The organism is Pseudomonas sp. 1L-C-7-B-C1 (genome assembly GCF_057291635.1).
On sequence record NZ_JBXAWH010000005.1, the window covers coordinates 285795 to 343465 of the forward strand.

Annotated in this window: 47 protein-coding genes (2 of these 47 cut by a window edge); 28 read left to right on the plus strand and 19 right to left on the minus strand. The window is 60.6% G+C overall.

Annotated features, from left to right (window positions below; genetic code table 11):
- Together pap and AC0Z8Z_RS10550 are read right to left on the minus strand one after the other, a co-directional pair.
- Positions 1-661, minus strand: the beginning of a protein-coding gene (pap, locus tag AC0Z8Z_RS10545; RefSeq protein WP_485619049.1) for a polyphosphate:AMP phosphotransferase. The gene continues 842 nt to the left of window position 1, outside the view; only the first 661 of its 1503 coding nucleotides appear in the window; its start codon is at positions 659-661; its stop codon lies beyond the left edge, outside the window.
- 157 nt (positions 662-818) lie between these two features.
- On the minus strand, positions 819-5117 hold the full coding sequence (locus AC0Z8Z_RS10550) for a dermonecrotic toxin domain-containing protein (RefSeq protein ID WP_485619050.1): 4299 nt from the start codon (positions 5115-5117) through the stop codon (positions 819-821).
- Between the two features lie 136 nt (positions 5118-5253).
- Between AC0Z8Z_RS10550 and mnmC the strand changes: the two genes are divergently transcribed.
- The 9 genes from mnmC to AC0Z8Z_RS10595 all read left to right on the plus strand — a co-directional run bounded on the left by mnmC (position 5254) and on the right by AC0Z8Z_RS10595 (position 17584).
- A complete protein-coding gene (gene mnmC, locus AC0Z8Z_RS10555) occupies positions 5254-7272 on the plus strand; it encodes a bifunctional tRNA (5-methylaminomethyl-2-thiouridine)(34)-methyltransferase MnmC2/FAD-dependent 5-carboxymethylaminomethyl-2-thiouridine(34) oxidoreductase MnmC1 (RefSeq protein WP_485619051.1) in 2019 nt (672 codons plus the stop codon).
- Positions 7273-7421: 149 nt separating this feature from the next.
- A complete protein-coding gene (locus AC0Z8Z_RS10560; RefSeq protein WP_485619052.1) occupies positions 7422-8090 on the plus strand; it encodes an ABC transporter ATP-binding protein in 669 nt (222 codons plus the stop codon).
- 1 nt (position 8091) lies between these two features.
- Positions 8092-10572: an ABC transporter permease gene (locus AC0Z8Z_RS10565; protein ID WP_485619053.1), complete on the plus strand. Its 2481-nt coding sequence runs from the start codon at positions 8092-8094 to the stop codon at positions 10570-10572.
- Positions 10562-11659: a lipocalin-like domain-containing protein gene (locus AC0Z8Z_RS10570; protein ID WP_485619054.1), complete on the plus strand. Its 1098-nt coding sequence runs from the start codon at positions 10562-10564 to the stop codon at positions 11657-11659. Before AC0Z8Z_RS10565 ends, AC0Z8Z_RS10570 begins: the two co-directional genes overlap by 11 nt.
- A 135-nt stretch (positions 11660-11794) precedes the next feature.
- Complete coding sequence (locus AC0Z8Z_RS10575) at positions 11795-12022, plus strand: hypothetical protein (protein ID WP_172611188.1); 228 nt, start codon at positions 11795-11797, stop codon at positions 12020-12022.
- A 433-nt stretch (positions 12023-12455) separates the two neighbouring features.
- On the plus strand, positions 12456-14228 hold the full coding sequence (locus tag AC0Z8Z_RS10580; protein ID WP_485619055.1) for an N-acetylglutaminylglutamine amidotransferase: 1773 nt from the start codon (positions 12456-12458) through the stop codon (positions 14226-14228).
- A gap of 3 nt (positions 14229-14231) precedes the next feature.
- Complete coding sequence (gene ngg, locus AC0Z8Z_RS10585) at positions 14232-15980, plus strand: N-acetylglutaminylglutamine synthetase (protein ID WP_485619056.1); 1749 nt, start codon at positions 14232-14234, stop codon at positions 15978-15980.
- A gap of 124 nt (positions 15981-16104) precedes the next feature.
- The gene (locus tag AC0Z8Z_RS10590) at positions 16105-17289 is read left to right on the plus strand and encodes an osmoprotectant NAGGN system M42 family peptidase (RefSeq protein WP_485619057.1); all 1185 of its coding nucleotides are present in this window, start codon (positions 16105-16107) and stop codon (positions 17287-17289) included.
- A 64-nt stretch (positions 17290-17353) separates the two neighbouring features.
- On the plus strand, positions 17354-17584 hold the full coding sequence (locus AC0Z8Z_RS10595) for a YheU family protein (protein ID WP_122537509.1): 231 nt from the start codon (positions 17354-17356) through the stop codon (positions 17582-17584).
- 6 nt (positions 17585-17590) lie between these two features.
- Here AC0Z8Z_RS10595 and csrA read toward each other — a convergent pair whose 3' ends face one another.
- From csrA to AC0Z8Z_RS10610, 3 genes are all read right to left on the minus strand, one after another.
- Positions 17591-17788: a carbon storage regulator CsrA gene (gene csrA / locus AC0Z8Z_RS10600; RefSeq protein WP_122537508.1), complete on the minus strand. Its 198-nt coding sequence runs from the start codon at positions 17786-17788 to the stop codon at positions 17591-17593.
- A 202-nt stretch (positions 17789-17990) separates the two neighbouring features.
- Complete coding sequence (locus AC0Z8Z_RS10605) at positions 17991-18323, minus strand: YnfA family protein (RefSeq protein ID WP_172611179.1); 333 nt, start codon at positions 18321-18323, stop codon at positions 17991-17993.
- A gap of 77 nt (positions 18324-18400) precedes the next feature.
- Positions 18401-19207: an SDR family oxidoreductase gene (locus AC0Z8Z_RS10610; RefSeq protein WP_172611177.1), complete on the minus strand. Its 807-nt coding sequence runs from the start codon at positions 19205-19207 to the stop codon at positions 18401-18403.
- Between the two features lie 447 nt (positions 19208-19654).
- Between AC0Z8Z_RS10610 and AC0Z8Z_RS10615 the strand changes: the two genes are divergently transcribed.
- Positions 19655-19813, plus strand: a complete 159-nt coding sequence (locus tag AC0Z8Z_RS10615; protein WP_092410703.1) for a DUF3309 family protein — start codon at positions 19655-19657, stop codon at positions 19811-19813.
- Positions 19814-20423: 610 nt separating this feature from the next.
- On the opposite strand, the gene AC0Z8Z_RS10620 is transcribed toward AC0Z8Z_RS10615, so the two are convergent.
- From AC0Z8Z_RS10620 to AC0Z8Z_RS10635, 4 genes are all read right to left on the minus strand, one after another.
- On the minus strand, positions 20424-20693 hold the full coding sequence (locus AC0Z8Z_RS10620) for a hypothetical protein (protein ID WP_485619058.1): 270 nt from the start codon (positions 20691-20693) through the stop codon (positions 20424-20426).
- A 608-nt stretch (positions 20694-21301) separates the two neighbouring features.
- Positions 21302-22960, minus strand: coding sequence for a cation acetate symporter (locus AC0Z8Z_RS10625; protein ID WP_172611171.1), 1659 nt, complete (start codon positions 22958-22960; stop codon positions 21302-21304).
- Positions 22957-23268 carry a DUF485 domain-containing protein gene (locus tag AC0Z8Z_RS10630; protein WP_074890233.1) on the minus strand — a complete coding sequence of 104 codons (312 nt, stop codon included), beginning with the start codon at positions 23266-23268 and terminating at the stop codon, positions 22957-22959. Before AC0Z8Z_RS10630 ends, AC0Z8Z_RS10625 begins: the two co-directional genes overlap by 4 nt.
- A 219-nt stretch (positions 23269-23487) precedes the next feature.
- Positions 23488-24345 carry a glycine betaine ABC transporter substrate-binding protein gene (locus AC0Z8Z_RS10635; RefSeq protein WP_485619060.1) on the minus strand — a complete coding sequence of 286 codons (858 nt, stop codon included), beginning with the start codon at positions 24343-24345 and terminating at the stop codon, positions 23488-23490.
- A gap of 361 nt (positions 24346-24706) precedes the next feature.
- On the opposite strand from AC0Z8Z_RS10635, the gene AC0Z8Z_RS10640 reads away from it, so the two are divergent.
- Complete coding sequence (locus AC0Z8Z_RS10640; protein ID WP_485619062.1) at positions 24707-26305, plus strand: glycoside hydrolase family 17 protein; 1599 nt, start codon at positions 24707-24709, stop codon at positions 26303-26305.
- Between the two features lie 609 nt (positions 26306-26914).
- On the opposite strand, the gene AC0Z8Z_RS10645 is transcribed toward AC0Z8Z_RS10640, so the two are convergent.
- On the minus strand, positions 26915-27280 hold the full coding sequence (locus AC0Z8Z_RS10645; protein ID WP_485619063.1) for a hypothetical protein: 366 nt from the start codon (positions 27278-27280) through the stop codon (positions 26915-26917).
- Positions 27281-27501: 221 nt separating this feature from the next.
- Here AC0Z8Z_RS10645 and AC0Z8Z_RS10650 point away from each other — a divergent pair, with 221 nt between their 5' ends.
- The 3 genes from AC0Z8Z_RS10650 (at position 27502) to AC0Z8Z_RS10660 (ending at position 30847) form a co-directional block, all read left to right on the plus strand.
- On the plus strand, positions 27502-28800 hold the full coding sequence (locus tag AC0Z8Z_RS10650) for a serine/threonine protein kinase (RefSeq protein ID WP_065986875.1): 1299 nt from the start codon (positions 27502-27504) through the stop codon (positions 28798-28800).
- The gene (locus tag AC0Z8Z_RS10655) at positions 28793-29596 is read left to right on the plus strand and encodes an MlaA family lipoprotein (protein ID WP_122537499.1); all 804 of its coding nucleotides are present in this window, start codon (positions 28793-28795) and stop codon (positions 29594-29596) included. The genes AC0Z8Z_RS10650 and AC0Z8Z_RS10655 overlap by 8 nt, the downstream gene beginning before the upstream one ends.
- A gap of 396 nt (positions 29597-29992) precedes the next feature.
- On the plus strand, positions 29993-30847 hold the full coding sequence (locus AC0Z8Z_RS10660; RefSeq protein ID WP_485619065.1) for a pirin family protein: 855 nt from the start codon (positions 29993-29995) through the stop codon (positions 30845-30847).
- Positions 30848-30877: 30 nt separating this feature from the next.
- On the opposite strand, the gene AC0Z8Z_RS10665 is transcribed toward AC0Z8Z_RS10660, so the two are convergent.
- A complete protein-coding gene (locus tag AC0Z8Z_RS10665) occupies positions 30878-32110 on the minus strand; it encodes a patatin-like phospholipase family protein (RefSeq protein WP_485619066.1) in 1233 nt (410 codons plus the stop codon).
- A 19-nt stretch (positions 32111-32129) separates the two neighbouring features.
- Positions 32130-33062, minus strand: a complete 933-nt coding sequence (locus AC0Z8Z_RS10670; protein WP_485619068.1) for a lipid A biosynthesis lauroyl acyltransferase — start codon at positions 33060-33062, stop codon at positions 32130-32132.
- A gap of 142 nt (positions 33063-33204) precedes the next feature.
- Between AC0Z8Z_RS10670 and minC the strand changes: the two genes are divergently transcribed.
- The 6 genes from minC to AC0Z8Z_RS10700 all read left to right on the plus strand — a co-directional run bounded on the left by minC (position 33205) and on the right by AC0Z8Z_RS10700 (position 40743).
- Entirely contained in the window at positions 33205-33951 is a 747-nt protein-coding gene (minC, locus tag AC0Z8Z_RS10675) for a septum site-determining protein MinC (protein WP_122537815.1), read from the plus strand.
- Between the two features lie 200 nt (positions 33952-34151).
- Complete coding sequence (minD, locus tag AC0Z8Z_RS10680) at positions 34152-34964, plus strand: septum site-determining protein MinD (RefSeq protein WP_037013830.1); 813 nt, start codon at positions 34152-34154, stop codon at positions 34962-34964.
- Positions 34964-35218, plus strand: coding sequence for a cell division topological specificity factor MinE (minE, locus tag AC0Z8Z_RS10685; protein WP_037013831.1), 255 nt, complete (start codon positions 34964-34966; stop codon positions 35216-35218). Before minD ends, minE begins: the two co-directional genes overlap by 1 nt.
- A gap of 151 nt (positions 35219-35369) precedes the next feature.
- Positions 35370-36005, plus strand: coding sequence for an RluA family pseudouridine synthase (locus AC0Z8Z_RS10690; protein WP_172611160.1), 636 nt, complete (start codon positions 35370-35372; stop codon positions 36003-36005).
- 1056 nt (positions 36006-37061) lie between these two features.
- Positions 37062-38351, plus strand: coding sequence for a M18 family aminopeptidase (locus AC0Z8Z_RS10695; protein WP_108122029.1), 1290 nt, complete (start codon positions 37062-37064; stop codon positions 38349-38351).
- 202 nt (positions 38352-38553) lie between these two features.
- Positions 38554-40743, plus strand: coding sequence for a mechanosensitive ion channel domain-containing protein (locus AC0Z8Z_RS10700; protein WP_485619069.1), 2190 nt, complete (start codon positions 38554-38556; stop codon positions 40741-40743).
- 6 nt (positions 40744-40749) lie between these two features.
- Here the strand turns inward: AC0Z8Z_RS10700 and AC0Z8Z_RS10705 are convergent, their stop codons facing one another.
- The gene (locus AC0Z8Z_RS10705) at positions 40750-41469 is read right to left on the minus strand and encodes a UTRA domain-containing protein (RefSeq protein ID WP_485619071.1); all 720 of its coding nucleotides are present in this window, start codon (positions 41467-41469) and stop codon (positions 40750-40752) included.
- A gap of 360 nt (positions 41470-41829) precedes the next feature.
- Here AC0Z8Z_RS10705 and AC0Z8Z_RS10710 point away from each other — a divergent pair, with 360 nt between their 5' ends.
- The 6 genes from AC0Z8Z_RS10710 (at position 41830) to AC0Z8Z_RS10735 (ending at position 47252) form a co-directional block, all read left to right on the plus strand.
- Positions 41830-42897 carry an ABC transporter substrate-binding protein gene (locus AC0Z8Z_RS10710; RefSeq protein ID WP_485619072.1) on the plus strand — a complete coding sequence of 356 codons (1068 nt, stop codon included), beginning with the start codon at positions 41830-41832 and terminating at the stop codon, positions 42895-42897.
- Between the two features lie 147 nt (positions 42898-43044).
- Complete coding sequence (locus AC0Z8Z_RS10715) at positions 43045-43851, plus strand: alkaline phosphatase family protein (protein WP_485619073.1); 807 nt, start codon at positions 43045-43047, stop codon at positions 43849-43851.
- On the plus strand, positions 43848-44690 hold the full coding sequence (locus tag AC0Z8Z_RS10720; RefSeq protein ID WP_485619074.1) for an ABC transporter permease: 843 nt from the start codon (positions 43848-43850) through the stop codon (positions 44688-44690). Before AC0Z8Z_RS10715 ends, AC0Z8Z_RS10720 begins: the two co-directional genes overlap by 4 nt.
- A complete protein-coding gene (locus AC0Z8Z_RS10725) occupies positions 44677-45474 on the plus strand; it encodes an ABC transporter permease (protein WP_485619075.1) in 798 nt (265 codons plus the stop codon). The genes AC0Z8Z_RS10720 and AC0Z8Z_RS10725 overlap by 14 nt, the downstream gene beginning before the upstream one ends.
- Before the next feature lies 1 nt (position 45475).
- Positions 45476-46462 (plus strand): ABC transporter ATP-binding protein, encoded by a 987-nt coding sequence (locus tag AC0Z8Z_RS10730; RefSeq protein WP_485619076.1) that lies wholly within the window; start codon positions 45476-45478, stop codon positions 46460-46462.
- A 136-nt stretch (positions 46463-46598) separates the two neighbouring features.
- Positions 46599-47252 (plus strand): HAD family hydrolase, encoded by a 654-nt coding sequence (locus AC0Z8Z_RS10735; protein WP_485619077.1) that lies wholly within the window; start codon positions 46599-46601, stop codon positions 47250-47252.
- Between the two features lie 67 nt (positions 47253-47319).
- Here AC0Z8Z_RS10735 and AC0Z8Z_RS10740 read toward each other — a convergent pair whose 3' ends face one another.
- Positions 47320-48282 (minus strand): NAD(P)H-quinone oxidoreductase, encoded by a 963-nt coding sequence (locus AC0Z8Z_RS10740; protein ID WP_485619078.1) that lies wholly within the window; start codon positions 48280-48282, stop codon positions 47320-47322.
- A 145-nt stretch (positions 48283-48427) separates the two neighbouring features.
- Here AC0Z8Z_RS10740 and AC0Z8Z_RS10745 point away from each other — a divergent pair, with 145 nt between their 5' ends.
- Together AC0Z8Z_RS10745 and AC0Z8Z_RS10750 are read left to right on the plus strand one after the other, a co-directional pair.
- On the plus strand, positions 48428-50509 hold the full coding sequence (locus AC0Z8Z_RS10745; RefSeq protein WP_485619080.1) for a carboxy terminal-processing peptidase: 2082 nt from the start codon (positions 48428-48430) through the stop codon (positions 50507-50509).
- Positions 50510-50628: 119 nt separating this feature from the next.
- Entirely contained in the window at positions 50629-52419 is a 1791-nt protein-coding gene (locus AC0Z8Z_RS10750; protein ID WP_485619081.1) for a bifunctional diguanylate cyclase/phosphodiesterase, read from the plus strand.
- A 406-nt stretch (positions 52420-52825) separates the two neighbouring features.
- Here AC0Z8Z_RS10750 and AC0Z8Z_RS10755 read toward each other — a convergent pair whose 3' ends face one another.
- From AC0Z8Z_RS10755 to AC0Z8Z_RS10775, 5 genes are all read right to left on the minus strand, one after another.
- A complete protein-coding gene (locus tag AC0Z8Z_RS10755; RefSeq protein WP_172611137.1) occupies positions 52826-53200 on the minus strand; it encodes a hypothetical protein in 375 nt (124 codons plus the stop codon).
- Positions 53197-53553 carry a helix-turn-helix domain-containing protein gene (locus AC0Z8Z_RS10760; protein ID WP_485619082.1) on the minus strand — a complete coding sequence of 119 codons (357 nt, stop codon included), beginning with the start codon at positions 53551-53553 and terminating at the stop codon, positions 53197-53199. The genes AC0Z8Z_RS10755 and AC0Z8Z_RS10760 overlap by 4 nt, the downstream gene beginning before the upstream one ends.
- A 144-nt stretch (positions 53554-53697) precedes the next feature.
- Positions 53698-54147, minus strand: a complete 450-nt coding sequence (locus AC0Z8Z_RS10765; RefSeq protein WP_122537479.1) for a YkvA family protein — start codon at positions 54145-54147, stop codon at positions 53698-53700.
- Positions 54148-54562: 415 nt separating this feature from the next.
- Positions 54563-55348 (minus strand): BamJ family beta-barrel-assembly machinery protein, encoded by a 786-nt coding sequence (bamJ, locus tag AC0Z8Z_RS10770; RefSeq protein ID WP_485619083.1) that lies wholly within the window; start codon positions 55346-55348, stop codon positions 54563-54565.
- A gap of 192 nt (positions 55349-55540) precedes the next feature.
- On the minus strand, positions 55541-57671 hold the 3' portion of the coding sequence (locus AC0Z8Z_RS10775) for a bifunctional nitrate reductase/sulfite reductase flavoprotein subunit alpha (RefSeq protein WP_485619084.1). The gene runs 1676 nt beyond the window's last position; 2131 of the gene's 3807 nt are visible here — the last part of the coding sequence; its start codon lies beyond the right edge, outside the window — the gene reads right to left on this strand; its stop codon occupies positions 55541-55543.

Sequence of the window (57671 nt, forward strand, 5' to 3'; positions counted from 1 at the left end):
GACTACGGTAATTCGGGTCGACGCCTTCGATGACGTGCCAGGGCGCGTAGTCGCGACTGGTGCGACGCAGCACGCGCTCGCCAAAACGCACAAAGCGGTCGTAGGTCTTCGATTGCTGCCAGTCCAGCGGGCTGATCCGCCAGCTGTGCAACGGGTCATCCTTGAGGGTTTTGAGGCGCAGCTTCATCTGCCGCTTGGACAGGTGAAACCAGAACTTGAAGATCACCGCGCCTTCGTCAACCAGCATCTTCTCCAGGCGCTCGGCGCCGTTGATGGCCTGATCCAGGACCGGGTCCTTGAACCGCTTGTGCACCCGCCCCTGAATCATCTGGCTGTACCAGTTCCCGAAAAAAACGCCAATGCGGCCCTTCGGCGGCAACTGGCGCCAGTAACGCCAGACCGGCGGATGGGCCAGCTCCTCATCGGTTTGCTGATCGAAGGTGCGCACTTCGATGTAACGCGGGTCCATCCATTCATTGAGCAATTTGACGGTTTCGCCCTTGCCGGCGCCTTCGATGCCGTTGATCAACACGATGATCTGGCGCTTGCCTTGCTCATGCAGCTCGTACTGAGCCTCCAGTAGCGCTTCGCGCAGGGCCGGGACTTCAGCGTCGTAGGTTTCGTCGTCGATGGTGTGGCCGATTTCAGCGGATTCGAACATGCAGGGCTCCCTTCAGGATCGCTCAAGACTAGCAGGCGACAGGCGGCGTCGATGCAGGTTATGACCGCCAATCGCTGTGATGGATCACTGCATCGAGAAACATTCGGTTGCAGTAGCACCGAGGCGGCGGCATCACGCGGCCACCTCGGTGAGTGCGTTACCAGCCCGCTCGGTACAGATCCGTCAATTGGGTGAGCAGCAGCGTTTCGGCCGCTTCGCGCTCGGCGATCAGCGCCAGGCCCTGCCGGTGGTACTCGTCGGGATCAACCGGCGGATGATCCTCCAGCGCCGCCATGCGGGTGCGCACTGACGCAGTGGCCGCAGCCAGTGCAGGCGCATGCTCGGAGCGCAAACGCGCGTTCCACTGCCGGTCACCGACGGCAAACTGCAGGAAAGCCGGGCCGCGCTCCGCCTCCAGCACCTGGCGACTGGCATCCAGCAGTGCCCCACGATCGACTGCCGCCAGTCGCGCCCAGACCATGCGGTAAGGCTGGCCGGGCAGCCCGAGCTCATCCGCGAGCCCGACGCGGTAGGCCAGTCGCACCTCGGCATGATCCAGCGCCATGCCCAGGCCTTCGCGCCGTGCGATTTCCACATCCGCAACTGCCTGCACTTCGTTGAGGCGAAAAAGTTGACGCAGAACACCCAGTAAGGCGTCCGTGCGTTGGCTTTCTGCAACGCCCTGCAGCGCACCATGGCTGTAAACCGCGACCTGAATATCACTGAAAATCAGACGCGCACCGTCCTGACAGGTCTGGTTGGCTCCAAATAAGCGGTCGTTGGCCATGACGTCGATCTGCCCCCGCAACACGGCATCCTGCCCGGCCGTTTCCAGAACCGTGAGCACCTCACTGGCAAGCTCGGCGTGGAACTGGCGGAAGTCCGGGGTTTCCCTCAAGCGTTGCAACAACATCAAAAGATGAGGCGCATCGGCGGCTTGTTCAACCTGCGCCCAGGCCGCGAGCAACCGCTGATTCAGCACGTCTTCGCCCGGGCGCAACCACGCCTGCACGGAGGGTCTGCCAGCCCTCGCGCTCGGACCCGCGCGGTGGCCATGGGACTCGGATTCGTCGTCGGATGCCTCAGACTCGGCGTTCATCGGCGCGCCCTCCACGTGGATCTCGCGGATGTCTTCGGGAAAGTCGTAATCAAGCTGATAGCGATGACCGTAGCCGGTGTCGTTGCGCCAGTAATCCTCAAGCGCCTGGTGAGTGAACGGATTGTTGTAGGCGTAGATCACCGTGTGCCGGCTGTCATCCATGGGGTTTTCGATGACTTCGGGCGGGATGTCGGTGATCTGGTTGTCACTGATGTCCAGCTCGCCAAGCCCCAGCGAGTGGGTCCACTCCGGCCACTGCGTGAGGCCCGTGTTATTGATCCAGAGAGTCGATAAGTTAAAGCGGCTGGTGTCGGTGAATTCACCCAACTGGCTGCCGGCCAGACTCAGGGAGTTCAGCGCAGGCATATCCATCAAGGTATTCATGGCGGGCTGGTCCAGCGTCCACGACATATTTTCCAGCGTCAGATGATGCAAAGACTGAAACTGCGGCAAGACGTCCGGAAGCGCGGTGAAGCTGCCGCGAACGTTCAAATGGGTCATGTTCGGGAAATTGGCCAGAAAAGCATTTGCAGCGCCCGTATCAAACTGCACGTTATTGAGCTCGATCTGTGTGATGTCGGCGTAGAAGCTATGCAACGGCGGTAAGTCCGGCATTGTCAGGTATTCGAGCGTCAGCCAATGGGTACCCCGGGGTGCGTCATCATGGCTGTAGCGCCAGGCCCGACCCAGCGCATTGGCCACCCGGCGCCGCGCCAGACGTTCACCGTCATTGAGCAACACGCTGATATCGTCGGCCTCAGCCCAGGCGATCAGGCTCATGTGCAATTGGCCGTAGGCGACAGCGCGTGCACGCGTCGCGCTGAGCAGTTGTTCCAGTGATCGCCCCCGTCGCGCCATGGCCTGCAGCTGGGCCGCCAGCTCGACACTTTCCGGGTAGAGGTGCGTCATTGCCTGGATCAATTGCTGTTGAATCGCACTTTCAGCCATAGGCAACCCGCGCCCGCTGAGTGGATAACCGATGCGCCCGTCAAGCAAGCGCTGTGGGGGCCTGAACTCGGTCGGTAAGGTCCATTGCCCCAATTGCTCGGCCGCCCATTTCGGTTGCGACCGGACCCAATTGAAAATGCGGCGCTTGAACACCTTTGCCGCCGTTTCCAGATCGTTGAACCCCATCGCCTGGCGACTGCTTTCGGGCAGCGCACGCAAGAGCGCGGCAAACAAGCTGACTTTTTTTTCGGGCGCCTCGGTACCCTCTACCTGAAAGCCTTTGTCGCCCTTGATCAATACGCGGCGTCGGGCGGCGTCTTTCGCACCAATGCTGTCCAGCAAGGACCCGGTGGCGCTGCCGTCCCTCAGTTCGATGCGAAGGTCAGCCGGCCATCCCGGGAATGTTTCAAGGCTGCGCAACGTCAGGCGCTGAAGATCATCATTGGCCGTACTGGGCGTCAGGAAAAAGCCTTCCAGCGCGCGGCTCATGCGGGTCTGACGCAAATGCCCACGAACCTTTCCTGCCATTTCCAGCGGGATGCGCCGAGTGTCCAGCATGGCAACCCTTTGTTCGCCCGAGGTCTCCGCGATCAGCTCTCGGCCTGCTGCCAGCGTAAGGGAGGGAAAATCCCGTCTGAGCAGGGTAATCAGCGGGTCGCTTGACTGCTCGGTGGCGAGGTAGGCCGCGTTGAAAGCATCGGCGGAGTCTGCCGCCTGCTGACTCAGGCGAAAACGCTTGGCGGTATCGAGCAGGGCAGCTGGCGCAGGTTGATTGCCGATGTGCAATGCCGCGAGTTCTTCTTCGTCTACCCCGCTGACTGCCATTATCCGGCCAACGGCTTTGTCGTCGATGTCCGCGAGTTCCGGATGGAGGCGACGCAAGGCCACGCTCACGTCGGTCAGGCGCAGATGACCTGCTGCATTCCGGGCCGGAACGCTGCGTCGGATGAACGAAGGTGGCTGCGACGCCACGGCTTCTGCCGCCATTGCGCCTGTTACGGCACCCGCGACACCCAGCGCTCCCATGAATGCGAGGTTTTGCGCGACATTGCCCAAGTGATCCAGTGCTTCATCCATCTCGCCATGGCGCCACGCGTCAATGCCTTCGAAGGTCTCGTCCAGCAATTGCGCGCCCGCAACGGCCATCATGACTTCGCCAAGACCGGGAACGAACAGCGCGGCGATATTCAGTGCATCCATGCCGTAGTCCAGCCAGTCAGCGAGGCGCTGGTCGCGGGTTTTCTGGTCCTCGTCGTCAGTGGGGACCGCCAGCACGCGAGCGTCGTCTTTCATTCGCAGCAGTTGATGAAGATAGAAAACATCACCCAGCGCACCTCCGACCTCGATGGTTTCCAGATCGAGAAAAGCATTCTGATCCACCTCGGAAACGCTGATCAGCTGTCGGTGAAAACCTTTGCCACGGGCAACGCTGTGCAGGACATGGGGCGCAAGGCGCTCGTGCAGACGTTTGAAGAAAGCCCCTTTGCTGCGCTCGGGAACGAAGCGGTCGAAGTAGCGTTGATACGCCTCGGAGCGCAGTTTGGCGCGCAACGCCTGTATGAAATGTTCCAGCGAGGCATAGGACTGGATAGCGCTATCGGCTCCACCAGGCAGGTACACCACGCAACGCGTCTGCTCGGCGGCTTTAAATACCAGCGGCCCGCGCAGCCTGCAGCCCAACAGTTGCAGGGTGGACACATGATCCGCGGGGCCGGATGCGTCAACCCGCAGCAGCATCTGGTACTCCGCCTCGTTAATGCCGCCCTTAAGGCGTGCGATGTGGGAGTCCACCCGCAAGGCCAGACGGGCGTGCTCGATAATGCGCGCCTTGATGTCATCGCTGCCCAGGCTACCGGGAACGTCCGGCCTCGCGACGGGATGCAGTACATGATGCAGGTGCCGCTGATATTGGCCGCCGAGGTCAAGCCGGCGGCACAGTTCGATGAAGCGACCGGGGCTTACGTTCAATGAATGAACGCTTTCTGGCCCCGCAGAACTATCCGGCGTGCCGCCAAGGATGGCCGAGTTGCTTTCGCGATCGGCGTCCGTCGCTTCGACCGCTTCAAAGTTTTGCAGGGCGGCGGCCATCAGCGAACGTGTGCTGGAACCCTGAGGCGAAGCACGACCTGTCAGCCAGTCGCGCTGGAATCTGGCGTGGAAGAAGCGGTCGCGGTCGACATCGAGACCCGGACCGAATTCGGCGTCAAGGGCCTGGGTCAGCAACGGCCGCGCGAATGACGGCAGGTCCTGAATGCGCTGGAACACCTGCTTGAGGTTTTCCCGAGCGGCCTGCGCGAGGGTCATGTCCTGACGCAGGGCATCGCGCATCGCCGGGGTCGCCTGGATGAACCATTGCGGTAGAGTGTTCTGAATAAATGAAGTCGTGAGAGCCTGACTGGCGGTGTTCATCTTACGTCCTTGTTTCTGCGTGTGATCAAAGGCGCATAGATAAACAGGAACGCACCCGCAAAGTGGCATACATATGTAGTGCACGGCCCCCCGGACGCTGGAGTAACATCGCCACCTCGCCCGTCCCGAGCCGAACATGACTACCATTGACCCCACCCAGATCGCCGGGATTGTCCACGGCCCCGCGCAGATCGACTGGGACGAACACGGCAATCCGCATTCGCGGGTGTTCTCCGACGTCTATTTCTCGACCGAATCAGGTCTGGATGAAACCCGCCATGTGTTCCTGACCCAGAACGAGCTGCCCGAACGCTTTGCCGCTTTGCCGACGGGCGAGCGGCTGGTCATCGGCGAAACCGGGTTTGGTACCGGGCTGAATTTCCTGTGTGCCTGGCAACTGTTCAACGCCAGCGCAGTGGCAGATGCCCGCCTGCATTTCGTCAGCGTCGAAAAATACCCGCTGAGCCGGGCTGATCTGCAGCGCGCGCTGAGTTTGTGGCCCGAGCTAAAGGAGCAGGCGGACCAGCTGCTGGGCCAATACGTGGCAGTCCATCAGGGCTTCCAGCGGCTGGTCTTCGATGGCGGCCGCGTCACGCTGACCTTGCTGATCGGCGACGCGCTGGACATGCTGCCGCAACTCGACGGGCAGATCGACGCGTGGTTTCTCGACGGTTTCGCGCCCGCGAAAAACCCGGAAATGTGGACGCCCGAGCTGTTTGCCGAGCTGGCGCGGCTGGCGGCACCGGGTTCGACCATCGGCACGTTCACCAGCACCGGCTGGGTGCGCCGGTCCCTCAACGCAGCCGGGTTCAAAATGAAGCGCGTGCCGGGTATCGGCCATAAGTGGGAGGTGCTTAAAGGCCGCTTTATCGGCTGGCCTGAAGAGGTGCCAACGCCTCCACGTGACAAGCCCTGGTTTGCCCGACCTCTTTCAATGCCCCGTTCACCGGACACCCCTCGCACCGCATTGGTCATCGGCGCAGGCCTGGCAGGCTGCGCCACCGCGTCGAGTCTGGCCGCGCGCGGTTGGCGCGTCAGTCTGTTGGAACGTCACGGGGATCTGGCGCAAGAAGCATCGGGCAATCCACAAGGCGTGCTCTACCTGAAGCTGTCGGCCCACGGCACCGCGCTGTCGCAGCTGATCTTGAGCGGATTTGGTCACACCCGACGTTTGCTGGAGCGGCTGCAACGGGGCATCGACTGGGACGATTGCGGCGTGCTGCAGTTGGCCTTCGATGAGAAAGAGCGTGAGCGTCAGGCGCAACTCGCCGCGGCCTTTCCCGACGACCTGCTGCATGTCCTGGACCGGGCCGACGCTGAGGCGCGGGCCGGTGTGGTGTTAAAAAGCGGCGGCTTGTTTTACCCGCAAGGTGGCTGGGTCCATCCGCCGGCGTTGTGTCGCGATCAGGCCAGCGCAAGCAACATTGAGCTGCTAAGCCACAGCGAGGTGGTCGAGCTGCGGCGCGACGGCGTGCTGTGGCAAGCGTGGGATGGCGAGCGACTGTTGGCTTGCGCTCCCGTCGTCGTGCTGGCGGGGGCAGCCGAGATCAAACGCTTCCCGCCCAGCGCGGACCTGCCACTCAAGCGGATTCGCGGGCAGATCACCCGACTGGCTGCAACCTCCGAAAGCCAGGCGCTGACGACTGTCGTGTGCGCCGAGGGCTACGTGGCGCCCGCGCGCGATGGCGAACATACGCTGGGCGCAAGCTTCGCCTTCAACAGCGATGACCTGACGCCGAGCACGGCTGAGCATCTCGGCAATCTCGAATTGCTGCGGGAAATCTCCGAGGACCTGACCGAGCGGCTGAATGCCGACGCGCTGCCCACCGAGGAGCTGCAAGGTCGCGCCGCGTTTCGCTGCACCAGCCCGGATTACCTGCCCATCATCGGGCCGCTCGCGGACCGCGCAGCATTCCTTGAAACGTACGCCGTGCTGCGCAAGGACGCGCGCCGGACGCCGGATACCGAATGCCCATGGCTCGACGGTTTGTATGTAAACAGCGGTCACGGCTCTCGCGGCCTGATCACTGCTCCGCTGTCAGGCGAACTGATCGCCGCCTGGCTGAATGACGAACCGCTGCCACTGCCGCGAAGCGTGGCCGAAGCCTGTCACCCCAACCGATTCGCGCTGCGCGGGCTGATTCGAGGGAAATAGATAAACCTGCGATAGCGGGCGCCCAGCGCTCGTCGCCGCGATCCAACGCAACTTCTTCGTCCTGCGGAAGATCCACTGTCTCGCCAGCTACATCGGCTCCGATCAATATCGTTATCCTGCAACCCGTCCCTCCAATCAGGTGAGTGTCAATGCTGCAAGTCCAGGGTGTGTTCAAGAGCTATGCCACGGCCCAGGGCCCATTGGCCGTTTTGCGTGGGGCGGATTTGCAGCTTGATAAGGGCGGCAGTCTGGCGCTTATGGGTGAGTCCGGCAGTGGCAAAAGCACCTTGCTGCATCTGGTGGCCGGTCTGGACCACGTGGACAAGGGCAGCATCGAGATCGCCGGGCAGCGTCTCGACCAGATGAACGAAGCGCAGCTGGCCAACTGGCGACGCACGGAAATCGGTCTGGTTTTCCAGCAGTTCAACCTCATCGGCAGTCTGAAGGTCGAAGACAACCTGGCATTTCAGGCGCGTCTGGCGGGGCGTTATCAGCCTGAATGGCAGGCTGAACTCACTGAGCGGCTGGGCCTGGGCGCGCTGCTCAAGCGCTACCCCGAACAGCTGTCCGGCGGTCAGCAGCAGCGCGTTGCGATTGGCCGGGCACTCGCCTCGCGCCCAGCCATGCTGCTCGCTGATGAACCCACCGGCAACCTTGACGAAGCCACCAGCGATGAAGTGCTGCAGTTGCTGCTTGACCTCCTGGCCGACAGCACCACCAGCCTGCTGATGGTGACTCACAGCCCGAGAGTGGCGGCGCGATTGCAGCGTCAGGCCGTGCTGCACCTGGGTAGGCTGGTCAGCGAAGGCGAACGCTGAGATGTCGGTCTTCTACTGGACGTTAAAAGCGTTGCTGAGCCACTGGCGGCGCCATCCCGTGCAGTTTTTCAGCGTGCTCACGGGCCTGTGGCTGGCAACCAGCCTGCTCACCGGCGTGCAGGCGCTGAACAGCCAGGCCCGTGAAAGTTACGCCAAGGCCAGCCAGATGATCGGCGGCGAGCCGCAAAAAATTCTGGTCTCGCCCAACGGCGCCAACTTTTCCCAGGACCTGTTCGTGACTCTGCGCCGCGCCGGCTGGCCGGTCTCCCCAGCATTGCGCGGTCGGGTCACCCTGAAGCAAGCGCCGGAGCAGCGTTTGACGGTGCTCGGCATAGAGCCGGTCTCGCTGCCGGTGAACACAGCGCTGGCCGGGCAGTCGCTGGACACCGAGCAGATCGTCGACTTCTTCACCCCTCCCGGCACCACGTGGATTTCACCGCAGACCCTCGCGGCCCTCGGCCTGCATGAAGGCCAGCAGCCGGTCATCGACTCCGGCAAGGTGCTGCCGCCGATGCGTGCGAAAACCGACATGGCGCCGGGCGTGCTGCTCATGGACATCGGTTTCGCCCAGCAACTGCTCAATCAGCCGAATCAGATCTCGCGGCTGGTGCTGCCCAAGGATTTTGCCGATAACGCCCCTGCTTTGCCGGCCGAGCTGAATGGCGAGCTGGTGCTGCGCAAAAGTGGCGAAGACAACGATCTGGGCAGGCTGACCGAAAGCTTCCACCTGAACCTCGACGCGTTGGGTTTCCTGTCGTTCGTGGTCGGTCTGTTCATCGTGCATGCGGCGATTGGTCTGGCACTTGAACAGCGTCGCGGGCTGCTGCGCAACCTGCGCGCGTGCGGGGTTAGCGCGCGTGGGTTGATGGCGAGTCTGGTGGTCGAGCTCGGCGTGCTGGCCCTGCTCGGTGGCATCGCCGGCGTCATCAGTGGTTACTGGCTGGCGAGCGCGCTGTTGCCCGATGTCGCGGCGAGTCTGCGCGGGCTGTACGGGGCTGAAGTCGCGGGGCATCTGAACCTGAGCATCTGGTGGTGGTTGAGTGGTCTGGGCGTCAGTCTGCTCGGCGCGTTTCTCGCAGGCGCCAGCAGCCTGCTGCGTGCCGCGCGCCTGCCCTTGCTGGCGCTGGCCAATGCCCAGGCGTGGCATGAAACCCACGCCAAATGGCTGCGACGGCAAGGCTGGGTCGCCGGGATTTCAGCACTGATTGCGGTATTGGCCGGGCTGTTTGGCGATAGCCTGGCGCTGGGCTTCGTGTTGATGGCGAGTCTCCTGCTGAGCGCGGCGCTGGGCCTGCCAGTGCTGCTCAATCTGCTGCTCAACGCACTGTTGGGCAGGAGCCGCTCGGTGCTGGGGCAGTGGTTTCTCGCTGACTGCCGCCAGCAACTGCCGGCCCTGAGTCTGGCGCTGATGGCCCTGTTACTGGCCATGGCCGCCAACATCGGCGCGGGCAGCATGACGTCGGGGTTCCGCCAGACATTCACTCACTGGCTGGAACAACGCCTCAGCGCAGAGCTGTATATCAATCCGCAGAATCCGGCCCAGGCCGCACCTTTGCAGCAGTGGCTGAGTCAGCAACCGCTGACGTCAGCGGTGCTGCCCAACTGGCAGGTTTCAGTGCAACTGCATGGCTGGCCAGCCGAGCTGTATGGCGTGATCGACCATCCGCACTATCGCCAGCACTGGCCGCTGCTGGAATCGGCGAGAGGGGATGCGTGGAAGCAACTGGCGCAGGAAGACACGCTGATGCTTAGCGAACAGCTGGCGCGCCGTCTGGACGTCAGCGTCGGCGATGAAGTCAGACTGCCCGCGCCGGACGGGCCGTGGCCGCTGCGCGTTGTCGGTATTTACGCCGACTACGGCAACCCCAAGGGCCACATGCTGGTGAACGCTGAACACCTGCTTAAACACTGGCCGCAACTGACGCCCAACCGCTTCAATCTGCGCATCGATCCCAAAGCCATCCCGCAGCTGCTGCGGGTGCTGCACAACAAATTCACCATCGACGACAACCGCATCGTCGATCAGATCCAGCTCAAGGCCTGGTCGCAGCAGGTTTTCGAACGCACCTTCGCCGCCACCGCCGCGTTGAACAGCCTGACGTTGATGGTCGCTGGTGTCGCCCTTTTCATCAGCTTGCTGACCCAGAGCCAGAGCCGCCTCGCGCAACTGGCGCCGTTATGGGCGCTGGGTGTGACGCGGCGGCAATTGATGCTGCTCAATCTGGCGCAAACATGGTTGCTGGCGGTGCTGACGCTGGTGCTGGCGATCCCGCTGGGGCTGTTGCTGGCGTGGTGCCTGGATGCTGTGATCAACGTGCAAGCCTTCGGCTGGCGCCTGCCGCTGCAAGTGTTCCCCATGCAGCTACTGCGCCTGACGCTGTTGGCGATGCTCGCCACACTGCTGGCCTCGGCGTGGCCGCTCTACCGTTTGTACCGCACCCGCCCCGCCGATTTGCTGAGGACTTTCGCCAATGAAGGTTAAGGCCCTGATCCTCTTCGCTGGGCTACTGCTCATCACGCTGCTGAGCGGCTGCGATGACAAACCCGAGGAAGAGAAAGGCTTCGCCGGCCTTGCCGACGACGCTTCAAGCTACGCACAGGTAATGCCGGGCAGGCACTTCGCTTTTCCCGACGACCACGGCCCCCACGATGATTTCCGCATCGAGTGGTGGTACGTCACCGCCAATCTCAAGGATGCCGACGGCCAGTCGTTCGGCGTGCAATGGACCTTGTTTCGCAATGCCCTCCCCCGCGCGAAAGGGCTGCAAGGCGACGGCTCTGGCTGGAGTAACCGCAACCTGTGGATGGGCCACGCGGCAGTGACGTCCCGAGACGACCACTTCGCAGCGGAACGCTACGCCCGTGGCGGCGTGCAGCAGGCCGGCGTGACACTGGCGCCGTTCGCGGCCTGGATCGATGACTGGTCCTTCACCAGCCAGTCTGCCAACAATAACCCGCTGGCGGACATGCAGTTGCAGGCCAGCGGTCCGCAGTTCAACTATCGCCTGCACCTGAAAGCCACGAAGCCATTGGTGCTGCAGGGCACACAGGGCTTCAGTCAGAAGTCCGAGCAAGGCCAGGCGTCGTACTACTACAGCCAGCCTTTTTTTCAGGCGGACGGCAGCATCGAGATTGACGGCAAAACCTATCAGGTGTCCGGGCCTGCATGGCTGGACCGGGAGTGGAGCAGCCAGCCGCTCACGGACAATCAGACAGGCTGGGACTGGTTCTCGCTGCATCTGGGTGATGGCACCGAAGTCATGCTGTATCGCATGCGGCAAAGGGACGGTGAACCGTACCTGACCGGGACATGGATCACCGCCGATGGCAGCACCGAACAACTGGCGGCGAAGGACATAGAACTGGTACCGGAAGACACCACTGACGTTGAAGGCCGCGACATCCCCACACGCTGGTCGGTGAAAATCCCGTCGAAGGCCGTGGACATTACCGTCGAAGCGCTCAACCCGCAGGCATGGATGAACTTGCAGATCCCCTATTGGGAAGGGCCGGTCACCCTGAACGGTAGCCATGAGGGTGTGGGGTATCTGGAGATGACGGGCTACTGACACGCCGCCGCGACCGACCCTGAGAATCATCTAAAGTTTCCTGACGGCTGCCGATAAACAAGGAATCGGACAGTGAACCCGATATTCCAACCCCGTCAGGCCAGGACGCCTGCTTCAATAGCGTCTGGAGCCTCGATGTCTACATTAAGCTTGAAAGATATGCAGCTGGATCTCGAAGATTCGGCGGCTTACTTTGACTCTCTGTCGCAATTTCTCGAAGGTCATGCCATCTACCTGAAGGCTCAGAAAGTCGTGTGTCGACAAGAGGACCTCATGCTCCTCGAAAGTCACGCCGGCAACCTTGCCAACTCGGTGAGGTACATCAAAACCGCGGCTTTACGGATCGCCAACCGCTCGCGTTGAGTCGGGCGAGATATGCGCTTCCCAGACATCACGTGGGCAGCGCTTCTTGAACCTGTGAGCGAGTCGACACCCCACGAAAAACGTCGTCGGTGATTAGAAACCCGGCCACACCTCCCTCGCCTGCAATGTTTTTTATTGAACGATCCACGCCTGCCTGCACTCGATAAAGCTAGGCCGCTGACGGCAGCGCGCCCTGATTAAGTGTTCGCCTTTTAAGGAAGCGGGTTCACGTCAGGGTCTTATCCGCGCCGAAACAGGGCCGAAACGTTACTGGCTGAGTGCATTGCGCGAGCTTGGGATTAGACAGCGCAGGATGTACGCCACGCGCCACACGTACGCAACCATGCGCCTGATGTCCGGAATGAACCCGGCATTCACCGCCGCGCAATCCCGGTAACGCCAAACACGCCGAAACATAAAGGGTTTAGGACTGATGTGCGGATTAGCTGGCGAACTACGCTTTGACAATCAACCTGCGGATCTCGCCGCAGTAGAACGTATCACCCATCATCTCGCGGCCCGCGGCCCGGATGCGTGGGGGTTTCATAGCCAGGGGCCGATTGCCCTGGGCCACCGTCGTTTGAAAATCATGGACCTGTCGGACGGTTCGGCGCAGCCGATGATCGACAGCCACTTGGGTTTGTCCCTGGCCTTCAACGGCGCTATCTACAACTTCCCGGAGCTGCGTGCCGAGCTTGAGAGCCTTGGTTATCAGTTCCACTCCGACGGCGACACCGAAGTGCTGCTCAAGGGCTACCACGCCTGGGGCGCTGACATGCTGCCCAAGCTGAACGGCATGTTCGCGTTCGCCATCTGGGAGCGCGACAACAGAAGCCTGTTCATCGCCCGCGACCGCCTTGGCGTCAAGCCGCTGTATCTGTCGCGCACCGACAAGCGCCTGCGTTTCGCTTCCGCCCTGCCCGCTTTGCTGAAAGGCGGCGACATCAGCCCGATGCTCGACCCGGTCGCACTCAATCACTACCTGAATTTCCATGCCGTTGTGCCTGCGCCACGCACGTTGGTGGCCGGTATCGAGAAACTGCCGCCGGCGTCCTGGATGCGCGTGAGTGCCGAAGGCAAGGTCGAGCAGAAGGTCTGGTGGACACTGCCTTATGGCCCGCACGCGGACGAAGCCAATCTGACCCTCGAAGACTGGCGCGACCGCGTGCTCGACAGCACCCGCGAAGCCGTTGCCATCCGCCAACGGGCTGCGGTGGACGTCGGCGTTCTGCTGTCCGGCGGCGTTGACTCAAGCATGCTCGTCGGCCTGCTGCGTGAAGTGGGCGTTAAGGATCTGTCGACCTTCTCCATCGGTTTCCAGGATGCGGGCGGCGAACGCGGTGACGAATTCCAGTATTCGGACCTGATCGCCAAACACTACGGCACCAACCACCATCAGCTGCGCATCAAGGAAAGCGAAATCATCGAGCAACTGCCCGCCGCCTTCCGTGCGATGAGCGAGCCGATGGTCAGCCATGACTGCATCGCCTTCTACCTGCTGTCCCGCGAAGTGGCCAAGCACTGCAAAGTGGTTCAGAGCGGCCAAGGCGCGGACGAGTTGTTCGCCGGCTATCACTGGTACCCGCAAGTAGACGGCGCCAGCGATCCCTACGCTGCTTACCGCGATGCGTTCTTCGACCGCAGTTACGCCGAATATGCCGAGACCGTCGCGCCGAAGTGGCTGACCGCGAATGACGCCGCAGGCGATTTCGTGCGCGAGCATTTCGCGATGCCAGGGGCCGATGCGGCGGTGGACAAGGCCCTGCGACTGGACAGCACCGTCATGCTGGTGGATGACCCGGTCAAGCGCGTCGACAACATGACCATGGCCTGGGGCCTCGAAGCACGCACCCCGTTCCTCGACTATCGACTGGTCGAGCTGTCGGCACGGGTACCTGGCCGTTTCAAACTGCCGGATGGCGGTAAGCAGGTGCTTAAGGAAGCCGCTCGCCTGGTAATCCCGTCGGAAGTCATTGATCGCAAGAAAGGTTATTTCCCGGTGCCGGGACTCAAGCATCTGGAAGGCAATACGCTGAACTGGGTCCGCGATCTGCTGCTTGATCCAAGCCAGGACCGTGGCCTGTTCAACCCGGTCATGCTCGACAAACTGCTCACCGATCCGCAGGGTCAATTGACGCCACTGCGCGGCTCCAAGCTGTGGCAGCTCGCGGCGCTGAACCTGTGGCTCAGCGAACAAGGACTCTGACCGATGAAAGCCAACGCTTCGATCCATAACCAGCGTTTGCTACGCGGCCAGACGCCATCGTACGAGCGCTTGCAGGCTCGCCTTGCCGAGGACGGCAGCACGCCTGAGACAGAACCGCTGGCTCTGCATTGCGGCTGGGGACGGCTGCTGATTGGCCACACCTACCCCGATCCTGCGTCCCTGGCGCAGGAGCTGCTCAACGAAAAACAGGGTGAGCGCGACATCGCCCTGTATGTCGCCGCACCGCAGCAGGTGCTGGCGCAATCGCCGCAACAGTTGTTTCTCGACCCATCAGACACTTTGCGTTTGTGGTTCAGCGATTACCGCCCCGCCCAGCGCGTGTTTCGTGGTTTCAGGATTCGCAGAGCGCAAAGCGAAGGTGACTGGACCGCCATCAACAATCTGTACATCGCCCGTGGCATGTTACCCATCGACCCTGCTCTTCTGACACCTCGGCACCAGGGCGGCCCGGTCTACTGGATTGCTGAAGACGAGACCACTAATGCCGTGATCGGCAGCGTGATGGGCCTGAATCACCAAAAGGCTTTCAACGATCCCGAAAAGGGCTGCAGCCTGTGGTGCCTGGCGGTTGATCCGCAATGCACACGGCCTGGCGTCGGCGAAGTGCTGGTGCGTCATTTGGTCGAGCACTTCCAGAGCCGGGGCCTGGCGTACCTGGACCTGTCGGTGCTGCATGACAACGAACAAGCAAAAAGCCTGTACGCCAAGCTGGGCTTCCGCAATCTGCCGACCTTCGCCATCAAGCGTAAAAACGGCATCAACGAAAAGCTGTTTCTCGGCCCCGGCCCACAGGCAGACTTCAACCCCTACGCGCGGATCATCGTTGAAGAAGCTCATCGTCGTGGCATCGAGGTGCAGGTGGATGACGCCGAGGCCGGACTGTTCACGCTGATCCATGGCAGTCGCCGCGTGCGCTGCCGCGAGTCGTTGAGCGACCTGACCACCGCCGTCAGCATGACGCTGTGCCAGGACAAGCGCATGACCCAGAAGACGCTGAAGGCGGCGGGGCTGGAAGTACCGGTGCAGCAATTGGCTGGTAACGGTGACGACAACCTGGCGTTTCTGGAAGAACATCAGCGCGTCGTGGTCAAGCCGGTCGACGGTGAGCAGGGTCAGGGCGTGGCGGTGGACCTGCGCACCATCGAAGACGTCCAGGCGGCGGTCGAGCGTGCTCGCCAGTTCGACAGCCGCGTGCTGCTTGAGAGCTTCCATGAAGGCCTGGACCTGCGCATCGTCGTGATCGGTTTTGAGGTGGTGGCTGCGGCCATCCGCCGTCCTGCCGAGATCATTGGCGATGGCCGTCACACCGTAGGTCAGTTGATCGAAGCGCAAAGCCGTCGTCGGTCCGCAGCCACGGGCGGCGAGAGCAAGATTCCGGTAGACGACGAAACCCATCGCACCGTTGAAGAAGCGGGTTTCAGCTTTGACAGTGTGTTACCGGCCGATCAGCGGCTGGCCGTGCGCCGTACCGCGAACCTGCACACCGGCGGCTGCCTGGAAGACGTCACCGCGATTCTTCACCCGGTACTGAAGGACGCCGCCGTACGAGCCGCACGCGCTCTCGACATTCCGGTGGTCGGCCTGGACCTTATGGTCCCTGCAGCTGATCAGCCGGAGTATGTGTTTATCGAAGCGAACGAGCGCTGCGGCCTAGCCAATCATGAGCCACAACCGACGGCCGAACGCTTCGTCGATCTGTTGTTTCCCCATAGCCAGCCTGCTCATGGCTAAGGCGAAATCCCTGTAGCAGTGCGCGTGCCCGCAATCGGTCTGGCATGACGACGAATGCGTCGCCGCCAGACCGGTACCGCGAACTCCGCTATCAGGTTAATTTGCGCCACACAAAGAGGTCCCTATGACGACTGCAACCCTCCTTGAACCGGATCTGAATTACCTGCAGAAAGTCCTGCTGGAAATGCTCGCCATCCCGAGCCCTACCGGCTTTACCGACACCATCGTGCGCTACGTCGCCGAGCGCCTTGAAGAACTGGGCATTCCGTTCGAACTGACCCGTCGCGGCACCATCCGCGCCACGTTGAAAGGCAAACAGAATAGCCCTGACCGCGCCGTTTCCGCGCACCTGGACACCATCGGCGCCAGCGTTCGAGAGGTCAAAGACAACGGCCGATTGGGCCTGGCACCGGTCGGTTGCTGGTCGAGCCGTTTTGCCGAAGGCAGCCGCGTCAGCGTATTCACCGACACTGGCGTGATTCGCGGCAGCGTGCTGCCGTTGATGGCTTCCGGGCACGCCTTCAACACGGCCGTCGACACCATGCCCATCAGTTGGGACCACGTCGAAGTGCGCCTGGACGCTTACAGCGCCACGCGCGCGGACTGCGAATCGGTGGGCATTAACATTGGCGATTTCGTGGCGTTTGACCCGTTGCCCGAATTCACCGACAGCGGCCACATCAGCGCTCGCCATCTGGACGACAAGGCCGGCGTCGCCGCTCTGCTCGCAGCCCTCAAAGCCATCGTCGACAGCGGCGTCGAGCCCCTGATCGATTGCCACCCGCTGTTCACCATTACCGAAGAAACCGGCAGCGGTGCTGCGGGAAGTCTGCCGTGGGACGTCAGCGAGTTCGTGGGGATCGACATCGCGCCTGTCGCGCCCGGCCAGCACTCGAGCGAACACGCGGTCAGCGTGGCGATGCAGGATTCCGGCGGCCCGTATGACTATCATCTGTCGCGACATCTGTTGCGCCTGGGCGAGCAAAATGATCTGTCCGTGCGCCGCGACCTGTTCCGCTATTACTACAGCGACGCGCACTCGGCGATCACTGCCGGTTACGACACGCGCACGGCCCTTCTGGCTTTCGGTTGCGACGCGACCCATGGCTATGAGCGTACACACATCGACAGCTTGAACACGCTGAGCCGTCTGCTCACCGCCTACATCATGAGCCCGCCTGTGTTCGCCAGCGATGCGCATCCGTCCAATGCGTCTCTGGAGAATTTCAGCCATCAGCTGGAGCACGACGCGCAAATGGAAAGCGACACCCGTGTACCGTCGGTGGATACATTGGTGGGGCAGCGCTAGCCTGCCCGCACGGGGCGCGATAGCATCGCCGCCCCGTGTATATTTTGTGATGGCCGAGAAACCTATGCTGATCCCTTACGACCAACTCGAAGCCGACACCCTGACGCGCCTGATCGAGGACTTCGTGACCCGCGACGGTACTGACAACGGGGATGACACTCCCCTTGAAACCCGCGTGTTACGGGTACGTCATGCGCTAAGCAAAGGTCAGGCGGTGATTTTCTTCGACATGGACAGCCAGCAATGTCAGCTGATGCTCAAGCGCGAAGTGCCGAAGGAATATTTCGAGGAATAAAGGGACTTACCTTCCCGGCGAGCGGTTGGCGAGTTGTTGCAGCCGTGAGGCGATTCTTCGGAACACCTCTGTGCGGTGAATCCTAATATGCTGCGGCGCATCGATTCCCAGCCGGACCTGATTGCCGGTGATGCCCAGCACTTTCACGGTAATGTCATCGCCAATGTTGAAGGTCTCTCCGATTTCCCGCGTCAATACCAGCATACGTCCTACTCCTTGGCTGTAACCGAGGGAGCAGATTGACGCTCAGACCCCTGCGCTTCAATGCGCCAGAGCAAAATCAGTAACGTCCCTCAATCCTTCAAGACCACGACTGACAGACGCGTCCTACGCGCCCAACCGTTTCCGGGCTGCATCTCAGAGAAAGGTCCGGCAGACGCCAGTTTTTTCGCTGCGGCCGGGAAGGTCAGGCGGCTGACCAGCGCGGGCCGAACAGAATGATGGTTGCGCCCATCACGCATAAGCCAACGCCGATCCAGTCCGACATGAGGGGTCGCACACGCTCGATAACGCCTAGCCAGGTAATGGAGGCAATGATGTAGATGCCGCCGTATGCCGCGTAGGCGCGCCCGGCGTACGTGGCTTCAATTCGAGTCAACAGCAGGGCGAACAGCGTCAGGCTGATCAGCGCCGGAAGAGCCCACAGTGCGCTCTTGCCTTGACGCAACCACATCCAGAAGGCGTAACAACCGGCTATTTCGAACAGCGCGGCAAGAAAAAACCAGAGGTAATTGAGCACGATCATCCTCGTCCAGGGCAGCCGGAAAGTGCCGGCAACCCTATCAGAAAAGAGCCTGGGGAATGTCTGACTCCGCTTCAGGCCTTCGCCTTGGCACGCATCTTTTCCGCCATGTTTGCCATCTCGTCGTACAGCAACTGCGGATTTTTCTGTTTGAGCTGCCAGGCCATTCGACCTTGCTCATGGGGCAGGATCATGAATTCACCGCTGGCGACCTGCTGGTAGATGTAGTCGGCGATGTCTTTCGCGCTGATGGGCGAACTCTCCAGCAGCTTGCCGACCTGGGCTTTCATCGCCGGCGTGGGGCCTCGGAAGGAATCCAGCAGGTTGGTCTGGAAGAAGGATGGACACACCACATGCACACCGATCTCCTGCTGGCGCAGCTCGATCAGCAGGCTCTCAGACAGCGCCACCACGCCGGCTTTGGCCACGTTGTAATTGCTCATCGCCGGCCCCTGCATCAACGCCGCCATGGAGGCGATGTTGATGATCTTGCCTTTGCTCTGTTCCAGCAGCGGCAAAAACGCCTTGCAGCCTTTGACGACACCCATCAGGTTGATCGCGATCTGCCAGTCCCAATCTTCCAGGGACAGTTCGCCAAAGAATCCACCTGAGGCAACGCCGGCGTTGTTGACGATCACATCGATGCCACCGAATTTCTGTTCGCAGGCCTGGGCGAAAGCGGTGAGCTGGCTGTAGTCCCGAACATCACAGCGCTGAACGAAACCGTCCCCACCCGCTTCGCGCACCAGGCCCAGTGTTTCCTGAAGGCCGCTGTCGCTGATGTCCGACAGCGCCAGCTGCCAACCTTCGCGCGCCCAGCGCAGCGCGATCTCACGTCCCAGCCCGGACCCTGCGCCGGTAATCATGATGCGATTGTGCATAGCAGACGCCTTGTCGATTACGAAGAAGTGGCTAGAGTGTAAACAGGAGGATTGTCCGACAAACCCTTCATCAGATCGCTGAATATGAGAGGCAAACCGAATGCTTTGAGTGCTAATCACTCTTTTGGGTGTATTTAGCTGATTAGTATTTGCAGGACGAACTCTAACATCGAATCCAGCGACCCGTTACTTACTGCTTGGTTCCACACTAAGCGAGGTACTTTTCGCACATTTGTTAGTCAAGGCTTGAAGAGATTACGACGTCTTCTTCACACTCAAGCGTTTGATTCCCATGGTATTTTCTGGAGGTGTTAATTTTTATTTCTGCAGTCCAGAACCTTTTGATTAGTGTGACAGTCGGATTCATCAAGCAGCACAATGATTCGCCGTAGTGGCAACCTGTTGAACTGCATAGCCATCTTCCAAGAACACTAGAAGGAACTCGTCATGGGCATCGGCACAATTCTGATCATCATCCTCATCCTGCTGTTGATCGGTGGACTCCCGGTATTTCCGCACTCCCGGAGCTGGGGCTACGGTCCGTCGGGCATTATCGGTACGATTCTGGTGATCCTGCTGATATTGGTGTTGCTGGGCAGGATTTAACTGCTAAAGCTGCCATAAAAAAGAACCGCGCTTAGGCGCGGTTTTTTTATGGGCTTATGGAAGCGGTTCTGCTGGAGCAGAACTGTTTCGCCTTCGGCGAGTTACTTTTAAAAAGCACTAAAAGTAACCAAAAGTGCCTGCTCTCGGTTGGGCCCTTCCTTCGTCAGGGTTCCTTCACTCCGGTCCCGCTCCGTGGGCCCGCGCCGAACGTACATCCATGTCCTGACGGCGCTCTCGCGGCATCCATGCCGCTCGACCCACTGCGCGAGACCTGCGTTCAGCCTGCACCAAGGTCGCGATTAGCGGTGACCGGGCTTTTTGCGTTTGAAGATCAAAAGCAGATCAAGAGCTTCCCGGCTAAAGCCGGTCTACGGGTATAGGCGGTATCCGGTGTACCCGGTGTACCCGGCGTATGCGGTGTTTATGAGTAGGACCGGCTTTAGCCGGGAAGGGGCCGGTTTGAACACCGTAATTTCTAAACGTGCGTTCACCCATCAGCGGCTGCGGCTGCGACTGGGCGTTGAGGAGATCAGCGGGAGGGAAGATTTACAACAATCGAACAGGACGCTCTGGGGAAGCTAGGGCGTAACGCCCTAGCAGATAGCGGGCATCACTTTTTCTTTTTTGCAGGCTTGTCAGCCTTTTCTGCCTTGTCTGATTTCTTGGCTTTCTCTGGCTTGCTATCAGCTTTCTTTGAAGCTTTCTTTGGCTCAGCTGCTTTCTTGGTGTCTTTCTTGGTGTCTTTCTTTTCGGAAGACTTCGAAAGCGCCGATGCCGCCGCTGATTTCTTTTCTGGTGAGGACTTTTTGTCTTTCAAGTCCTTGCTGGCTTTCGAAGCTTCGCCTTTGGTTTTCTTGTCGTCTTTAGCCACGTTAACCACCTCTCAAAGAGTGCCGGTATTAGCACAAGGCCTGTGGGAATCTCCACACGCTGATCATTAGGCGAAGCGGCTTGAAAGCGGTTCAATCTTTTTAAGCACCGAACGCAAAAATGACATCTGCCTCAGATTTACCCGCGCCTGAACTGGCCCCTTCCCGGCTAAAGCCGGTCCTACAACAGCAGCGCGTGCAGTTAGTGAGGCCAGCGGCGCTCCCCCCCTGTAGGACCGGCTTCAGCCGGGAAGCTCTTGATCTGCGCAGCGCTTTTGATCTTCATGCACAAAAAGCCCAGTCACCGCCAAACGCGACTTGGGTGCAGGCTGAACGCAGGTCTCGCGCAGTGGGCCGAGCGGCATGGATGCCGCGAGAGCGCCGTCAGGGCATGGATGCCCGTTCGGCGCGGGCCCACCGAGCGAGACCGGAGTGAAGGAACCCGACGAAGTCGGGCCCAACCGAGAGCAGGCACTTTTGGTTACTTTTAGTGCTTTTTAAAAGTAACTCGCCGAAGGCGAAACAGTCTGCCCCCAGGCAGACGCTCTTGATCTTAAGCGCCTTTAAAACAAAAACGCCCCGAATAATCGGGGCGTTTCCATAACAGCACTACATCAGCTCAATGCGACACCGCACCGCTGGCACCCAGGCCCGTCTGCGAACGCACAAACTGCGGGAAGAACAACGCACGCTCACCTTCCGCCGCCTTCGACTTATCCGTAATAGAGAAAAACCAGATCCCGACAAACGCAATCGCAATCGAAAACAACGCCGGATACTCGTACGGGAAAATCGCCTTCTCGTGATGCAGAATCTGCACCCAAATCGTTGGGCCCAGAATCATCAACACCACCGCACTGATCAAGCCCATCCAGCCGCCAATCATCGCGCCGCGCGTGGTCAGGTTCTTCCAGTACATCGAAAGCAACAACACCGGGAAGTTACAGCTCGCTGCAATCGAGAACGCCAGACCCACCATGAACGCAATGTTCTGACTTTCGAACGCGATACCCAACAGGATGGCCACGACCGCCAACGCCACCGTGGTGTACTTCGACACACGGATCTCGTCTTTCTCGTTGGCCTTGCCCGCCTTGATCACACTGGCATACAAGTCGTGGGACACCGCCGAAGCACCGGCCAATGTCAGACCCGCCACCACCGCCAGGATGGTCGCGAACGCCACCGCCGAGATGAAGCCCAGGAACAGACTGCCACCGACCGCATCGGCCAGGTGAACCGCCGCCATGTTATTGCCACCGAGCAGCGCGCCTGCCGCGTCCTTGAACGCCGGATTGGTGCTGACCAAGAGGATCGCGCCAAAACCGATGATGAAGGTCAGGATGTAGAAGTAGCCGATGAAACCGGTCGCGTAGAGCACAGACTTACGGGCTTCCTTCGCATCACTCACAGTGAAAAAGCGCATCAGAATGTGTGGCAGGCCCGCGGTGCCGAACATCAGCGCCAGACCCAGCGAAAACGCCGAGATCGGATCTTTCACCAGACCGCCCGGGCTCATGATCGCCTCACCTTTCGGGTGAACCTTCACAGCCTCGGAGAACAGCACGTTGAAGTCGAAGTTGACGTGCTTCATCACCATCAACGCCATGAACGACGCACCGGAGAGCAGCATCACCGCCTTGATGATCTGTACCCATGTGGTCGCCAGCATGCCACCGAACAGCACGTACAGGCACATCAGAATACCGACGAGCACCACCGCTACCGCATAGTCCAGGCCGAACAGCAGCTGGATCAGCTTGCCGGCGCCGACCATCTGCGCGATCAGGTAGAACGCCACCACCACCAGCGAACCGCAGGCGGACAAGGTACGGATTTCCTTCTGCTTGAGGCGATAGGACGCCACGTCAGCGAAGGTGTACTTGCCCAGGTTACGCAGGCGCTCGGCGATCAGGAACAGGATGATCGGCCAGCCCACGAGGAAGCCGATGGAGTAGATCAGACCGTCGTAGCCGGAGGTGTAGACCAGCGCGGAAATCCCCAGGAAAGACGCCGCCGACATGTAATCACCGGCAATGGCCAGACCGTTCTGGAAACCGGTGATCTTGCCGCCTGCCGAGTAATAGTCCGACGCTGTCTTGTTCTTTTTCGACGCCCAGTACGTGATGTAAAGCGTGAACCCGACGAAGACCACAAACATGACGATCGCCGACACGTTCAACGGTTGCTTCTGTACCGCACCGGTCAGCGCGTCGGCTGCCCAGAGTGTCGGTGCGAAAGCGGCAAGGCCGAAGGCCGCAAGCAAGCGCCGGATCATTGCTGCGCCTCCTTCAGGATGGCGTTGTTCAGGTCATCGAATTCACCGTTTGCGCGGCGAACGTAGATGGCGGTCAGAACGAACGCGGACACAATCAGCCCGACGCCGATCGGCATTCCCCAGGTGATGGTTGATGTGGCGCTGATTTTGGCGCCGAGAATCTGAGGCCCATACGCAATCAGAAGGATGAATGCGGCATAGAGCCCAAGCATGATTGCCGAGAGAATCCAGGCGAATCGTTCCCTTTTCGAGACCAGCTCCTTGAAGCGCGGGCTGTTCTGAATTGAGAGGTAAATGCTGTCGTTCATTGTTTTTGTCCTCGCAGCACAGATGGATGTCACGGTTTGCACTTTAGTCCGCTCTGCGATGCACTCCAGACGACCTTAGTATTAGAACGACATTAGTTGATGTTCGAAGAATTGCCTCTTTCGCCCGAGGCAGATCGAAACTTAAGGTTGCGGCAACAAAAAACCGCCTGACGATGGCTCGCCAGGCGGTTCGGTAAGACGTTAAATCTTTGTGACGGATTACTTACCGGTCCACTCTTTCACGCGATCCGGGTGCTTCGCGACCCAGTCCTTGGCCGCCGCTTCAGGCTTGGCGCCGTCCTGGATGGCGAGCATGACTTCGCCGATTTCATCCTTGTTGGCCCACTGGAATTTCTTCAGGAAATCCGCAACGTCAGGGGCCTTTTTCGCCAGATCCAGGCTACCGATGTTGTCGACGGTTTCAGCCGCACCATAAACGCCCTTCGGGTCTTCCAGGAATTTGAGCTTCCATTTCGCGAACATCCAGTGCGGTACCCAGCCGGTCACGGCAATGGATTCTTTCTTGTTCTCAGCGCGGGTCAGCTCGGCGATCATGCCGGCGCCGGAACTGGCCTGCAGCTTGTAACCGTCGAGGCCGTAATCCTTGATCGCCTGATCGGTCTTGATCATGACGCCTGAACCGGCATCGATGCCGACGATTTTCTTCTTGAAGGATTCGTCGGTCTTGAGGTCCGCCACCGAGCTGGCTTTCACGTACTCGGGCACGATCAGGCCGATTTTCGCGTCTTTGAAGTTGGGGCCGTAGTCGGTGACCTTGTCCTTGTTCTTGGTCCAGTACTCGCCGTGGGTGACGGGCAGCCAGGCAGACAGGATCATGTCCAGCTTTCCGGTCGCGACGCCCTGCCACATGATCCCGGCGGCAACGGCCTGCAACTTCACCGGATAACCCAGTTTCTGCTTGATCACCTCAGCGGCGACGTTGGTGGTGGCAACACTGTCGGACCAGCCATCGACGTAACCGATGCTCAGCTCGGGTTTGGCGTCGGCATGGGCCAGCGTGGAACTGATGGCCAGTGCCAGCGCGGCACCGACACCCAGGATTTTTCGCATCGTCATTTTCACTTCCCCGGTAGTCCAGAGCCCGACAGCGGTCGGGCGTCGTTAACGTTCTTATAACGTCGCACTTGCGCCCTGGTTCGGGGCAAGCCACGCGTTTCACGCTTCCACCACGTGCCTGCGCAGACGCAATCGCTGCGTGGACGATTGATCATCAACTCCCATACACCTCGTGCCTTTCCTGCCAGCGACACCCAGCCACCCGGTAAACGACATCACCGGGCCATCAACGACAGCCAGGTCGTAAAGAAGCTATGAAACCGTCCGAAAATTGCATGGTTTGCAAAAGCGCCGAGAGGATGAGGTGTGTAAGTGCATCATCTTGCTACTATGCCTACCTTCGCCCCACTTCGGCCCCATCATGTCCGCAACCTCCCGCTCGCCTGTCGTCCTTTATCTGTTCTCCTGTGTGATTGCCCTGCTTGGCCTGTGCGGCTACTGGTACTGGCTGGGCAAGCCGGTGATTCTGCCGGACGCCGCCACGCCGACCCACAAACTCCAATGCGCGTCCTACACGCCGTTCGACAAAGACCAGTCCCCATTCGACCAGCCCTTCACCCTGCGCCCCGCGCGGATGGACGCTGACCTGGCGCTGCTGGCGACGCGCTTCGACTGCGTGCGCACCTATTCAATGACCGGCATGGAGGCGATTCCCGACATCGCTCGCAAGTACGGCCTCAAGCTGATGCTCGGTGCCTGGGTCAACGGCAACCCGGTCGACACCGCCAAGGAAATCAAGGCACTGGTGACGGCCGCGAATACCCACCCGGATGTGGTGACGGCGGTGATCGTCGGTAACGAGAGCCTGTTGCGCAAGGAAGTCACCGGCGCTCAATTGGCCACGCTGATTCGTCAGGTGAAGGCGCAGGTCAAGCAACCGGTCACCTATGCAGATGTTTGGGAATACTGGCTGCAATACCCGGAAGTCGCCCCGGCTGTGGATTTCCTGACGATCCATCTGCTGCCGTACTGGGAAGACGATCCCACCGGCATCGACAAGGCCCTGGCCCACGTCGCGCAGATCCGTGAAACGTTCGGCAAGCAATTCGCGCCCAAGGACATTCTCATCGGCGAGACCGGCTGGCCCAGCGAAGGCCGTCAGCGTGAAACCGCGCTGCCCAGCCGAGTCAACGAAGCCAAGTTCATTCGCAGTTTTGTCGCGATGGCCGAGCAACACGGTTGGCATTACAACCTGATCGAGGCGTTCGACCAGCCGTGGAAGCGCCAGTCCGAAGGCGCGGTAGGCGGTTATTGGGGCCTGTTCGATGCGGATCGCCAGGACAAAGGCGTGCTGGCCGGACCGGTGTCGAACCTGCCGCTGTGGCCATCCTGGCTGACGGTCAGTGGCGCGATCGCCCTGATGGCGCTGGCGTGGGCGGGTCGTGTCAGTCAAGCACGCAGCGCGCTGATGCTGCCATTGCTGGCAGCGTTCGCCGGTTGCTGCATCGGCACCTGGGGTGAACTGGCCCGAGTGACCAGCCGCTTCGCCGGTGAATACCTGTGGGCAGTGGCTCTGGTGGTGCTGAATCTGCTGGTCCTCGCCCACGCCGCGCTGGCGTTATCAGCCCGCGCAGGCTGGCGCGAGCGCGTGTTCGTGTGGCTGGAGGCTCGGGCCGGGTGGTGGTTGTACGCCAGCGGGTTCGCCGCGGCGGTGATGATGCTGGCGATGGTCTTTGACCCGCGCTATCGCAGCTTCGCGACGGCAACGTTGTGGCTGCCAGCGCTGGTCTACCTGATCCGCCCGGTGGCGGCACCGCGCCGGGAGATCGGTCTGCTGATGTTCATCGTCGGCGCCGGCATCGTGCCGCAGCTGTTTCGCGAAGGCTTGAGCAATCCCCAGGCCTGGGCGTGGGCGGCCGTGAGCCTGCTGATGGCGCTGGCCATGTGGCGCAGCGTGCGCATTGGCGCACCTGTAAACGCGCGGAGCACTGCGCAGCAGAGCACTGTTGACGCTGTGTAGCCAATGCTGTGTAACCGAGTGTGCGTTGGCACGGATACATTGTGTTACCGCCGAGGGACTGAAAGGTTCGAAGGCGGGTAACACGGAAACAAAAATCCGTTACTCAGGAGGGGTGCCAGCTGATCGGAATCTCCAAGTCCTTGATTTAAAAGGTATTGCAAAAGTTGGCACGCACCCTGCTATATCTCCTGCACAACAAGAACAAAATGTGAAAACCCAATAAAAATAAGATGAATCGGCTCTGACATAACAAGAACAACGGCACAGAGACGCAGCCAACAGATTTTTTTGGAGTAGAAACGCTTTACCGAGGCCCCGGCCTCGCAGCCCGACCGAGAATAATAAAACTACCCTCAGGTAGCGGCCAGAACGGGTTGGATCACCTCTCGCAGAAGAGGAATCAAAGCAGGTCAGCGCTCAAAAAAATACGTTTGCTCTTGTATCCCGTATGGGGATCACCGAAGACGCTGTAGAGGGACCGGTTGCCAATAACAACAACAGACCGCCCTACAACAATAAGAAAGAGCACGTGCAACGATTTAAAGGGGAGCCTCGGCTCCCCTTTATGCTGTCTGCCGTTTGGCTTTTGAAGCCACGCCCGCTGTGACGTTAAGCACGTTGATCGCGCACCAGCCGCAATCCGCCAATCACCACCGCGAACACCGCTAAGCTGGCCGTGTACAGCACCAGCGCCAATATCCCCAGCAGCAAGCCAAGGACTGCAAGCGCTCGACCAACCTGACGCGGAATAAAGAACGCGATCAGCGATGTGATCAGCGCGCCCCACCCGAACACACCGAAGTGAATCCACAGGCCCAGGTTGGAGCGCAACTGGCACTGCCATTTCGACGCCTCGTCCGCGCAGATTCCTACCCACTGCACGTCTTCCATCAGGCCGTAACGCAAGCCGTAACTGACGGCGAGCCACAGCGCCAGAACGAAAAACAGCACCACCAACGGCAGACGACGGGACACGACACACTCCAGAAAATAACCAACGGCCCGCAGCATAGCCGCAGCGGCACGGGCAAAACCATACGGGCAAGAAAAAGCACGAGCGGACAGGTCAGAAGTGCCATAACCTGTATCGTCGAAGAGGGTCATGCGAGAGTCGCTTGCCGTCACGGCACTTTGGCACTACACCCGTGTCATAGCCTGCGTATTTCAACAGCACATCATTCCCAAGGGATTCAGTCATGCTTCGTTTTCTGCGCCTCGCCGCCTTATCAGGCGGCCTGTTTTTGAGTGCGTCCGTGATGGCGGTCGATATCGATCCGTCCAGCTATGGCTTCCCCTTGACCAATCCGTTCGAAGCGACCATCGCCACGACCCCACCGGATTTGCGTGCCAAGGTGCCTGAAGACGCCGACATCGATCAGGACGATTACAGCCTCACCATGCGCCCGGAGCGTGAGTTCACACTGCCGGACAACTTCTGGGCCGTGAAGAAACTGCGTTACCGCCTCGCCAAACAAGACCACCCTGCGCCGCTGATCTTCCTGATCGCCGGCACCGGCGCGCCGTATAACAGCACCCTGAATGAATACCTGAAGAAGCTTTATTACGGCGCGGGTTACAACGTCGTACAGCTTTCGTCGCCGACCAGTTATGACTTCATGAGCGCCGCCTCGCGCTTCGCCACCCCTGGCGTGACCAAGGAAGACGCCGAAGACTTGTACCGCGTCATGCAGGCCGTTCGCGCCCAACAGTCGAAACTGCAGGTCACCGAGTATTACCTGACCGGTTACAGCCTCGGCGCGCTGGATGCGGCCTTCGTCAGCAAACTCGACGAAACCCGCCGCAGCTTCAATTTCAAGAAAGTGCTGCTGATCAACCCGCCGGTGAACCTCTACACCTCGATCACCAACCTCGACAAGATGGTGCAGACCGACGTTAAAGGCATCACCAACAGCACCACCTTCTATGAACTGGTGCTGCAGAAGCTGACCCGTTACTTCCGTGAAAAAGGCTATATCGACCTGAACGATGCGCTGCTGTATGACTTCCAGCAGTCCAAGCAGCACCTGTCCAATGAACAGATGGCCATGCTGATCGGCACCTCGTTCCGTTTCTCCGCTGCCGACATCGCGTTCACCTCCGACCTGATCAACCGTCGCGGTCTGATTACTCCGCCGAAGACCCCGATCAGTGAAGGCACCAGCCTGACGCCGTTCCTCAAGCGCGCGCTGCAATGCGATTTCGATTGCTACGTGACCGAGCAGGTCATCCCGATGTGGCGTGCCCGTACCGACGGCGGCAGCCTGCTGCAACTGGTTGATCAGGTCAGCCTGTACGCGCTGAAGGATTACCTGGCGAGCAGCAAGAAGATCGCGGTGATGCACAACGCCGACGACGTGATCCTCGGCCCGGGCGACCTCGGTTTCCTGCGCAAGACTTTTGGCGATCGCCTGACCGTTTACCCTTACGGCGGTCACTGCGGCAACATGAACTATCGCGTCAACAGCGACGCCATGCTGGAGTTTTTCCGTGGCTAAACGTCTATTGCTTATCGCCGCCCTCCTCTGCGCTGGCGCCGTCCACGCGGCCGACGCGCCGATCGTTTCCCAGGCAGCCCCGGTCCAACGCATCGATAACCCGGACGGGTTCACCGAGCCGTTGAAGTCGCTGAAATTCAATCCGGGTCTGGATGCTCAGGAGTTCGAGCGCTCGTCGCTGAACGCGCTGAATGTCTACGACCCGCTGGAATCCTGGAACCGCCGCGTTTACCACTTCAACTATCGCTTCGATGAGTGGGTGTTCCTGCCGGTGGTCAACGGCTACAAATACATAACACCGAGCTTCGTGCGTACCGGCGTCAGCAACTTCTTCGGCAACCTGGGCGATGTGCCGAACCTGCTGAACAGCCTGCTGCAGTTCAAGGGCAAGCGTTCGATGGAAACCACCGGCCGCCTGATCGTCAACACCACCCTGGGCATTGCCGGGCTGTGGGACCCGGCGACCTTGATGGGCCTGAAGAAACAAAGCGAAGACTTCGGTCAGACCCTGGGTTTCTATGGCGTACCGGCCGGCCCGTACCTGGTGCTGCCGATCCTCGGTCCATCGAACCTGCGTGATACCGGCGGCCTGGTCTTCGACTTCACCGCTGAATCGCAGATCAACTTCCTCAACGTCGCCCAGGTCAGCGAAGACCACCCTGAGCTGTACCTGCTGCGCGCCATCGACCGTCGCTACACGACCAGCTTCCGCTACGGTCAGATGGACTCGCCGTTCGAGTACGAGAAAGTGCGTTACGTGTACACCGAAGCCCGCAAGCTGCAGGTGTCCGAGTAACGTGATCTGAAAACTGCCGGCACTGCTGGCAGCAAAACCTGTAGGACCGGCTTCAGCCGGGAAGAGGCCCGTCGGCACGCCATCACATTCGTGGTGTTAATGCCGGCGTCTTCCCGGCTAAAGCCAGTCCTACAAGTGCGCGGTCCGGCCGCTGGAGATCTAGCGGCCGCCCACACCTCTTCGCGAGCAAGGTGGAGCGCCACCCCGGTCACTCCCACATGGACAGTGTTTGCTGCTCGACCTTACGGCGTCCGGATGAAGAGGCTCCCCGACAGTATCCGGAACAAGCCCCAGACCCATCGCCAAACCCGATCATTCCCCCGCAAAAACGTCACCCATCCATCGCCTCAACAGGCCTACCATAGGCGCCATTCCCCTTTTGCCGGAGTGAGCCCCATGCCCCCATTTCGTAAAGTGCTGTCGATCCAGGCCGGCCAACCGACGTCCGACGGTGCCGGCGTCAAGCTGACCCGTGTGTTCGGCGGGCCCGGCATCGAAGCCTTCGACCCGTTCCTGATGCTCGACGAGTTCGGCTCCGAGAACCCCGACGAGTACATCGCCGGCTTTCCGCCCCATCCCCATCGCGGCTTTGAAACCGTGACCTACATGCTCGAAGGTCGCATGCGCCATGAAGACCACATGGGCAACGTCGGCTTGCTGCAAGGCGGCGGCGTGCAGTGGATGACCGCTGCGCGCGGCGTGATTCACAGCGAAATGCCCGAGCAGGAGAAAGGCGCCATGCGCGGCTTCCAGCTGTGGCTCAACCTGCCGGCGAAATCGAAGATGGGCGACGCCGGTTACGACGACATTCAGCCCGAGCGCATTCCGCGCATCACCACGCAGAACGGCGTCGAGGTCGTGGTCATCGCCGGCCAGTTCGACGACGGCCACACGTCCCAGGCAGGCGCCGTGCAGCGTCCGGACACCGAGCCGCAATATTTCGATTTCCACATGCCTGCCGGCAGCCTCATCAGCCCGCGGGTCCCCGACGGCCATCGCGTGCTGCTGTACGTGTACGAAGGTGAAGTCGAGATCGCAGGGCAGCCACAGAAGTTGGGTACGAGCTGTCTCGCGCGATTGTCGGAAGATGGTGAGATTCAGCTGAACACCCAGGCGGGCGCCCGCGTGTTGCTGATCGCTGGCAAGCCGCTGGGCGAGCCGATCGTGCAATACGGCCCGTTCGTGATGAACAGCCGGGAAGAAATCGAACAGGCCCTGCGGGATTTTCGGGATGACAAGCTGACCGCGTGATTGCCCTCGACCCGGCCTTCAGCAGAGCAACTACTCCAGCTGCAGGAACCGCATCAACTCATCCTTCTGGGCCATCGCGTCTCGACGGCCCAGTTCGATGAGCTCGCTGCAGTAACCCGATTCAAACAACAGATAACTCAATACCCCTGCCCCACTGGTTTTGGTCGCACCCGGGCCGCGCAGAAACGTGCGCAGCGCCGGGGGCAATTCGCGGCGATGACGGGCGGCGATTTCATCGATGGGCTGGCTGGGCGAAATCACCAGTACTTCAACCGGCGCCAGGGATTGAATGGGCGTCGAGTCTGACGACTGCGGCTTGGGCACGTCGGGCCCAGGCAGCATGCGGCTGACGATGTTCAGCCGCTCCAGCAATTCGATGTCGCTTTCGAGGCTGTCAATGAATGTGCTGTTGAGCATGTGCCCACCGATCTGCGCGAGACTCGGTTGCACGCCACGGACCGCGCGCGGCACGGACGGGTTTGCGCCAGGGCCACGGGGGTTGCCGCTGACGCCCACCACCAGCACGCGGTTGGCGCCCAGGTGCAGCGCCGGACTGATCGGCGCCGATTGCCGCACCGCACCGTCACCAAAATATTCCTGTCCCAGCTTCACCGGCGCGAACAGCAACGGAATCGCGGAACTGGCCAGCAGATGGTCAATGGTCAAGCGCGTCGGCAGGCCGATCCGGCGATGCCGCAGCCAGGAATCGATCGTGCCCTTGCCCTGATAAAACGTGACCGCCTGCCCCGACTCGTAACCGAATGCGGTGATCGCCACCGCGCGCAGATGCCTGGCTTCAATGGCTTCGTCGATGCCGTCGAGGTTGAGCCGCGCGGTCAGCAGGTCCTTGAGCGGCGAACTGTTGAGCAGTGCCACCGGCACCTGCTGGCGGCCGATGCCCAACAGGCTGCGACCGAAGAATCGCGCGGCCTGCCGGACGACCCCGGGCCAGTCGCTGCGCAACACTTGATGGCTGCGAAAGCCCTGCCAGAAGTCAGTGAGTTCGTGGATTGCCGTACGAAACTGCGCGGCGCCGCTGGCCAGCTTCACCGCATTGATCGCGCCGGCGGAGGTGCCGACGATGACTGGAAAAGGATTCTTGGCGCCGACAGGCAGCAGGTCAGCGATGCCGGCCAGTACGCCCACCTGATAGGCCGCGCGGGCACCGCCACCGGACAGAATCAGCCCGGTAACCGGCTCGACGCCGGGGGCTAGGGCTGAGCCGTGGCGCACCGCTTGTTGTTCTGTGGCGCTTGTCGTCATGGGGATTGAGCTCTTGGTTTCAGCCACGCTTCTTGTACAGCTTCGGCTCACCCGGCGGTCGACTCTTGAAACGCCGGTGCGCCCACAGGTATTGCTCGGGGCATTCGGTGACCGCGCGCTCGACCCATTGATTGATGCGAATGCAGTCCGCCTCGTCGCTCTCCCCCGGAAAATCGCTCAGCGGCGGATGGATCACCAGCTTGTAACCACTGCCATCGGCCAGGCGCTCCTGAGTAAACGGCACCACCAGGGCGTGACCGAGCTTGGCGAATTTGCTGGTGGCCGTCACGGTGGCCGCCTGAATGCCGAACAGCGGGACGAATATGCTCTGCTTGGCGCCGTAGTCCTGATCCGGCGCGTACCAGATCGCCCGGCCCTTGCGCAGTTGCTTGATCATGCCGCGCACGTCTTCGCGCTCGACGGCGATGGAATCCATGTTGTGGCGCTCGCGGCCGCGTCGTTGAATGTAATCAAAGAGCGCGTTCTTGTGCTCGCGGTACATGCCGTCGATGGTGTGCTGCTGCCCGAGCAGGGCGGCGCCGATTTCCAGTGTCGTGAAGTGCAGCGCCATGAGGATCACGCCATGGCCGTCCAGCTGCGCCTGCTTTAAATGATGTAGGCCTTCGATGTGCGCCAACCGCGCGAGACGGGGCTTGCTCCACCACCAGCTCATGGCCATTTCAAAAAACGCGATGCCGGTGGAGGCGAAGTTTTCTTTCAGCAGGCGTTTGCGCTCGGCCTTTGAATACTGGGGGAAACACAGCTCGAGGTTGCGCGCGGCGATCACCCGTCGATCGGTCGCCTGGTAATACATGACCCAGCCCAAAGCACGACCGATCACCAGCAACACGCGAAACGGCAACTGCACGATCAGCCAGAGCAAGCCCAGCCCCAGCCACAGCAGCCAGAAGCGGGGATGAAGAAAGTGAGCTCGAAAACGCGGGCGATCCATTACAGCTTCCGTCAGGACAAAGGCGGGCATTCTACATCGGTTCGCGCGGATCGTGCCGCCGTCGGTTGCGCCTCCCTTGCGGCTGGCGGGCGTTATCGTTATAAGTCTCGGCACTTTTAGCGACAAGCCGCTGTATGCCGACATGAGCCAAATCGAATTGCAAGACAAGGAACCCGTGTTCCAGCTAAAGGGCAGCATGCTGGCCATCACTGTGCTGGAACTGGCCCGCAACAACCTCGAAGCGCTGGATCGTCAACTGGCGGCAAAAGTCGCCCAGGCGCCGAACTTCTTCAGCAATACACCGCTGGTGCTGGCGCTCGACAAGTTGCCGCCGGATGAAGGCGCGATCGATCTGCCGGCAATGATGCGCATCTGCCGCCAGCACGGGTTGCGCACTCTGGCCATTCGCGCCAACCGGATTGAAGACATCGCCGCCGCCATTTCCATCGACTTGCCGGTGCTACCGCCGTCGGGTGCGCGCGAGCGACCGCTTGATCCGACGGAAGGCGAAATCAAAAAGAAGCCGGAAATCATTGAAAAGCCGCCCGAGCCGCTGATCAAGCCCACCAAGATCATCACCGCCCCCGTGCGCGGTGGTCAGCAGATCTACGCCCAGGGCTCGGATCTGGTGGTAATTTCCTCGGTCAGCCCCGGCGCCGAACTGCTCGCCGACGGCAACATTCACGTATACGGCCCGATGCGCGGCCGCGCACTGGCGGGGATCAAAGGCGATACCAAGGCACGGATTTTCTGCCAGCAGATGGTCGCCGAACTGATCTCCATCGCCGGCCAGTACAAGGTGTCCGAAGACCTGCGCCGGGATCCGCTGTGGGGCGCCGGTGTACAGATCAGTCTGTCCGGCGACGTGTTGAACATCACCCGTCTTTAACGGATACTGCGCCATTTTTAAGCCACTCTGATTCGTCGCGAAAACGACGCGAAGGCACCGAGACGTTCGGGCTATTTTTTTGTTCTCCCGAACAGGAATTCCGTCACGGGTTCCGATCACCGCCCTCGCCCGCTTTGGTTGCGCCGTCATGAGAGGCTCTTCAGGGACTCAACGTCCTTTTCCTCTAGGGGTGATACACCTTGGCCAAGATTCTCGTGGTTACATCCGGCAAGGGTGGTGTGGGCAAGACCACCACCAGCGCCGCCATCGGTACCGGTCTCGCACTGCGCGGCCACAAGACAGTAATCGTCGACTTCGACGTCGGCCTGCGTAACCTCGACCTGATCATGGGTTGCGAGCGTCGCGTCGTTTATGACTTCGTCAACGTAGTGAACGGCGAAGCCAACCTGCAGCAAGCGCTGATCAAGGACAAGAAGATCGAAGGTCTTTACGTCCTCGCGGCCAGCCAGACCCGTGACAAAGACGCGCTGACCAAGGAAGGCGTTGAGAAAGTCCTGATGGAACTCAAGGAAACCTTCGAGTACGTCGTCTGCGACTCCCCTGCCGGTATCGAAACGGGCGCTCACCTGGCGATGTATTTCGCCGACGAAGCCATCGTTGTTACCAACCCGGAAGTGTCCTCGGTTCGTGACTCGGACCGCATGCTGGGCCTGCTGGCCAGCAAGTCCCGTCGCGCCGAGCGTGGTGAAGACCCGATCAAGGAGCACTTGCTTCTTACCCGTTACAACCCTGAGCGCGTGAGCAAGGGCGAGATGCTGGGCGTTGAAGACGTCAAGGAAATCCTCGCGGTGACCCTGCTGGGCGTGATTCCAGAGTCCCAGGCCGTACTCAAGGCGTCCAACCAGGGCGTGCCGGTCATCCTTGATGATCAGAGCGACGCTGGCCAGGCGTACAGCGATGCCGTTGACCGTCTGTTGGGCAAGGACCGTGAGCACCGCTTCCTGGACGTACAGAAAAAAGGATTTTTCGAACGCCTGTTCGGGGGTAACTGATGAGCATTTTTGACTTCTTTCGTGCCAACAAAAAGCCCAGCACCGCGTCGGTAGCGAAAGAGCGTCTACAGATCATCGTGGCGCATGAACGCGGCCAACGCAGCACCCCGGATTACCTGCCCGCCTTGCAGAAGGAGCTGGTCGAGGTGATCCGCAAGTACGTCAATATCGGTAACGATGACGTGCATGTCGCCCTTGAAAACGACGGCAGCTGCTCGATTCTGGAACTGAATATCACCCTGCCTGATCGTTGATCGACAAGGCAGTCGCCACGGCGGCCCGGTTGCCTGAAGCCCTTTGCGGGATCAGGCAAGCGCGCCGCCGTTGGCGTTCCTGAAGACCTGTTTTCTGCGCCGCGATGGCTGTTTCGATCGTGCGGCGCCTGTTTGAGTGATGAGGCTTTCAATGCCGCTGTCCAACGTTCATATCCTCCATCAGGACGACGCTGTCCTGGTGGTGAACAAGCCTACCCTGCTGCTTTCGGTCCCCGGTCGCGCTGACGATAACAAGGACTGCCTGATTACCCGCCTGCAGGAAAACGGCTACCCCGAGGCGAGAATCGTTCACCGGCTGGACTGGGAAACGTCCGGGATCATTTTGCTGGCCCGTGACGCGGACACCCACCGTGAGTTGTCTCGTCAGTTTCATGACCGCGAGACGGAGAAGGCCTACACGGCACTGGCCTGGGGTCAGCCGGCGCTGGACAGTGGCAGTATCGATTTGCCGTTGCGCTACGATCCGCCGACCAAGCCGCGTCATGTGGTGGATCATGAGTTGGGCAAGCATGCGTTGACGTTCTGGAAGGTGCTGGAGCGGTATGACTCGCATTGTCGGGTTGAGCTGACGCCGATTACAGGGCGGTCGCATCAGTTGCGGGTGCATATGTTGTCGATCGGGCATCCGTTGCTGGGCGATGGTTTGTATGCGCATCCGGAGGCGCTGGCGGCGTATCCGCGGCTGTGTCTGCATGCAAGCATGCTGGCGTTTACCCATCCGGGGACGGGCGAGCGGGTTCGGTTCGAGTGTCCTGCGCCTTTTTGATCGTTGTTAGTCAGTACAGACTTAAGATCAAGAGCATCTGCCTAACGGCAGATCATTTCGCCTTCGGCGAGTTACTTGGAAAAGCACCCCAAGTAACCAAGGGTGCTTGCTCTCGGTTGGGTCCCTCCTCCGTCGGGATTCCCTCACTCCGACGATGCTCCGTGGGCCCGCGCCGAACGGACATCCATGTCCTGACGGCGCTCTCGCCGCATCCATGCGGCTCGACCCACTCCGCATCGCCTGCGCTCGGCCTGCACCAAAGTCGCGTTTTGCGGTGTCTGGACTTTTTGTGTAGGAAGATCAAAAGCACAGCAACAGCAACAGCAACAGCAACAGCAACAGCAACAGCATTCGCGAGCAAGCTCGCTCCCACAGGGAAAGGGCCGGTCTGCAAAACTACCAGCGCACATACTGGCCTCTTCCCGGCTAAAGCCGGTCCTACCAAGAAATCGCATGCATCAATGGGATTGGCCTCGACTGTGCGATTGGCGCCGACTGTAGGACCGGCTTCAGCCGGGAAGCTGTTGATCTTACGATCGTGCCCACGCTCTGCGTGGGTATGCATCCGAGGACGCTCCGCGTCCATTCCCGGCTAAAGCCGGTCCCACTAAAAAGCACACTGCGTCCCCCGCGTAGGACCGGCTTCAGCCGGGAAGCTTTTGATCTTGATCTTGATCTTCAACCACAAGAATCCCAGACGACATCAATCGCGACTTGGGTGCAGGCTGAACGGAGGTCTCGCGCAGTGGGCCGAGCCGCATGGATGCGGCGAGAGCGCCGTCAGGGCATGGATGTCCGTTCGGCGCGGGCCCACGGAGCGAGACCGGAGTGAAGGAACCCTGACGAAGGAAGGGCCCAACCAGGAGCAAGCACCCTTGGTTACTTGGGGTGCTTTTCCAAGTAACTCGCCGAAGGCGAAACAGTCTGCCCCCAGGCAGACGCTCTTGACGTTGATCTTGATCTTGATCTTGATCTTGATCTTGATCTTGATCTCAGGCGCTCGCCCGTACTGAAATTGGCCTGTAAACTCCCGCCCATTGCTGCCTGGAGTAACCTATGCGCGAAGAGTTGAATCAAGGCCTTATCGATTTCCTGAAGGCCTCCCCCACCCCCTTTCATGCCACCGCCAGCCTCGTCCAACGCCTCGAAGGCGCCGGCTACCAGCGCCTCGACGAACGCGAGCCCTGGTACACCGAAGCGGGTGGCCGCTACTACGTCACCCGCAACGACTCCTCCATCGTCGCCTTTAAACTCGGTCGCCTGTCGCCCCTCACCGGCGGCATTCGCCTCGTAGGTGCCCACACCGACAGCCCGTGCCTGCGCGTCAAACCACAACCCGAACTGCAACGTCAGGGCTTCTGGCAACTGGGCGTCGAAGTCTACGGCGGCGCCCTGCTTGCGCCGTGGTTCGACCGCGACCTCTCCCTCGCCGGCCGTGTCACCTTCCGCCGCGACGGCAAAGTCGAAAGCCAGCTGATCGACTTCAAGCTGCCGATCGCGATCATCCCCAACCTCGCGATCCACCTCAATCGCACTGCCAACGAAGGCTGGGCAATCAACCCGCAGACCGAACTGCCACCGATCCTGGCCCAGGTCGCCGGTGACGAACGCCCCGACTTCCGCGCCCTGCTGACTGATCAACTGGCTCGCGAACACGGCCTGAACGCTGACGTCGTCCTCGATTACGAACTTAGCTTCTACGACACCCAAAGCGCCGCCGTCATCGGCCTCAACGGTGACTTCATTGCCGGCGCCCGCCTGGACAACCTGCTGTCCTGCTTCGCCGGGCTGCAAGCGCTGCTTAATGCGGATGGCGACGAAACCTGCCTGCTGATCTGCACCGACCACGAAGAAGTCGGCTCGACGTCCGCGTGCGGTGCCGACGGCCCGATGCTCGAGCAAGTGCTGCAACGCCTGCTGCCGGAAGGCGACGATTACGTGCGCACGATTCAGAAGTCCCTGCTGATCTCCGCCGACAATGCCCACGGCGTGCACCCGAATTACGCTGAGAAGCACGACGCCAACCACGGCCCGAAACTCAACGCCGGCCCGGTGATCAAGGTCAACAGCAACCAGCGCTACGCCACCAACAGCGAAACCGCCGGTTTCTTCCGTCACCTGTGCATGGCCGAAGAAGTCCCGGTGCAAAGCTTCGTCGTGCGCAGCGACATGGCCTGCGGCTCGACCATCGGCCCGATCACTGCCGGCCACCTGGGCGTGCGCACCGTCGACATCGGCCTGCCGACCTTCGCCATGCACTCGATCCGCGAACTGGCGGGCAGCCAGGACCTGGCGCATCTGGTGAAGGTGCTGTCGGCGTTCTACGCGAGTGCCGAGTTGCCTTGATCTCAAGCCACAATTAAGAGCGGGCCGATCCATGTCCTTCACAGGTCATGGAAACGGCCTGCACATCGCGCTGTCCCGGACTTCACAATTCCCCCTCGCCACACCCCCCATCCCCTCGTAAACTCATCCGCCTCTGCTTGACCCTGCACGGCTCCCATACCGCGCTACTCCAAGCGCCTGTCTATTCGAGGTTTGTTTCCAGGTGATCGCTCCCACCCGCCTTTCCCTTCTGCCCCGCCTCTTCCTGCTTTGCCTGCTGGCGCTGTTCCCGTTTGCGTTGACCCACGCCGCTGGCTTGCCGAGTCTGCTGAGTGGCGGTGACAAAACGCAGCCTCAGGCCCAGGAACCGTTGGGGCAGTCGCTGGACCAGGTCATTACGTCGCTGGAAAACGATCAACAGCGCAGCAAGTTGCTCGATGACCTGAAGAAACTGCGGGACGCCACCAAAAAAGCGCAGCCGACGGTGGAGCAAGGCGTGCTGGGCCTCATCGGCAGCTCGCTTGCCGAGCTGGAAAAACAGTTCACCGGCGCAGACAGCCCGCTCAGCCGCTGGGCGGACGAGGCAGGTATGGCGGAGGACGAGCTGATGGCGCTAATGCTGCCGGCCAACCAGTGGTGGCCGATCATCTGGGGCTTTGCCGTGGTCCTGGCGATCTGGGGGCTGCTGGCGGCAGCTCTGATCTGGCTGGGCCATAAGGTCCGTTTGCGCTTCGGCCTGTCTGCCGAGCTTCCGCAGCACCCGCGCCTGTCGGACATGCTGCGTTTCGCGTTGCGCAAGCTGGGCCCGTGGCTGGTGGCGCTGGTGATCACCATCTACCTGAGTTACTCGCTGCCGCCGTCCCTGGGCCGGGATTTGGCGATGGTGCTCGCCTACGCGCTGGTGGTCGGCACGCTGTTCTCGGCGGTGTGTGTCATCGCGTTTTCTCTGCTGGACGGCCCGCACCGGCACCAGGCGCTTTACATCTTGCGTCATCAGGCATTTCGGCCGCTGTGGTGGATTGGCAGCTTCGCCGCGTTCGGCGAGGCGTTGAGCGACCCGCGTCTGGTCGCCAGCCTCGGCGTGCACCTGGCGCACACCGCCGCGACCCTGGCCAATGTCATGGCCGCACTGTCCACCGGGCTGTTCATCATCCGCTTCCGTCGCCCGATCGCCCATTTGATCCGAAACCAGGCGCTTGAGCGTCGCCTCAAACGCCGCGCCCTGAGTGACAGCATCGAGGTGCTCGGCACGTTCTGGTATCTGCCGGCGCTGGTGCTGGTGGGCGTCTCCCTGTTCGCCACGTTTTTCTCTGCGGGCGACACCAGCACTGCATTGCGTCAGGCCTTGATCTGCACCGTGCTGCTGGTGATGTGCATGGTGATCAACGGCCTGGTACGGCGCCATTCGCTCAAGCCAAGCCACGCTCACAAGCGCCACGCGCTGTATTCGGACCGCCTGAAGAACTTCTTCTATACGGTCGCGCATTTGCTCATCTGGCTGGTGTTCATCGAATTGGGCCTGCGCGTATGGGGTCTGTCGCTTATTCGCTTCGCCGAGGGCGACGGCCACGATATCAGCGTCAGGCTCATCGGCCTGGCGGCAACACTGATGTTTGCCTGGCTGATCTGGATTCTCGCCGACACAGCCATTCATCACGCCCTCACCCGCTCGCGCAAAGGCCTGGCGAATACCCGCGCGCAAACCATGATGCCGCTGATCCGCAACGTGCTGTTCGTGACCATTTTCATCATTGCGCTGATCGTCGCCCTGGCGAACATGGGCATGAACGTGACGCCACTGTTGGCCGGTGCGGGTGTGATCGGTCTGGCCATCGGTTTCGGCGCGCAGTCGCTGGTGGCGGATTTGATCACCGGGCTGTTCATCATCATCGAAGACTCGCTGGCCATCGACGATTACGTGGACGTCGGCGGTCACTTGGGCACTGTGGAAGGGCTGACGATCCGTACCGTGCGCCTGCGCGACATCGACGGCATCGTCCACACCATCCCGTTCAGCGAGATCAAAAGCATTCAGAACTACTCGCGGGAGTTCGGGTACGCGATTTTCCGCATCGCGATTCCGGCGAGCATGAACATCGACGACGCCCTGAAGATGATCCGCGACGTCGGCCAGAAGATGCGCACCGACCCGCTGCAACGACGCAACATCTGGTCGCCGCTGGAGATTCAGGGGGTAGAGAGTTTCGACTCGGGCAACGCCATTCTGCGCGCACGCTTCAAGACCGCGCCGATCAAGCAGTGGGAAGTGTCGCGGGCGTTCAACCTGTCGCTGAAGCGTTATCTGGATGAAGCAGGCATGGACCTGGCGACGCCGCGCCTGAACGTACAGGTCAGCACCAGTGGCGGGCGTGTGAACAAGGTGCGTGAGAAGAAGGACGATGCCTCGGTGTAAGCCGGCCTAGATATCCGCCACCACCGCGCTTAGGTGAATCGCGTCATGGCGCCAGTATTCCAGATCGCAATCGATCAGCCGCCCGCGCTGGTCGTGGTTGACCCGAACAATGCGCAGGCCCGGGCTGCCGATGGAGACTTTCAGCGCCCCTGCCGCTTCCACGGGTAACGCCGTGGGCACCATCTCGAAACGCACCTGGCCATAGCGAATGTCGTAATGGCTGGCGTAGAGCTCGGTGAGCGACTGGTTCAGGTCCAGCTCGAGGATCTGCGGGAAGTAATCTGGATTGAGGTAGTGCTCGACGTAGAGCACCAGCCGTTCATCGATGCGACGGGCGCGGCAGATCTGGATCACGCTTGACAACGCTGGCAATTGCAGAAGCCCGCAAATCACGGCCGAAGCCGGTTGCAGCCGTGCGGAAATCACTTGGGTCGCAGGCACTCGGCCCTGAGCCTGAACCATCGCGTGAAAGTGGCTGCGGCGCATCAGGTCGTAGGCCAGTCGCGGCGGCGAAATGAACCAGCCACGCCGTTCCTCGCGGTAGATCAAACCCCGTGCTTCGAGTTGCACCAACGCTTCGCGCAAGGTGATGCGCGTGGTGTCGAAGACCTCGCTCAGCTTGCGCTCAGCCGGCAACTTGCTGCCCGGCGGCAACAGACCGTGTTCAATCTGCTCTTGCAGCGCATTGCAGATGGTCGTCACCGCTCGGGGCATTTCTTCGCGCATTGCGTTACCTATCTGGACTAGACCAGCGCTATTTAAGGGCAGCGTCGCTCGCTGCCTGGCCCGTTTCGGTGCTCCAGAGCCTAGGCAGCGTAGATGACCGTTGCGTGACATTCCAGCCAGCCGCGGCGGCAACATCGGCGCTCAGGAAATCATCAGGGCCTTTCAGATCAGGCGCTTGAGCATGGTCTACGCTCATTTCACAGCGATCGCCGGGGCTCGGACTTGCTTCAGCAAGAGTCGGTCCAGACACGAAAGCGTCATGTTACTGGCCTAACTTGGCTCAGGTATTGCTGACCTAGACCAACCATCCGCAACGACCACTTCTATGAGTCCGTCGAGAAGTGCACAAAGGAGCTTCGAATGAAACACCTTTTGCTGGCATCACTCCTGGGTTCGGCCATCGCGCTGAGCACTTCGGCCATGGCCGCCGACACCGACCTCAAAACCCTCGAAGCCGCCGCCAAAGCTGAAGGCGCGGTCAACAGCGTGGGCATGCCCGATGACTGGGCGAACTGGAAAGGCACTTGGACTGACCTGACCGCCAAGTACGGTCTGGTGCACATGGACACCGACATGAGCTCGGCTCAGGAAGTGGCCAAGTTCGATGCGGAAAAAGACAACGCCAGCGCCGACATCGGCGACGTGGGTGCAGCGTTCGGCCCGATCGCTGTGGCGAAGGGCGTGACTCAACCGTACAAGCCGAGCACTTGGGCTCAGGTACCGGACTGGGCCAAGGATAAAGACGGTCACTGGGCGCTGGCCTACACCGGCACCATCGCTTTCATCGTCAACAAAAAGCTGCTGCATGGCTCGGACGTACCGACCAAATGGGCTGACCTGAAGAACGGCAAGTACAAAGTCACCATCGGTGATGTCAGCACCGCGGCCCAGGCGGCTAACGGCGTACTGGCCGCTGCGATCTCCATGAAAGGCGATGAAACCAACCTCGCGCCGGGCCTGCAACTGTTCACCGAACTGGCCAGGCAGAAACGCCTGGGCATCAACAACCCGACGATCCAGTCGATGGAAAAAGGCGAAGTGGAAGTGGGCGTGGTCTGGGACTTCAACGGCCTGAGCTACAAAGCCAAGATGGCCAATCCTGACGACTACGTTGTGCTGATCCCGTCCGACGGCTCGGTGATCTCGGGCTACACGACAATCATCAACAAGTACGCCAAACACCCGAACGCCGCCAAGCTGGCCCGTGAATACATCTTCAGTGACGCCGGTCAGATCAACCTGGCCAAGGGCAACGCGCGCCCAATCCGCGCCGAGCACCTGACGCTGCCAGCAGACGTGCAAGCCAAGCTGCTGCCTAACGAGCAGTACAAGAACGTGACGCCGATCAAAGACGCTGCGGCATGGGAAAAAACCTCGAAAGCCCTGCCACAGCAGTGGAACGAGCAAGTCATCGTCGAGATGCAGTGATCCTTTACTGCTGATCAGGCCCCTTGTAGGGGTGAGCTTGCTCGCGATTTCGGTGTGTCAGTCAACCTGTCTGTCGCAGGCATACCGCGATCGCGAGCAAGCTCACGCCTACGGTAATGTTCGGCGATCCACCCTCCGGAGCGGCACATGAAACACAACGTCATCCTCATCCTGCTGGACGGCTTGAGTTACAGCGTGGCGCACCATGCGATGGGGCATTTGCTGGCCTACCGAAACGCAGGCCGCGCGGCGTTGTACAAGCTCGAATGCGAACTGCCGTCGCTGTCACGCCCGCTGTATGAGTGCATCCTGACCGGCGTGGCGCCCATCGACAGCGGCATCGTGCACAACCAGGTTTCACGGCTGTCCAGCCAGCGCAGCGTGTTCCATTACGCCGCCGACGCCGGGCTGACCACCGCCGCTGCGGCATACCACTGGGTCAGCGAGCTGTACAACCGCAGCCCGTTTATGGCCGCGCGCGACCGTCACACCGACGACGTCGACTTGCCGATTCAGCACGGGCATTTCTACTACGTCGATCACTACCCCGATTCCCATCTGTTCGACGATGCCGAGCATCTGCGAACCGCCCACGCGCCGCACTTCTTGTTCGTGCACCCGATGAACATCGATGACGCCGGCCACAAGCACGGCCTCGACACCCCGCAGTACCGCAACAGCGCGCGCTCCGCCGACATCCTCCTCGCCGAGTACCTGCAGCGCTGGCTCGATGCGGGCTATCAAGTGCTGGTGACCGCCGACCACGGCATGAACAACGACCGCTCCCATAATGGCGTGCTGCCGGAAGAACGCGAAGTCCCGCTGTTCGTGCTCGGTGACGCCTTCAGCCTCGACCCCGACGCGCAACCGAAACAGACCGAGATCTGCGGCACCGTCTGCGAGCTGCTCGGTGTGCCCCACGACAAACCTGTGTGCAAAGAGGTGCTCAAGTGAATTCACAAAGCCGCGGCAAATGGCTGGGGCTGTTGTGCCTCGTGCCGTTTGCGGTGTTTTTCATCGCGTTTCAGATCGCGCCGCTGGCCTGGGTGGCGATCAACAGCCTGCAATCGGACGCCGGCTGGGGCATCGACAACTTTGTCAAAGCGTTCAATTCCCGCTTCTACCGCCAAGCCATGCAATACAGCCTGGAGGTCAGTTTCTGGTCGAGCCTGATCGGCATCGTCATCGCAATCCTCGGCAGTTACTCCCTGCGCAAGGTCCCGTCGAGGCTGAGGGACTTCGTCAGCGCCTTCGCCAACATGACCAGCAACTTTTCCGGCGTGCCGCTGGCGTTTGCCTTCATCATCCTGCTCGGTTTCAACGGCGCGCTGACGCTGATTCTCAAGCAGGCCGGGATCATCGATGACTTCAATCTGTACTCGAAAACCGGCCTGATCATTCTCTATACCTACTTCCAGATCCCCCTGGGCGTGCTGCTGCTCTACCCGGCCTTCGACGCGCTGCGGGAAGACTGGCGCGAGTCGGCGTCACTGTTGGGGGCCAGCGGCTGGGATTTCTGGCGGCACATCGGGATTCCGGTGCTGACGCCTGCGCTGCTCGGCACCTTCGTGATCCTGCTGGCCAACGCGCTGGGGGCTTACGCCACGGTGTATGCGCTGACCACCGGCAATTTCAACGTGCTGCCGATCCGCATCGCCGCGATGGTCGCGGGGGACATCACGCTGGACCCGAACATGGCCAGCGCCCTGGCGATGATTCTCGTGGGGATGATGACGCTGGTGACCGTCGTGCATCAGTGGCTGTTGAAGAGGAGCTACCATGTCTCGCGCTGAACGCCGCCCGCCGGGGCTTTACCACCGCGTCGTGGTCTACCTGCTGTTTCTGATTCTGCTCGCGCCGCTGCTGGGCACCTTTGTGTATTCGATCGCCACCAGTTGGTCGGCGACCATTCTGCCCGATGGGCTGACCTACAAATGGTACGTCGAGCTGTGGAGCGATCCGCGTTTTCTGCGCGCGTTCGGCCAGTCGCTGCTGGTGTGCGTCGGCGCGCTGATGCTCTCGGTGGTGCTGATTCTGCCGCTGCTCTTCGTCGTGCATTACCACTTCCCCAAACTCGACGCGCTGATGAACATCCTCATCCTGCTGCCTTTCGCGGTGCCGCCGGTGGTGTCCTCGGTGGGTCTGTTGCAGCTCTACGGTTCGGGGCCGCTGGCGATGGTCGGCACGCCGTGGATTCTGATCGGCTGCTACTTCACCGTGGCACTGCCCTTCATGTACCGGGCGATCACCAACAACCTGCAAGCGATCAACCTGGTTGACCTGATGGACGCCGCCCAGTTGCTCGGCGCCAACACCTTTCAAGCCGCGTTTCTGGTGGTGCTGCCGAACCTGCGCAAGGGCCTGATGATTGCCCTGCTGCTGTCGTTCTCGTTCCTGTTCGGCGAGTTCGTGTTCGCCAATCTGCTGGTCGGCACCCGCTACGAGACCCTGCAGGTGTACCTCAACAACATGCGCAACAGCAGCGGTCACTTCAACAGCGCGCTGGTGATTTCCTACTTCTTTTTCGTACTGCTGCTGACGTGGGCGGCCAACCGACTGAACAAGGACAAAGACTGATATGAGCTTCGTCAGTGTCGAAAACCTGCAGAAGAACTACGGCAGCACAGCGGTCTTCAGCGACATCAATTGCGACATCCACAAAGGCGAATTCGTCACCCTGCTCGGCCCGTCCGGCTGCGGCAAGTCCACCCTGCTGCGCTGCATCGCGGGGCTGACGCCGGTGACCAGCGGCAGCATCTTCCTCGACGGCAAGGACCTGGTGCCGGTGTCGCCGCAGAAACGCGGCATCGGCATGGTGTTCCAGAGCTATGCGCTGTTTCCCAACATGAACGTGGAGCAAAACGTCGCCTTCGGCCTGCGCATGCAGAAAGTCAGCACCGACGAAATGAAGCAGCGGGTGGGCGAGGTGCTGAAGCTGGTGGAGCTGAACGAGTTCGCCGCGCGCTATCCGCATCAGCTGTCGGGCGGGCAATGTCAGCGTGTGGCATTGGCGCGTTCACTGGTGACCCGTCCTCGCCTGCTGCTGCTCGATGAGCCGCTGTCGGCCCTCGATGCGCGCATCCGCAAGCACCTGCGCGAGCAGATCCGCGCCATTCAGCAGGAGTTGGGCCTGACGACAATTTTCGTGACCCACGATCAGGAAGAAGCGCTGACGATGTCCGACCGGATTTTCCTGATGAATCAGGGCCGGATCGTGCAGAGCGGCGACGCCGAAACCCTGTACACCGCACCCGTCGACGCCTTCGCCGCCGGCTTCATCGGCAACTACAACCTGCTGGAAGCCGACGCCGCCAGCCGCTTGATGCAACGCCCGATCAACAGCCGCGTAGCGATTCGCCCGGAAGCCATTCAATTGAGCCTCACCGGCTCGCTGGAGGGCGAGGTGCGCAGCCACAGCCTGCTGGGCAACGTGATTCGCTATCGCGTCGAGGCTAGAGGCGTGGATCTGGTGGTCGACGTGCTCAACCGCTCGGCCAGCGACTTGCACCCGAACGGCCAGCGCGTCACCCTGCACATCGAAGCGTCGGCGTTGTGTGCCGTTTGAAGCAGCTGCAAGCTTCAAGCTAAAAGCTGCAAGAAGGAGCTGCGGTGATCCAGCTTTTTCTTGCAGCTTGCCGCTTGAAACTTGTAGCTGCGCGCCAGACGCCGACCGAATCCACACTGATTAATGGAGCGCGCGCGTGTCTTTAGCAATTTTCGATCTGGACGAAACCCTGATCCACGGTGACTGCTCCAGCCTGTGGAGCGAGCAGATGGGCCGGCTGGGCTGGGTCGATCCCGAGTGGTTCATGAAGAAGGACCACGAACTGATGGACGCCTACAGCAAGGGCGAGCTGGCCATGGAAGATTACATGGCGTTCAGCCTGGACCCGATGATCGGGCGCACGCCGGAGGAAGTGGATTTTCTGGTGGGGCCCTGGGTCGAGGATTACATCGAGCCGATCATTTTCAGCGACGCCACCAAGGCCATCGCCGAACACCGCGCCGCCGGTGACCGCATTCTGATCATCTCGGCGTCGGGCGTGCACCTGGTCAAGCCCATTGCCGAGCGCATCGGCGTTGATGAGGTGCTGGCCATCGATCTGGAGCTCGCCCATGGCGTGTACACCGGCCAGACCACCGGCGTGCTCACCTACCGCGAAGGCAAGATCACCCGCTTGATGGCGTGGCTGGATCAGGAGGGCGAGAACCTCGAAGGCGCGAGCTTTTATTCCGATTCGCGCAACGATTTGCCGCTGTTGCTGAAAGTCGATTTCCCCCACGCGGTGAACCCGGATCCCGCGCTACGAGAAGTGGCGGAAAAAGCGGGATGGCCGATTCACCACTGGAAGTAATCCAGCCTGTCTGCTCAAGGGAGCAGATGTGGGGGAGCAGGCTTGCACACACTGTTCCTTCGCGGCATCACACCAGGCTTTCGTTGATCACCAGCACGACCTTGCCCGACACCTGATTGGTGGCGAGCTCTGCGTAGGCCGCTTCGGCTTCGCTGATCGGAAAGCTGCGCGCCAGTTGCGGCTTCAAGCGGCCTTCAGTGAACAGCGGCATGACGTGCTGGCCCAGGTCGCTGAGCAGGTCGGCCTTGAACTGGTCGTCGCGGCTGCGCAGGGTCGAGCCGAGGATATGGATGCGCTTGCCCAGCACCTGAGCGAAGTCCAGCTCGGACTTGCGCCCGCCCATCAAACCGATCAGCACCAGACGACCATCCACGCCGAGCACCTTGAGGTTCAGCGCCGCATAGTTGGCGCCCACCGGGTCAAGGATGACGTTAAAAGGCGCAAAGTCATTCAGCGCATCCAGGTTCTCGTTGCGCAGCACACCACCCTGGGCGCCGAGGGATTCACAATACGCCAGCCGCTCCGCCGAGCCGACGGTGACCCAGACCGGGTTGCCGAAGACCTTGCAAAGCTGAATGGCAGCTGAACCAACGCCACTTGCTCCGGCGTGCAGCAACACTTTTTCGCCGGGCTGGAGGCCGGCCAGCTGGAACAGGTTCAGCCAGGCCGTGGCGTACACCTCGGGGATCGCCGCCGCTTCGTGCAGCGAAATCCCCTCGGGCACCGGCAGGACGTGCCGCGCATCAACCACCACTTCTTCGGCCATCGCCCCGCCTGCAACCAGCGCGCACACGCGGTCGCCGACTTCCCACGCGGTGCCCGGGCCGACCTCGGCAATCACCCCGGAACATTCCATGCCGAGGATTTCCGTGACACCCGGCGGTGGCGGGTAATGCCCCGAGCGTTGCAGCAAATCGGCACGATTGAGTCCAGCCGCTGCCACCTTGATGCGGACTTGTCCTACATCCAGCGTCGGCGATGGCTCTTCAACCCATTCCACACGACCTTCAACGCCTTGCAATGCTTTCACGGTGCCTCCATAGTGAGTCTTGACTGAGCCCGATGTGCCTCACGGCCATTGGGCTTTTTGCATTATGCGACCGTGTTCTGACCGAACCGGCGACCTCCAAAGACGGCCTAATATGCGTTATCAATTGTCCCCGCGTCGAATCAGCATGAAGCATTTCTTACCCAGCACCACCCTTGCATTACTCATTGGCCTGACTGTCCTGCCAATGTCGGCCAGTTCGTTCGCCGCCAACAGCTGGGATAATCTTCAACCTGATCGCGATGAAGTCATCGCCAGTCTGAATGTCGTGGAGCTGCTCAAGCGCCACCACTACAGCAAGCCGCCGCTGGACGACAAGCGCTCGGAAATCATCTATCAGAGCTACCTGAAACTCCTTGATCCTGCGCGCAGCTACTTCCTCGCCAGTGACATCGCCGAGTTCGACAAGTGGCGTTTCCAGTTCGACGACTTCCTCAAAAGCGGCGACCTGGCCCCAGGTTTCACCATCTATAAGCGTTATCTGGACCGCATCAAGTCGCGTCTGGATTTCGCTCTGGCGCAGCTGAACAAGGGGGTCGACAAGATCGACCTCAACACCCAGGAAACCTTGCTGGTTGATCGCAAGGACGCGCCATGGGCCAAGAACGAAGCCGAACTCGACGACCTCTGGCGCAAGCGCGTCAAGGATGAGGTTCTGCGTCTGAAGATCGCCGGCAAAGACCCGGCGAAGATCCAGGAAACCCTGACCAAGCGCTACAAGAACCAACTCGCCCGTCTGGGCCAGACCCGTAGCGAGGACGTGTTCCAGGCGTACCTGAATACCTTCGCGATGTCCTACGACCCGCACACCAACTACCTGTCACCGGACAGTGCGGAAAACTTCGACATCAACATGAGCCTTTCCCTTGAAGGGATCGGCGCTGTCCTGCAGAGCGACAACGACAACGTCAAGATTGTCCGCCTGGTGCCGGCCGGCCCCGCCGCCAAGACCAAGCAAGTGGCAACCGCTGACAAGATCATCGGCGTCGCCCAGGGCGACAAAGAGATGGTCGACGTGATCGGCTGGCGTCTGGATGAAGTGGTCAAACTGATTCGCGGACCGAAAGGCTCGGTCGTGCGTCTGGAAATCGTCCCGGCCAGCAATGCGCCGAGCGACCAGACCACCAAGATCGTGTCGATCACCCGCGAAGCCGTGAAGCTCGAAGAACAAGCGGCGAAGAAGTCCATCCTGCACCTGAATCAGGACGGCAAGGATTACAAACTGGGCGTCATCGAGATTCCTGCTTTCTACCTGGACTTCAAGGCCTACCGCGCTGGCGATCCCGAGTACAAGAGCACGACCCGCGACGTCAAGAAACTGCTGACCGAATTGCAGTCCGAGAAAGTCGACGGCGTGGTCATCGACCTGCGTAACAACGGCGGTGGTTCGCTGCAGGAAGCCACCGAGCTGACCAGTCTGTTCATCGACAAAGGCCCGACCGTTCTGGTGCGTAACGCCGACGGCAAGGTCGATGTGCTGGAAGACGAAAACAGCGGTGCGTTCTACAAAGGCCCGATGGCGCTGCTGGTCAACCGCCTCTCGGCCTCGGCTTCGGAGATTTTCGCCGGCGCCATGCAGGACTATCACCGCGCGCTGATCATCGGCGGCCAGACTTTCGGCAAAGGCACCGTGCAGACCATTCAGCCGCTGAACCATGGCGAACTGAAACTCACGCTGGCCAAGTTCTACCGGGTTTCCGGCCAGAGCACCCAGCATCAGGGCGTGCTGCCGGACATTGGTTATCCATCGATCATCGACACCAAGGAAATCGGCGAAAGCGCGCTGCCTGAGGCGATGACCTACGACACCATCAAGCCGGCGATCAAGCCGGCGGTGGATCCGTTCAAACCGTTCCTCGCCCAGTTGCAATCGCGTCACGACGTGCGTTCAGCCAAGGACGCCGAGTTTGTCTTCATCGAAGAGAAACTCGCGCTGGCGAAGAAGCTGATGAGCGAAAAAACCGTCAGCCTCAACGAAGTAGAACGGCGCAAGCAGCACGCCGACATCGAGGCCAAGCAACTGGCGCTGGAGAACGTGCGTCGCAAGGCCAAAGGCGAAGAGCCCCTCAAGGAGCTGAAGAAGGAAGACGAAGACGCGCTGCCTTCCGAAGACGACAAGACTAAACCCGAGGATGACGCCTACCTGGCCGAAACCGGGCGTATCTTGCTCGACTATCTGGGCTTGAGCGGTTCAGTGGCAAAGAAGTAAACAGCATTAAACATGACTAAATGATGGCAAATCGTCATCAAATAGTCATGAATCTGTCGTGAAATAGCGGGGCTCGGCGCCACAGGCGTCCAGCCCCTTTTTCTTGCCCCGAGATTGCCATGACCGTGACTGAACAGCTGGGCGCTTTGAGTTCGATCCTGACTCACGGCGACTTGCACAGCCTGTTCCAACCGATTGTGTCGCTATCGGATCGGCGCATTCTCGGCTACGAAGCCCTGACTCGCGGCCCTTCCAACAGCGCGCTGCATTCCCCTCTGAACCTGTTCGCCGTAGCCCGTCAGGCCGGGCGCCTGAGCGAACTGGAACTCGCCTGCCGCGAGTCGGCCTGTCGTCGCTTCAGCCAACAGAAGCTGGAGGGCAAGCTGTTTCTCAACATCTCGCCGGAGTCGCTGCTGGAAGCCTCGCACCCGCCGGGGCGCACCTTGCAACTGTTGCAGCGATACGGGATCCCGCCCAGCCGCGTGGTCATCGAACTGACCGAGCAAACACCAACCGATGACTTCGGCCTGCTCTACAACGCGCTGTATCACTATCGGGACATGGGCTTTTCCATTGCCCTCGATGACTTGGGCGCAGGCTATTCGAGCCTGCGGCTGTGGTCCGAGTTGCGCCCGGATTACGTGAAGATCGACCGGCATTTCATCGATGGCATTCATCAGGACGCGGTCAAGCGCGAGTTTGTCGGTTCCATGTTGCAGATGGCCAAGGCCTCGCGGGCGCTGGTGATCGCCGAAGGCATCGAGTTGCAGGAAGAACTCGCCGTGTTGATCGACATGGGCGTCGAGTTGGTTCAGGGCTATTTGCTCTGCCGACCCCAAGAGTTTCCGCCCCTGGACGCCCGTGCGCTGCTGCCGAAAATCGACCCTTCCGCCGCGACCCTGACCGAGGAAACCAGTGACCTCAGCGCCCTGCTCAACGAGCAGCCGGCGGTGGTGCAGACCACGCCCACGGCCACAGTGCTGGAAGCGTTTCGAAAGCAGGCCAATCTCAACTCGCTGGCGGTACTGGATGAGCAGCATCAGCCGATTGGCATCGTCCACCGCCACTCGCTGTCGGACGTGCTGCTGCAGCCGTTCGCCACCGAGCTGTACGCGCGCAAGCCGATCAGCCGGTTAATGAGCGATGATTTTCTTGCCGTCGAGTTGAGTCAGTCGCTGCAACAGGTCAGCCGACTGATCACCAGTCGGGCGCGGCAACGCATCGAAGAAGATTTCATCATCATGCAGAACGGCGCCTACCTCGGGCTGGGCCGAGTCATCGATGTGCTCAAGTTGATCACCGAGGTGAAGATTCAACAGGCGCGCTACGCCAATCCGCTGACCCTGCTGCCGGGCAACGTGCCGATTCAGCAATGCCTGACCCGTCTATTGCAGCAGGGCCGCGAATCAATGATCTGCTACGTGGACATCGACAGCTTCAAGCCTTTCAACGACATCTATGGCTACGGGCGCGGCGACGAGGTGTTGCTGTGCCTGGCGCAATGCCTGAACGACCGGATCGATCAGAGTCGCGACTTTGTCGGCCATATCGGCGGCGATGATTTCCTGATGGTGCTGGGCTCGGACGACTGGCGCAAACGTTTGTACATGCTGCTGGAAGACTTCCAGAACCAGTGCCGACGCTTCTACCGCGCCGAGCATCTGGAGGCCGGTTGCTTCGTGGCACTCAATCGCCAGGGCCAGCGTCAGGAATTCCCGCTGCTGTCGCTGTCCATCGGCGTCGTGCATCTGTATCCGGAAGTCTGCACGACGCTCGACGCCAGCCAACTCGCCGAACTGGCCTCACAGGCCAAGCACCACGCCAAAGAAGTGATTGGCGCGAGCGTGCATGTGATCAATACGCGAGAGGCGGAGGTGATGGCGACGTTTAATCAGGCGGTTTTGGGGTGAGGTGCCGGTATTAAGAGATCGGGTTGGGGGTGGGAGTCAATCTCGAAATCCCGAGTGCGACACTGACCCTATAGCAGTGAGCTTGCTCGCGAAGGCGTTCTTTCAGCCGCTAAACTTCCAGCGAGCGTAATGGCCCCTTCGTGAGCAAGCTCACTCCCACAGGTCCGAGATCAAACCTTGACCCTAAGTCAGCCTTGATCACTTATACAGGTCCGAGATCAGCCCTGGGGACTGAGTCAGCCTTGATCAATCCAACAGGTCGGAGATCAAACCTTGACCCGAAGTCAAGCCTTGATCACTTCCAGGGATCCGAGATCAGACCGGAATCCTCAGTACAGCTCGGATCCTGTGGGAGCGAGCTTGCTCGCGAAGGCGATGTCCGGCAAGTCTCAAACCAGAAGCTGCTCTATTCAGGCTTCACCGGTTGCGGGTACTCAAATTCGAAGACTCGGGCCACTTCCGAGGCGTGCCAGGAGGCAGCAGCGATGCCATCAGAGGGGCCGGAGAAACGGCCAAGGCGTTCGACGCATTCAAAGAATCCGGTGCGTGGCAGGCGGCTGGCGCCCTGGCTGATGACCAACGCGCTGCGCAATGGCTGCTCGGCGCGGGCGTCGAGGGCGGCGAGGTGTTCAAGGGCGGCGGTCAGGGTTTGCATGGCGGGGGTGGGCAACTGCAACCGCTCAAGCAATGCGCGATAGGTCACCAGATGACGCTGACGACGGGCAAGGTCCAGTTCGGCGAGCAACCCGTCCCAATGCTGGCGACTGATGCGCACGCTCACGCCTCACCCCGCCAGCCCGCAACACCCAGTTCCCACGCCAGACTCCGGCGAATGGCCGCGTCCGGCTCACGGGCGCCGCTTTCAATCAGGTTCAGATAAGACGGGCTGATGCCGACTGCGCGGGCCAGCTGCGCCACTTCCAGGCCCTTGGCCTCGCGCAGGGCACCTAGCTGATCGAAAGAAGGAAGGTCAACTGCGGCAGCAGGCTGTTCGCGATGGCCTTCAGCGTGAGTGGCAGACTCGGACCCCGGGCCATGCGCAACACCCGCCGCGCGCAACAGGGCCTGATACTGCGCCCATGGCAGCACCGCATATTCCGGCTCTCCATCGCGCGAAATAACCTGAAGATCCATACCAACACCCCTGTAGGACAAAAACGCGCTTTACGTAGTATTTTTCTAAGTATGGGCGGCATCTTAACAGCGGTCAGCGACGACTGGCGTGTGCGGAATCAATGAGTACTGCCGCCGCCACTGATAAGCCACGCAAGGCCGTCTTCAAATCTTCTTCTCATGCTCCAGCAAGACAGGCGTCGCCGGCAAACGCTCAACCACCGCGAGCTTTTCCGGGTTCTGCAACGCGCGCCAGGCACGAAACGCGCTGAGCTCGGCTTCGAGGTGCTTCATCACCCACGCCAGCACGGCGATGTCGTCCAGCATCCCCAGACCCGGAATCCAGTCAGGAATTGCATCCAGAGGGCTGATGAAATACATCAGGCCGGCCACGATCGAGAGAATCGCCTTACCGCTGATGGCGCGATATTCCCCGCGCCAGTAAGCCAGGCACAACGCTTGAAGCAGTTTCAGATCGTCTTTTATTTTCCCCAGTCGACCGCCTTCACTGGCTGTTTTGCCTGCCACGGCAAACAGCAGTGCGGGCAAACGACCTGCCGCCATCAAGCGCTTGGCCATGGGCAGATAACGAATGAGATTCCAGGGTGCTTTCATATCCACTCCACAATTACCGATAAAAATCGACCTGCTGTCTCACGTGTATGGTGCTGAAGCCTACCGACTCGGCAGCCGATTCCGCGCCCAAAGGTTATCCACACAAATTGTGGATAACCTTGTGAACAGACCTGCTTTTCGAGCCCGGAACGCCCGTTCTACCGGGCCTGGGCTTAGATCGCGCGTTTTTTACACACATAAAAACCCGCAAAAACCGTTGACTCATTCGGTCCGTGAGGCTAGCTACGGCTCAATAAATGCCTCTCAGCCTCCGACAAATCTCGGCTTAACGCACCGCTACTGACCGACATGGGACTCTGCTCTTTCAAGCCGGTTCGATCAAATCGGCCCGGAAATGAAAATGCCCCGTCGAGACGGGGCATTTCTTTCAAGCGGTAATCAGACGGTCGACTGATTACTTCTTGGCGGCTGGCTTGGCCGGTTCGGCGGCCGGGGCAGCCTCTTCTTCTTCATCAGCGCCAGCAGCATCATTGGCGCCTGCAGTAGCAGGGTCCTTGATGCCCAGCAGTTCCAGGTCGAAGACCAGAACCGAGTTTGCCGGGATGGTTGGGCTAGGGCTTTGCGCGCCGTAGGCCAGTTCGCTAGGGATGTAGAGTTTGACCTTCTCGCCAACGTGCATCAGCTGCAGACCTTCAACCCAACCCGGGATCACGCCGCTCACTGGCAGATCGATCGGGCTGCCGCGTTCAACAGAGCTGTCGAACACTTTGCCATCAGTCAGCTTGCCTTCGTAGTGAACGGTCACGACATCGGTCGGCTTCGGTACTGGACCGTCGGCTTTCTTGATGATCTCGTACTGCAGACCGGAAGCGGTGGTGGTGACTTCCTTGCGCTTGCCGTTTTCTTCGAGGAACTTCTTGCCGGCGGCTGCCGACTCTTCGCTCATCTTGGCCATGCGCTCTTCAGCGCGCTTTTGCAGGTCGCCAAACGCTGCAACCAACTCTTCGTCTTTGAGCTTCTGCTCTTTCTTGCCAACGGCGTCTTCGATACCCAGCGCTACCGCTTTGGAATCCAGATCGTCCATGCCTTCCTGAGCCAGGCTTTTGCCCATGTTCAGGCCGATACCGTAAGAGGCTTTCTGGGCCGGGGTTTTCAGCTCAACGGTGCTGGCTTGCTTGTCACAGCCCGCGAGTACCAGACCGACCAGGGCAATCGCCGCTGCCAACCGATGCTGTTTCATTCTGTTTCCTTGTTCATGCGCCAATAGGGCAAACGAGTAAAGCCGCGAGCTTATCAGGCTGCCGCGATCAATGGCTACCGGCATGAGAGGGAGAAAAGGCAGATAAGTTCAGGTATCCAAAGGTTTTCTTGTTTGATCGAGAAATCCGTTCAGTTACGGTTCAGCCGCCAACCGCAGAGTGAGTGAACGGGGCTAATACACGTCCCGCAGGTAGCGCTTTTGCTCGGTCAGACAGCGCAACTGTTCGGCCGCTTTTTCCAGGCTGACGCCGCCCTGTTCGCTGATCACACGACGCAGCGCCTGATCGACATCCCGCGCCATCCGCGAAGCATCACCGCAGATGTACAGGTGCGCACCCTCCTCCAGCCAGCGCCAGAGTTCAGCGCCCTGCTCCTGTATGCGCTGCTGAACGTAGATCTTCTCCGCCTGATCCCGCGAAAACGCCAGGCTCAGCCGGGTCAGCAGGCCGTCCTGCTGCAGGCCTTGCAGTTCGTCGCGGTAGTAAAAGTCGGTGGCCTGATGCTGCTCGCCGAAGAACAGCCAGTTACGACCCCGGTCGCCGCGGGCGCGCCGCTCCTGTAGAAACGCCCGGAACGGCGCCACCCCGGTGCCTGGGCCGATCATGATCATCGGCACATCTCCATCCAGCGGAGGGCGAAAATACCGCGTGGGTTGCAGGAAAATTGGCACCTTGCAATCGCCCGCACGATCCGCCAGGAAGGTCGATGAAACGCCTTTGCGCAGGCCGAAGCGCACGGCGGAAACCGTCAGGTGGACTTCATCGGGATGCGCCTTGGCGCTCGACGAGATCGAATAAAGCCGGGGCTGCAGCGGTTTGAGATGGTCAAGCCATTCCTCCGCAGAGCAGGCGATGGGGAACTCGCGCAACACGTCGGTCAACTGTCGGCCCCACAACCAGTCCTTCAGCTCGCTTTTGAACGGCTCGGTCAGGAGTGTTTTCAGGTCGTTGCTGCCGTTTCGCTCGGCGATGAATGCCAAGGTGTCTGCGCCAGGTCGCGCGATTTCGAATTGCTCGGCCAACGCCTGACCCAGCGGCACGTCGCTAGCCTTCACGCCACGCACCGGTTGGTCGGTATTCAGGCCCGTGAGCTTGAGCAGCTCATCGACCAGCTCGGGGCAATTGCGCGGCCAGACCCCCAAGGCATCGCCCGCTTCATAGGTCATCCCCGAGTCCTCAAGGCTCAGCCCCAGTTGCCGCGTGTCCTTGGCGGCACCGTGCCCATTCAGTCGCCGATTGAGCGACAAACGCGCGTGATGGGGCTGTGTTCTTGAAGGCTGGTTCCCACAAAGCTGCGCTTCATCGCTGATCGACGGGGTAGGAAGATTCAGCGACAGCGCCTGCTGCAACCCGGTGAACCAGCTGTCTGCGTGGGCTTGGTAATCGCCATCGCAATCGATTCTGGGGAGCAGTGCCGAAGCGCCCAGCTGTTGCAGGCGCTGGTCAAGGTTCTTGCCGTGCTGGCAAAAGCGGTCGTAACTCGAATCACCGAGCGCCAGAACGGCGTAGCGCAGCGACTCTAGACGCTCGTGCCGAGCAGCCAGTATTTGCCAGAATCGTTTCCCGTTGTCGGGAGATTCGCCATCGCCAAACGTGCTACTGATCAGCGCGACGTTCTGCAGCTGGTCCAGACGCTCGAAAGAAAAACTGTCCATCGCCGCCACCTGAACCGGCACACCGGCAGTTTTCAACTGGTCGCCGAACTGCCGGGCCAACGCTTCGGCATTCCCGGTCTGGGATGCCCAAAGCAGGGTCAACTGCGGCGCATGGTCAGGTGCAATCTCGTTCTCGGTCTCGGCTGGGGGCAAATCGAGGAAGCGATGCCCGATCAGCTCGACCTTGCGCAAGGCGACTGCACAGCACTTGAATTCGGGTTGCCGGGAAATCGGGTCGACGGCGTCGTTGGTCACGGCGTTGATCGCCAGTTTTTCGCCGTACACGTCATTCCAGTGAAAGGGCGCGAAGCAGTTGCCCGGCAGCACGCGATCGCTGATCACCGCAGGCAACACCGCCAGCCCCCGCGCAGAACGGATTTCGACGCCATTGCCTTCGCGGATCCCCAGCGCAAGGGCATCGTCGGGGTGCAGTTCGACGAAAGGGCGGGCATTCAGCGCGTTCAGTGTCGGCACTTTCCCGGTCTTGGTCAGGGTGTGCCATTGATGCTGCAGGCGGCCGGTGTTGAGCACCATGGGAAATGCATCGTTAGGCAGTTCAGCCGGCGCTATGTGCGGGCGTGGGAAAAATACCGCTTTGCCGTTTGCGGTGGGAAAGATAATCGGCCGCCGTGGCGTGACGCCTTCCTTG

Excerpts from the sequence above, each read along its gene's own strand:
- AC0Z8Z_RS10590 (WP_485619057.1), top strand. The coding sequence starts at position 16,105 with ATGACGACTGCAACCCTCCTTGAACCGGATCTGAATTACCTGCAGAAA.
- mnmC (WP_485619051.1), top strand. The coding sequence starts at position 5,254 with ATGACTACCATTGACCCCACCCAGATCGCCGGGATTGTCCACGGCCCC.
- AC0Z8Z_RS10570 (WP_485619054.1), top strand. The coding sequence starts at position 10,562 with ATGAAGGTTAAGGCCCTGATCCTCTTCGCTGGGCTACTGCTCATCACG.
- AC0Z8Z_RS10630 (WP_074890233.1), bottom strand. The coding sequence starts at position 23,268 with ATGAACGACAGCATTTACCTCTCAATTCAGAACAGCCCGCGCTTCAAG.
- ngg (WP_485619056.1), top strand. The coding sequence starts at position 14,232 with ATGAAAGCCAACGCTTCGATCCATAACCAGCGTTTGCTACGCGGCCAG.
- minC (WP_122537815.1), top strand. The coding sequence starts at position 33,205 with ATGAGCCAAATCGAATTGCAAGACAAGGAACCCGTGTTCCAGCTAAAG.
- AC0Z8Z_RS10560 (WP_485619052.1), top strand. The coding sequence starts at position 7,422 with ATGCTGCAAGTCCAGGGTGTGTTCAAGAGCTATGCCACGGCCCAGGGC.
- minE (WP_037013831.1), top strand. The coding sequence starts at position 34,964 with ATGAGCATTTTTGACTTCTTTCGTGCCAACAAAAAGCCCAGCACCGCG.
- bamJ (WP_485619083.1), bottom strand. The coding sequence starts at position 55,348 with ATGAAACAGCATCGGTTGGCAGCGGCGATTGCCCTGGTCGGTCTGGTA.
- AC0Z8Z_RS10725 (WP_485619075.1), top strand. The coding sequence starts at position 44,677 with ATGTCTCGCGCTGAACGCCGCCCGCCGGGGCTTTACCACCGCGTCGTG.
- AC0Z8Z_RS10640 (WP_485619062.1), top strand. The coding sequence starts at position 24,707 with ATGTCCGCAACCTCCCGCTCGCCTGTCGTCCTTTATCTGTTCTCCTGT.
- AC0Z8Z_RS10715 (WP_485619073.1), top strand. The coding sequence starts at position 43,045 with ATGAAACACAACGTCATCCTCATCCTGCTGGACGGCTTGAGTTACAGC.
- csrA (WP_122537508.1), bottom strand. The coding sequence starts at position 17,788 with ATGCTGGTATTGACGCGGGAAATCGGAGAGACCTTCAACATTGGCGAT.
- AC0Z8Z_RS10670 (WP_485619068.1), bottom strand. The coding sequence starts at position 33,062 with ATGGATCGCCCGCGTTTTCGAGCTCACTTTCTTCATCCCCGCTTCTGG.
- AC0Z8Z_RS10730 (WP_485619076.1), top strand. The coding sequence starts at position 45,476 with ATGAGCTTCGTCAGTGTCGAAAACCTGCAGAAGAACTACGGCAGCACA.
- AC0Z8Z_RS10710 (WP_485619072.1), top strand. The coding sequence starts at position 41,830 with ATGAAACACCTTTTGCTGGCATCACTCCTGGGTTCGGCCATCGCGCTG.
- AC0Z8Z_RS10580 (WP_485619055.1), top strand. The coding sequence starts at position 12,456 with ATGTGCGGATTAGCTGGCGAACTACGCTTTGACAATCAACCTGCGGAT.
- AC0Z8Z_RS10575 (WP_172611188.1), top strand. The coding sequence starts at position 11,795 with ATGTCTACATTAAGCTTGAAAGATATGCAGCTGGATCTCGAAGATTCG.
- AC0Z8Z_RS10760 (WP_485619082.1), bottom strand. The coding sequence starts at position 53,553 with ATGGATCTTCAGGTTATTTCGCGCGATGGAGAGCCGGAATATGCGGTG.
- AC0Z8Z_RS10625 (WP_172611171.1), bottom strand. The coding sequence starts at position 22,960 with ATGATCCGGCGCTTGCTTGCGGCCTTCGGCCTTGCCGCTTTCGCACCG.
- AC0Z8Z_RS10765 (WP_122537479.1), bottom strand. The coding sequence starts at position 54,147 with ATGAAAGCACCCTGGAATCTCATTCGTTATCTGCCCATGGCCAAGCGC.
- AC0Z8Z_RS10650 (WP_065986875.1), top strand. The coding sequence starts at position 27,502 with ATGCTTCGTTTTCTGCGCCTCGCCGCCTTATCAGGCGGCCTGTTTTTG.
- AC0Z8Z_RS10745 (WP_485619080.1), top strand. The coding sequence starts at position 48,428 with ATGAAGCATTTCTTACCCAGCACCACCCTTGCATTACTCATTGGCCTG.
- AC0Z8Z_RS10615 (WP_092410703.1), top strand. The coding sequence starts at position 19,655 with ATGGGCATCGGCACAATTCTGATCATCATCCTCATCCTGCTGTTGATC.
- AC0Z8Z_RS10595 (WP_122537509.1), top strand. The coding sequence starts at position 17,354 with ATGCTGATCCCTTACGACCAACTCGAAGCCGACACCCTGACGCGCCTG.
- AC0Z8Z_RS10665 (WP_485619066.1), bottom strand. The coding sequence starts at position 32,110 with ATGACGACAAGCGCCACAGAACAACAAGCGGTGCGCCACGGCTCAGCC.
- AC0Z8Z_RS10565 (WP_485619053.1), top strand. The coding sequence starts at position 8,092 with ATGTCGGTCTTCTACTGGACGTTAAAAGCGTTGCTGAGCCACTGGCGG.
- AC0Z8Z_RS10660 (WP_485619065.1), top strand. The coding sequence starts at position 29,993 with ATGCCCCCATTTCGTAAAGTGCTGTCGATCCAGGCCGGCCAACCGACG.
- AC0Z8Z_RS10635 (WP_485619060.1), bottom strand. The coding sequence starts at position 24,345 with ATGACGATGCGAAAAATCCTGGGTGTCGGTGCCGCGCTGGCACTGGCC.
- AC0Z8Z_RS10705 (WP_485619071.1), bottom strand. The coding sequence starts at position 41,469 with ATGCGCGAAGAAATGCCCCGAGCGGTGACGACCATCTGCAATGCGCTG.
- AC0Z8Z_RS10690 (WP_172611160.1), top strand. The coding sequence starts at position 35,370 with ATGCCGCTGTCCAACGTTCATATCCTCCATCAGGACGACGCTGTCCTG.
- AC0Z8Z_RS10750 (WP_485619081.1), top strand. The coding sequence starts at position 50,629 with ATGACCGTGACTGAACAGCTGGGCGCTTTGAGTTCGATCCTGACTCAC.
- AC0Z8Z_RS10695 (WP_108122029.1), top strand. The coding sequence starts at position 37,062 with ATGCGCGAAGAGTTGAATCAAGGCCTTATCGATTTCCTGAAGGCCTCC.
- AC0Z8Z_RS10610 (WP_172611177.1), bottom strand. The coding sequence starts at position 19,207 with ATGCACAATCGCATCATGATTACCGGCGCAGGGTCCGGGCTGGGACGT.
- AC0Z8Z_RS10550 (WP_485619050.1), bottom strand. The coding sequence starts at position 5,117 with ATGAACACCGCCAGTCAGGCTCTCACGACTTCATTTATTCAGAACACT.